Origin of the sequence: Janthinobacterium sp. LPB2021202312-11-4 (genome assembly GCF_037049705.1) — a bacterium.
Taxonomy (GTDB): domain Bacteria; phylum Pseudomonadota; class Gammaproteobacteria; order Pseudomonadales; family Pseudomonadaceae; genus Aquipseudomonas.
This window is the reverse complement of the sequence record NZ_JBAGKV010000045.1, coordinates 1-44,165: the sequence shown is the minus strand read 5'-3', so window position 1 is coordinate 44,165 and position 44,165 is coordinate 1. Positions and strand designations below refer to the sequence as shown.

General features: G+C 59.0%; 44 protein-coding genes. 16 read left to right on the top strand and 28 right to left on the bottom strand.

From position 1 onward, the window contains the following. Positions 1-213: 213 nt before the first annotated feature. Positions 214-1,047 (bottom strand): phosphatase PAP2 family protein, encoded by an 834-nt coding sequence (locus V5E99_RS29020; RefSeq protein WP_499805861.1) that lies wholly within the window; start codon positions 1,045-1,047, stop codon positions 214-216. Between the two features lie 22 nt (positions 1,048-1,069). Then, a complete protein-coding gene (pmrG, locus tag V5E99_RS29015) occupies positions 1,070-1,741 on the bottom strand; it encodes a lipopolysaccharide core heptose(II)-phosphate phosphatase PmrG (protein ID WP_499805860.1) in 672 nt (223 codons plus the stop codon). Positions 1,742-2,004: 263 nt separating this feature from the next. Between pmrG and V5E99_RS29010 the strand changes: the two genes are divergently transcribed. After that, on the top strand, positions 2,005-3,924 hold the full coding sequence (locus V5E99_RS29010) for a HAMP domain-containing methyl-accepting chemotaxis protein (protein ID WP_499805859.1): 1,920 nt from the start codon (positions 2,005-2,007) through the stop codon (positions 3,922-3,924). Between the two features lie 145 nt (positions 3,925-4,069). On the opposite strand, the gene V5E99_RS29005 is transcribed toward V5E99_RS29010, so the two are convergent. The 10 genes from V5E99_RS29005 to mdaB form a co-directional block, all read right to left on the bottom strand. Beyond that, the gene (locus V5E99_RS29005) at positions 4,070-4,489 is read right to left on the bottom strand and encodes a type II toxin-antitoxin system VapC family toxin (protein WP_499805858.1); all 420 of its coding nucleotides are present in this window, start codon (positions 4,487-4,489) and stop codon (positions 4,070-4,072) included. Continuing rightward, positions 4,486-4,731 carry a FitA-like ribbon-helix-helix domain-containing protein gene (locus V5E99_RS29000; RefSeq protein ID WP_499805857.1) on the bottom strand — a complete coding sequence of 82 codons (246 nt, stop codon included), beginning with the start codon at positions 4,729-4,731 and terminating at the stop codon, positions 4,486-4,488. Before V5E99_RS29000 ends, V5E99_RS29005 begins: the two co-directional genes overlap by 4 nt. 82 nt (positions 4,732-4,813) lie before the next feature. After that, positions 4,814-5,182 (bottom strand): glyoxalase superfamily protein, encoded by a 369-nt coding sequence (locus V5E99_RS28995; RefSeq protein WP_499805856.1) that lies wholly within the window; start codon positions 5,180-5,182, stop codon positions 4,814-4,816. Between the two features lie 197 nt (positions 5,183-5,379). Beyond that, positions 5,380-6,837: an N-acyl-D-amino-acid deacylase family protein gene (locus tag V5E99_RS28990; protein WP_499805855.1), complete on the bottom strand. Its 1,458-nt coding sequence runs from the start codon at positions 6,835-6,837 to the stop codon at positions 5,380-5,382. Position 6,838: 1 nt separating this feature from the next. Further along, positions 6,839-7,699 (bottom strand): MurR/RpiR family transcriptional regulator, encoded by an 861-nt coding sequence (locus V5E99_RS28985; RefSeq protein WP_499805854.1) that lies wholly within the window; start codon positions 7,697-7,699, stop codon positions 6,839-6,841. Positions 7,700-7,715: 16 nt separating this feature from the next. After that, entirely contained in the window at positions 7,716-9,065 is a 1,350-nt protein-coding gene (locus V5E99_RS28980; RefSeq protein ID WP_499805853.1) for a GntP family permease, read from the bottom strand. Positions 9,066-9,524: 459 nt separating this feature from the next. Then, positions 9,525-10,142, bottom strand: coding sequence for a Fic/DOC family protein (locus V5E99_RS28975; protein ID WP_499805851.1), 618 nt, complete (start codon positions 10,140-10,142; stop codon positions 9,525-9,527). A 144-nt stretch (positions 10,143-10,286) separates the two neighbouring features. Then, positions 10,287-11,180, bottom strand: coding sequence for an NAD-dependent epimerase/dehydratase family protein (locus tag V5E99_RS28970; RefSeq protein WP_499805850.1), 894 nt, complete (start codon positions 11,178-11,180; stop codon positions 10,287-10,289). A gap of 103 nt (positions 11,181-11,283) precedes the next feature. Further along, the gene (locus V5E99_RS28965; protein ID WP_499805849.1) at positions 11,284-12,195 is read right to left on the bottom strand and encodes a LysR substrate-binding domain-containing protein; all 912 of its coding nucleotides are present in this window, start codon (positions 12,193-12,195) and stop codon (positions 11,284-11,286) included. A gap of 166 nt (positions 12,196-12,361) precedes the next feature. Continuing rightward, positions 12,362-12,952: an NADPH:quinone oxidoreductase MdaB gene (gene mdaB, locus V5E99_RS28960; RefSeq protein ID WP_499805848.1), complete on the bottom strand. Its 591-nt coding sequence runs from the start codon at positions 12,950-12,952 to the stop codon at positions 12,362-12,364. Positions 12,953-13,113: 161 nt separating this feature from the next. Between mdaB and V5E99_RS28955 the strand changes: the two genes are divergently transcribed. Further along, the gene (locus V5E99_RS28955) at positions 13,114-13,428 is read left to right on the top strand and encodes a putative quinol monooxygenase (protein ID WP_499805847.1); all 315 of its coding nucleotides are present in this window, start codon (positions 13,114-13,116) and stop codon (positions 13,426-13,428) included. Here the strand turns inward: V5E99_RS28955 and V5E99_RS28950 are convergent. Beyond that, positions 13,418-14,182: a sulfite exporter TauE/SafE family protein gene (locus tag V5E99_RS28950; protein ID WP_499805846.1), complete on the bottom strand. Its 765-nt coding sequence runs from the start codon at positions 14,180-14,182 to the stop codon at positions 13,418-13,420. The two genes, V5E99_RS28955 and V5E99_RS28950, sit on opposite strands and share 11 nt — an antisense overlap. 209 nt (positions 14,183-14,391) lie before the next feature. Between V5E99_RS28950 and V5E99_RS28945 the strand changes: the two genes are divergently transcribed. The 5 genes from V5E99_RS28945 to V5E99_RS28925 all read left to right on the top strand — a co-directional run bounded on the left by V5E99_RS28945 (position 14,392) and on the right by V5E99_RS28925 (position 17,264). Continuing rightward, positions 14,392-15,276, top strand: a complete 885-nt coding sequence (locus V5E99_RS28945) for a LysR substrate-binding domain-containing protein (RefSeq protein WP_499805845.1) — start codon at positions 14,392-14,394, stop codon at positions 15,274-15,276. A gap of 45 nt (positions 15,277-15,321) precedes the next feature. Then, entirely contained in the window at positions 15,322-15,897 is a 576-nt protein-coding gene (locus V5E99_RS28940) for an NAD(P)H-dependent oxidoreductase (RefSeq protein WP_499805844.1), read from the top strand. A gap of 49 nt (positions 15,898-15,946) precedes the next feature. After that, positions 15,947-16,318: a MerR family transcriptional regulator gene (locus V5E99_RS28935; RefSeq protein ID WP_499805843.1), complete on the top strand. Its 372-nt coding sequence runs from the start codon at positions 15,947-15,949 to the stop codon at positions 16,316-16,318. A gap of 146 nt (positions 16,319-16,464) precedes the next feature. Continuing rightward, complete coding sequence (locus V5E99_RS28930) at positions 16,465-16,971, top strand: flavin reductase (protein WP_499805842.1); 507 nt, start codon at positions 16,465-16,467, stop codon at positions 16,969-16,971. Between the two features lie 17 nt (positions 16,972-16,988). Continuing rightward, a complete protein-coding gene (locus V5E99_RS28925) occupies positions 16,989-17,264 on the top strand; it encodes a LysR family transcriptional regulator (protein WP_499805841.1) in 276 nt (91 codons plus the stop codon). 121 nt (positions 17,265-17,385) lie between these two features. On the opposite strand, the gene V5E99_RS28920 is transcribed toward V5E99_RS28925, so the two are convergent. The 7 genes from V5E99_RS28920 to V5E99_RS28890 form a co-directional block, all read right to left on the bottom strand. Further along, complete coding sequence (locus V5E99_RS28920) at positions 17,386-17,916, bottom strand: chorismate--pyruvate lyase family protein (RefSeq protein ID WP_499805840.1); 531 nt, start codon at positions 17,914-17,916, stop codon at positions 17,386-17,388. A gap of 81 nt (positions 17,917-17,997) precedes the next feature. Then, entirely contained in the window at positions 17,998-18,324 is a 327-nt protein-coding gene (locus V5E99_RS28915) for an ArsR/SmtB family transcription factor (protein WP_499805839.1), read from the bottom strand. A 164-nt stretch (positions 18,325-18,488) separates the two neighbouring features. Continuing rightward, positions 18,489-19,940 (bottom strand): efflux transporter outer membrane subunit, encoded by a 1,452-nt coding sequence (locus tag V5E99_RS28910; RefSeq protein ID WP_499805838.1) that lies wholly within the window; start codon positions 19,938-19,940, stop codon positions 18,489-18,491. Between the two features lie 9 nt (positions 19,941-19,949). Then, complete coding sequence (locus V5E99_RS28905; protein WP_499805836.1) at positions 19,950-23,024, bottom strand: MexW/MexI family multidrug efflux RND transporter permease subunit; 3,075 nt, start codon at positions 23,022-23,024, stop codon at positions 19,950-19,952. Beyond that, the gene (locus V5E99_RS28900) at positions 23,021-24,124 is read right to left on the bottom strand and encodes an efflux RND transporter periplasmic adaptor subunit (RefSeq protein WP_499805835.1); all 1,104 of its coding nucleotides are present in this window, start codon (positions 24,122-24,124) and stop codon (positions 23,021-23,023) included. Before V5E99_RS28900 ends, V5E99_RS28905 begins: the two co-directional genes overlap by 4 nt. Positions 24,125-24,257: 133 nt before the next feature. Beyond that, positions 24,258-25,415: an acyl-CoA dehydrogenase family protein gene (locus V5E99_RS28895; protein WP_499805834.1), complete on the bottom strand. Its 1,158-nt coding sequence runs from the start codon at positions 25,413-25,415 to the stop codon at positions 24,258-24,260. Positions 25,416-25,644: 229 nt separating this feature from the next. Continuing rightward, positions 25,645-26,520, bottom strand: a complete 876-nt coding sequence (locus tag V5E99_RS28890) for an NAD(P)-dependent oxidoreductase (RefSeq protein WP_499805833.1) — start codon at positions 26,518-26,520, stop codon at positions 25,645-25,647. A gap of 157 nt (positions 26,521-26,677) precedes the next feature. Here V5E99_RS28890 and V5E99_RS28885 point away from each other — a divergent pair, with 157 nt between their 5' ends. Next, positions 26,678-27,811 carry an LLM class flavin-dependent oxidoreductase gene (locus V5E99_RS28885; RefSeq protein ID WP_499805831.1) on the top strand — a complete coding sequence of 378 codons (1,134 nt, stop codon included), beginning with the start codon at positions 26,678-26,680 and terminating at the stop codon, positions 27,809-27,811. A gap of 121 nt (positions 27,812-27,932) precedes the next feature. Here the strand turns inward: V5E99_RS28885 and rfbA are convergent, their stop codons facing one another. Genes rfbA through V5E99_RS28860 form a run of 5 tightly spaced genes read right to left on the bottom strand, consistent with a single transcriptional unit; the run spans position 27,933 to position 34,446 of the window. Continuing rightward, positions 27,933-28,856 carry a glucose-1-phosphate thymidylyltransferase RfbA gene (gene rfbA / locus V5E99_RS28880; RefSeq protein WP_499805830.1) on the bottom strand — a complete coding sequence of 308 codons (924 nt, stop codon included), beginning with the start codon at positions 28,854-28,856 and terminating at the stop codon, positions 27,933-27,935. A gap of 42 nt (positions 28,857-28,898) precedes the next feature. Further along, a complete protein-coding gene (rfbB, locus tag V5E99_RS28875) occupies positions 28,899-29,984 on the bottom strand; it encodes a dTDP-glucose 4,6-dehydratase (RefSeq protein ID WP_499805863.1) in 1,086 nt (361 codons plus the stop codon). Positions 29,985-30,030: 46 nt separating this feature from the next. Further along, on the bottom strand, positions 30,031-32,208 hold the full coding sequence (locus V5E99_RS28870) for a prenyltransferase/squalene oxidase repeat-containing protein (protein WP_499805828.1): 2,178 nt from the start codon (positions 32,206-32,208) through the stop codon (positions 30,031-30,033). A 22-nt stretch (positions 32,209-32,230) separates the two neighbouring features. Next, positions 32,231-33,436: a glycosyltransferase family protein gene (locus V5E99_RS28865; protein ID WP_499805827.1), complete on the bottom strand. Its 1,206-nt coding sequence runs from the start codon at positions 33,434-33,436 to the stop codon at positions 32,231-32,233. A gap of 38 nt (positions 33,437-33,474) precedes the next feature. Next, positions 33,475-34,446 carry an acyltransferase gene (locus V5E99_RS28860; protein WP_499805825.1) on the bottom strand — a complete coding sequence of 324 codons (972 nt, stop codon included), beginning with the start codon at positions 34,444-34,446 and terminating at the stop codon, positions 33,475-33,477. A gap of 577 nt (positions 34,447-35,023) precedes the next feature. Between V5E99_RS28860 and V5E99_RS28855 the strand changes: the two genes are divergently transcribed. Next, entirely contained in the window at positions 35,024-35,368 is a 345-nt protein-coding gene (locus V5E99_RS28855) for a cupin domain-containing protein (RefSeq protein WP_499805824.1), read from the top strand. 139 nt (positions 35,369-35,507) lie between these two features. On the opposite strand, the gene mmsB is transcribed toward V5E99_RS28855, so the two are convergent. Both mmsB and V5E99_RS28845 read right to left on the bottom strand, forming a co-directional pair. Then, positions 35,508-36,395, bottom strand: a complete 888-nt coding sequence (mmsB, locus tag V5E99_RS28850; protein WP_322270487.1) for a 3-hydroxyisobutyrate dehydrogenase — start codon at positions 36,393-36,395, stop codon at positions 35,508-35,510. Positions 36,396-36,405: 10 nt separating this feature from the next. Next, on the bottom strand, positions 36,406-37,932 hold the full coding sequence (locus V5E99_RS28845) for a CoA-acylating methylmalonate-semialdehyde dehydrogenase (protein WP_499805823.1): 1,527 nt from the start codon (positions 37,930-37,932) through the stop codon (positions 36,406-36,408). Between the two features lie 150 nt (positions 37,933-38,082). Between V5E99_RS28845 and V5E99_RS28840 the strand changes: the two genes are divergently transcribed. The 7 genes from V5E99_RS28840 to V5E99_RS28810 all read left to right on the top strand — a co-directional run bounded on the left by V5E99_RS28840 (position 38,083) and on the right by V5E99_RS28810 (position 42,988). Then, positions 38,083-39,030, top strand: coding sequence for a LysR family transcriptional regulator (locus V5E99_RS28840; protein WP_499805821.1), 948 nt, complete (start codon positions 38,083-38,085; stop codon positions 39,028-39,030). Positions 39,031-39,401: 371 nt separating this feature from the next. Further along, entirely contained in the window at positions 39,402-40,745 is a 1,344-nt protein-coding gene (locus V5E99_RS28835; RefSeq protein ID WP_499805820.1) for an S-type pyocin domain-containing protein, read from the top strand. Positions 40,746-40,752: 7 nt separating this feature from the next. Further along, positions 40,753-41,025, top strand: a complete 273-nt coding sequence (locus tag V5E99_RS28830; RefSeq protein WP_499805819.1) for a bacteriocin immunity protein — start codon at positions 40,753-40,755, stop codon at positions 41,023-41,025. A 22-nt stretch (positions 41,026-41,047) separates the two neighbouring features. Next, the gene (locus tag V5E99_RS28825) at positions 41,048-41,524 is read left to right on the top strand and encodes a bacteriocin immunity protein (RefSeq protein ID WP_499805818.1); all 477 of its coding nucleotides are present in this window, start codon (positions 41,048-41,050) and stop codon (positions 41,522-41,524) included. A gap of 155 nt (positions 41,525-41,679) precedes the next feature. Beyond that, positions 41,680-42,033, top strand: a complete 354-nt coding sequence (locus V5E99_RS28820) for a DUF6572 domain-containing protein (protein WP_499805816.1) — start codon at positions 41,680-41,682, stop codon at positions 42,031-42,033. 98 nt (positions 42,034-42,131) lie between these two features. Further along, a complete protein-coding gene (locus V5E99_RS28815; protein ID WP_499805813.1) occupies positions 42,132-42,587 on the top strand; it encodes a hypothetical protein in 456 nt (151 codons plus the stop codon). 38 nt (positions 42,588-42,625) lie between these two features. Continuing rightward, positions 42,626-42,988 (top strand): Rap1a/Tai family immunity protein, encoded by a 363-nt coding sequence (locus tag V5E99_RS28810; protein ID WP_499805811.1) that lies wholly within the window; start codon positions 42,626-42,628, stop codon positions 42,986-42,988. A 232-nt stretch (positions 42,989-43,220) separates the two neighbouring features. Here the strand turns inward: V5E99_RS28810 and V5E99_RS28805 are convergent, their stop codons facing one another. Continuing rightward, a complete protein-coding gene (locus V5E99_RS28805) occupies positions 43,221-43,847 on the bottom strand; it encodes a recombinase family protein (protein ID WP_499805810.1) in 627 nt (208 codons plus the stop codon). Positions 43,848-44,165 lie beyond the last annotated feature (318 nt).

Below are 44,165 nucleotides of genomic sequence, written 5' to 3'. Positions count from 1 at the left end.
GTCCGGCCTGACACACCGCGTCATCGTTCTTCGCGGGTAAGCCTTGCTCCTACGGGATTTGTGTCGCCAATGATGTGAACGACCTGAAACCTGTAGGAGCAAGGCTTGCCCGCGATAGCATCCCCCCAGCCACCGCCACCCTTAAGCCAGACAACAAAAAACCCGCCGCCCCTGATCAGGGCTGGCGGGTTTTGTCATTCCAGGCTGTGTGAATCAGCCAGCCGTTTGCGGCTGCGCCACCCGCTCGAACCGCTCATGCTTTTGCCGCACCGGTTGCTGCAACCATGCCCGCCCGTAAAACGCCAGCGCCGTCAGCAAACAGGACAGCCACACGAAGATCCCGGCCCAAAAGGTGTGGGACATGTAGTGCCAGCCCTGTAGGACGCGGGTAGTGCCGTAGACGAACCCGAGCAACAACGCCCCCCACATCAGCGCTTTCGAGAAGCGCCAGCGGTAACGGCGAGCCACGAAGTACAACGCGAGCATGGTGAACCCGCCCGAAGCGTGACCGCCCGGCCAGCAGCGACCGTCGCCCGCTTCCTTGAACAACTGGAAGTTGTTGTACCACTCCACGTGGGCGATTTTGCCGCCGTAGAGGGTCGTTTCAATCGGGCAGTAGACGCTGGTGTGGGCCTTGAGGAAATGGATCACCCCGGTGCAAATGGCAAATGCGACCACCACGAACAGAAAATCCCGCCGGTGTTCCTGGGCAAATCGCAGCACCGGAGCGACTTTGCTGCGCTCCAGGAAACCGCCGAGTCGCGGGTGTTTGGCCGTGTTGAGCAGTGGCCAGACAAACGACAGGATGGCACCGATCAAGGCGATTTCAGCAGTCCAATTCGGAATGATCCGCGCCCACTTGTGGGTGAGCTTTTCGAAGAAGTGAACCTTGTCCAGCGGGAAGGTCTGGCTGACCGGATCAAACAGCAGATTGCTGAAGGCGATGTCGATTTTGGTCATGTCGAACATCAGGAACACCAGCGCCGCGCAGGCCAGCGGAATACCGAAGTTCACCCAGTAAAAGCGGTAAGGGGCAGCAGTCTGCATCGTATGTCCTGAGTCAGAGAAATTATCGGGTCGTCACCGAGCGCCAGTCGGAGGCCTCGATGTAACCAAGAATGGACGGTGCTTGAGGGGTTTCGGTGGACACGAACAGCGAGGCGCCATAGCCCAGCGTGGAGGTCGAGACGTTCAGGCTTTTTTCCAGCTCCGTCATGCATTCGCTGTGGGTCACCAGAATCAGGTTACGGCCCGGCACTTTGTGCGCCAGGGCGTCGCGCAGCATGGTGCCCTTGCAACTGATCAACCAGTCTTCGCCCACGCCGACCGAGTTGAACATATAGCCGGCGGTTTGTGCAGTGCGCACCATCGGGCTGTTATAGATGTCGGCTTTGGACAGGCCCAGGCGTTCGAAGTGAGAGCCGACCGCCACCGCTACACCGCGAGAACGGTCAGTGATGCCGTCGTTGCCACTCAGGCAGGGCGCTTTGGAGTGATCGCAGCGCTCGACGTGGCGCACCAGCACGATCATGTCGCCCTTGGCCCAGCCCGACAGCAACGCCTTGGCACCGGCCACGTTGCCATGGGCCAGGTCCGGCACAGTGGCGGGCGCCAACAACCAGATGGTCAACGGAATGACCAGCAATGCCGAGGCAAGCACCACTGCGGCATTGCGATAACGGGCAAAACGGCGCAGATCGATCGCGCGTTTTATCCCGAACAGACTCAGTCTCAATTCCACAGCTAGCCGCCTCGCCGGCATGTCACGCAGATCATTTAATGCGGCGAGGGTAGAGAGCCGGGCGTCGCCAGCAAGTGAAACCCATGTGAAAAAAAGCTTAAGTCTTGCCCACATCTCTTGTTACAGGATCTGTCCCGCAAAAACCTTTCAGCTCTCGGGAATGCTGCCGATACAGGTCTGCAACACACCTTGCTGGCACCTAAAAACAACAATCTTCCAGCCAACTGACGATAAAGAAACACTACGTTCCTGGAGGAATTGTGATGAATAGCTGGTTTGGCAACATCAGCGTGAACCTGAAACTGGGCCTGGGATTCGGCCTGGTCCTGGCACTGACCTGCGTCCTGGCCTTGACTGGCTGGACGAGCCTGGGCGGGTTGATTGACCGCAGCAACTGGATGAGCGACATCACCCAGCTCAACGCCGGCCTGACCAAGCTGCGCGTGGTTCGCCTGCAATACATGCTGACCAACGGCGACGAAACCGCCGCGCAAAACGTGCAAACCACCCTCGACAGCTTTGTGACTCAGCAAACCGCGTTGCTGGGCAGTTTCAAAAATCCTGAAAACGTCAAAATGCTCAAAGAGCAGGCCGCGATCATTGCCGCCTATCAGACGTCCCTGAACAAAATGCGCAGCGCCTACCGCACCGGTAACAGCGCCCGCGACGCCATGGGCGCCAACGCCGAGACCGCCAACACGCTGATCAACGCGATCAACACCCGCGTGCAGGAAATGCCCCTGAGCGATCAGCGTTTCGAGCAGTTCCTGGCCATCACGGCGGCCAAGGAAGCGTTCATGCTGGCCCGCTACGAAGTGCGCGGCTACACCGCCAGCACCAACGCCGAAACCGAACAGAAAGCCGTCCGCCAACTGGACGCGGCTATTGCCAGCCTGAAACCGTTGAACGTGCATTTCGCCGACACCCAGCAAGACGCTTTACGTCAACTGGACACCGCGCTGACCAACTACCGCAGCGCCTTGCTAGCCTACAAAGCCGCCAGCAACGACGCCGTGCTGGCACGCAAGGAAATGACCGACCAGGGCACCGCCATCGTCGACCTGAGCGACAAGCTCTATCAATTCCAGATCGACCGTCGTGACATCGAAAGCGCCCAGGCCCGCACCCTGCAGCTGATCAGCACCTTGCTGGCATTGCTGGTGGGCGTGATTGCCGCCGTGGTCATCACCCGTCAAATCACCGGCCCGCTGCGCGAAACCATGACCGTGGTCGAACGCATCGCCGGCGGCGACCTGTCCCAGGACGTTAAAGTCACCCGCCGCGACGAACTCGGCGTGTTGCAGCAAGGCATCGGCCGCATGGGCGTAACCCTGCGGGACTTGATCAGCGGCATCCGCGACGGCGTCACCCAGATTGCCAGCGCCGCCGAAGAGTTGTCGGCCGTGACCGAGCAAACCAGTGCCGGGGTCAACAGCCAGAAGATCGAAACCGATCAAGTGGCCACCGCGATGCACGAGATGACCGCCACGGTGCAGGAAGTCGCGCGCAACGCCGAAGAAGCGTCCCAGGCGGCCGCTGCTGCCGACAGCGAAGCTCGCGCGGGCGACAAAGTGGTCAACGAAGCCATCGCCCAGATCGAACGCCTGGCCACCGAGGTGGCGCGTTCCACCGAGGCCATGAGCGTGCTGCAACAGGAAAGCGACAAGATCGGCAGCGTCATGGATGTGATCAAGGCTGTGGCCGAACAGACCAACCTGCTGGCGCTCAACGCGGCGATTGAAGCGGCCCGCGCCGGTGAAGCCGGTCGTGGTTTTGCCGTGGTGGCGGATGAAGTCCGTGGCCTGGCCCAGCGCACGCAGAAATCCACCGAAGAAATCGAAGGCCTGGTGGCCGGTCTGCAAAACGGCACGCAACAAGTGTCGGCGGTGATGAACAACAGCCGCGCCCTGACTGACAGCAGCGTCGCGCTGACCCGCAAGGCTGGCGCCTCTCTGGAAAACATCACCCGCACGGTGTCCAACATCCAGTCGATGAACCAGCAGATCGCCGCCGCTGCCGAAGAGCAAAGCGCCGTGGCCGAAGAGATCAGCCGCAGCATCATCAACGTGCGCGACGTCTCCGAACAGACCGCCGCTGCCAGCGACGAAACCGCTAAATCCAGTATTGAACTGGCGCGGTTGGGCGGTCAGTTGCAGCAGATGGTGAGCCACTTCCGGGTCTGAACTTCACTGTGCGTTGAATGAAAGACCATTCGCGAGCAGGCTCGCTCGCACAGTGGGGGGGGTGTGCACGAAATCTGTGATCGACATCACCTCCCATGTGGAAGCGAGCCTGCTCGCGAAGGCTGTCTAGTGCCTCCGCAGATTTTCAGGCTTCCCAAGGATTAATCACCTCAACCCCGGAGAACGCAAAGTCCCGAACATTGCGGGTAGCAATCGGAGCTCCATGGCTTCGGCAAATGGCAGCGATCTGAGCGTCGGCCATCGAAGCCGCTCGACCACTTGCTTCACAGCCCGCCACCAGCGTCGCGTACTCGACCGCGGCATGGGCATCAAAAGGCAATATCCTTCCGGCAAAGTCCTCTTCAAACATTGCCATCGCATGCGCCTCAAGTTTCTGTTTGCGCTTACCGAACGGTAGCCGCGCAATGCCATGGAGAATCTCTGCCACAGTCACTGCGCTAATCGCCAATTCCATCGCTGGCTGGGCATCGACCCAAGCCAATACTTTTTCATCGGGCTCGACCCGCATGAACTCAGAAAGAACATTGGTATCGAGCACTATCATTCGGAGAAATCCACCGCCGTTGCTTTCTCTTTTCGCGTAGGCAAATCGAGTTCAGCGCCACCACTTAGCCTGAACCGATTGCGAATCCGGCTGCCAAGCCCTCCTGCGCGATCAACGGTGGCTAGCGCTCTTCCCAGAATCAGGCGAGCCTCCTCTTCCATTGAATGCCCGTTGTGAGCAGCGGCTATGCGCAGTTGCTCTTTGATTTGGTCGTCAAGGTTTCGAATTGTGATGCTGGCCATGATGCCTCCTGCAATCAATGAAATCATTGATTTAGGCTAGCATATCTTCCGTTGTAAAAATCCGCAGATCTGCCGAAAGGCATCAAACACAAATCGCATTGGTAAACACCAACCGATTCCCGAACGGGTCGGTCACGGTCAGGTCCTGGCTGCCCCACGGCGTGGCCTGGATCTGGGGTTTGGCGTAGGTGTAGTCCTTGGCGGCCAGTTGCTGCTGGAAGGCTTCCAGTTCATCGGTTTCGATGCGCAGGGCCGAACCGGGTGTGGCGTCGCCGTGGTGTTCGGACAGGTGCAGCACGCACTCGCCCCGGGAGACTTGCAGGTACAACGGGAAGTTGGCTTCGAAGCGGTGCTGCCAATCGATCTTGAAGCCCAGGAAGTCGACGTAAAATTCCACGGCTTTGCGTTCGTCGAAGATGCGCAGGATCGGGGTGGTCTTGCCGAAGCTCATGGGGTGCTCCCTGACTGGAAAAGGCCCAGTGTAGCTGGGCTGGATGTCAGCGCTTCGGCTTGTGGATGGCTTTCTTTAATCTCAGAGTGCCACTATGAGACGTGGATCAAAAAATCGCAGCCTGCGGCAGCTCCTACGGTTGCAATGCGATCCCCTGTAGGAGCTGCCGCAGGCTGCGATCTTTTGCTCTTCAGGCCTTAACCAAAACCCGCCCGCAAATCCCCTTCCCGCGCCAAAAACCGCCCTTCCCTGCGCCCGTTCGCCTGCCCGTCGACATAACTCAACACGCCGTTGACCCACACCCCGTCAATCCCTTCCGCCGCCCGTTGCGGGTCATGGAAGTCCGCCACATCACGAATGGTCAACGGATCAAACAACACCAGGTCCGCCCAATGCCCTACACGAATCTCGCCCCGTTCCTTCAAACCAAAACGTGCCGCCGACAACCCGGTCATCTTGTGCACGGCGGTGTGCAACGGAAAAAGCCCCACATCGCGACTGAAATGTCCGAGCACCCGTGGGAAAGCGCCCCACAAACGCGGATGCGGGAACGGGTCTTCCGGCAGTCCGTCAGAACCGACCATCGACAACGGATGCGCGAGTATTCTTCGTACATCCGCCTCGTCCATCCCGTAATACACCGCCCCCGCCGGTTGCAGGCGTCGGGCGGCGTCGAGCAACGGCACGCCCCACTCGGCAGCGATGTCGAGCAGATCGCGGCCGCCCAGTTCAGGATGCGGTGTGGACCAAGTGATGGTGATGCGATGGGCGTCGGTGACTTGCTTGAGGTCCAGGGTCGAGGAACTCGCCGCGTAGGGATAACAATCGCAGCCCACCGGGTGGGTTTTCGCCGCGTGCTCAAGGGCCGCCAACAACTGCGGACTGCGTCCCCAGTTACCGACGCCGGCACACTTGAGGTGGGAAATGATCACCGGGGATTTCGCGTGGCGGCCAATCTGGAACGCTTCGTCCATGGCCTCCAGCACCGGTTCGAATTCGCTGCGCAAATGGGTGGTGTAGACCGCGCCAAACGCGGTTAATTCTTCGGTCAGTTGCATCACCTCATCGGTGGACGCCGAGAACGCGCTCGCATACGCCAGGCCTGTGGACAAGCCCAGCGCGCCGGCCTCCAGGCTTTCACGCAATTGCTCGCGCATGGCGCTGATTTCATCGGCGCTGGCGGTGCGAAACAGGTCGTCGAGATGATTGCTGCGCAGCGCCGTGTGGCCGACCAGCGCCGCGACGTTCAGCGTGGTGTTCGCCGCTTCGACCGCCGCGCGGTAAGCGCTGAACGTCGGATACACAAACGCCGCTTGAGTGCCGAGCAGGTTCATCGGGTCCGGCGGATCGCCGCGCAAACTCACCGGCGAAGCGCTGATCCCGCAGTTGCCGACGATCACCGTGGTCACGCCCTGGCTGAGTTTAGGCAGCATCTGCGGCTGGCGGATCACCACCGTGTCGTCGTGGGTGTGCACGTCGATGAAACCCGGCGCCAGCACTCGCCCGGCGGCGTCGATGTCTTCGGTGGCGGTGGCGTCGTGCAAGTCGCCGATGCACTCGATGCGACCGTTCAGAATCCCAACGTCGGCGGGGTAACCGGGGCTGTTGCTGCCGTCGATGACGAGGGCATTGCGGATCAGCGTGTCGTACAGCATGTCAGTCTCCCAGCGGCAGGTGATCGTCGCCGCCGCGGTATTCGTCGAGGGCGAGTTTGATCCGCCGCAAACGTTCTTGATTGTCTTCAGGATTGGCCAGCGCCAGCTCGGTGGCGAGTACGTCGATGGCCAGCAACATGCCGTAGCGCGCCGCCGTGGGTTTGTAGATAAACGAGGTTTCGACGCCTTGCAGCGGCAACAGCACATCGGCCAGTTGCGCCAGTGGCGTGTCGGCGCGGGTGATGGCGAGAATCCGTGCGCCATAGTTGCGCGCCAGCTCGACGGCTTCGATCAGTTCCGGGGTGATGCCCGTCAGCGAGCAAGCAACCACGACGTGTTCAGCACCGAGGCTGGCGGCGGTAACGCGCATCATCACCGGGTCATGGCACACCGCGATCGGGTAGCCGAAGCGCACCAGTCGCACTTGCAACTCATCGCTGCACAACGACGAGCATCCGCCCATGCCGAAGGCGTGAATCATCCGCGCCTTGCCCAGCAATTTCACAGCATCGGCGAAGCGTGATTCATCGAACGCAGCCAGGTGCCGACGTAAGGTCGATTCGATATCCCCGACAATCTGCCCGTAAAACGCCGATTGCTCGGGTGTGCCCGCCGGGTCGAGGAAGCGGCTGCCGACGCCACTGGCCTGGGCCAGTTGCAAACGCAAGTCGCGCAAGTCGCGGCAACCCACCGTGCGGGCAAACCGCGACAGCGTGGCGCTGCTGACTTCCGCCCGCAGCGCCAGCTCATCGAGGCTGGCGGAAGCGGCAAAACCGACGTCGTCGAGCATCAACCGGGCGATGCGCCCTTCACCGGCGCTAAACGAATCCTGGCGGGCGCGGATCTGGTAGAGGATGTCCATGGCGGGGCGGCTCCGGCTACAGCAGGTAAGAAAGACCGAGGGTCAGGCCGAAGGCGACGACCGAGATCAGCGTCTCGAGCACCGTCCAGGTCTTGAAGGTCTGGGCGACCGTCATATTGAAGTATTCCTTGATCAGCCAGAAGCCACCGTCGTTGACGTGGGAAAAGATCACCGAGCCCGCCCCCGTTGCCAACACCAACAATTCAGGGTGGGGATAACCCAAGCCGATGGCCACGGGCGCGACAATGCCCGACGCGGTGGTCATGGCGACGGTGGCAGAACCGGTGGCCACCCGCATCAACGCCGCGAACAGCCAGCCCATGATCAGCGGCGACAAGTGGAATTCATGGGCCAGGCTGACAATCTGATCCGTGACGCCGGCGTCCACCAGAATCCGGTTCAAGCCACCGCCCGCGCCGACCAGCAAGGTGATGCTGGCGGTCGGCGCCAGGCATTCATTGGTGAATTTCAGGATCGATTCACGGTTGAAGCCTTGCGCCAGGCCCAAGGTCCAGAAACTCAACAACGTCGCCAGCAACAGGGCAATCACCGAGTTGCCGATAAACAACAGGAACTGGTTGAAACCGCTGCCCGGCGTGGAAATCAGGTTCGCCCAGCCGCCGATCAGCATCAACACCACCGGCAACAGAATGGTCGCCATGGTGATGCCGAAACCGGGCAAGCGATCCCGTGGTTCGCGGTCGAGAAACTGCCGCTCCAGCGGGTTATCCACCGGCAATTGAATGCGCGGCACGATGAATTTGGCGTACAGCGGGCCGGCAATAATCGCCGTCGGAATGCCGATCAAAATCGCATAGAGCAACGTCTGCCCCACCGACGCCTGATAAGCCTGCACCGCCAGCATCGCCGCCGGGTGCGGCGGCACCAGCGCATGCACCACCGAGAGGCCGGCGACCATCGGCAAACCGACCATCAGAATCGACACCCCGACCCGCCGCGCCACGGTGAACGCAATCGGCACCAGCAACACAAAACCGACCTCGAAAAACAGCGGCAAGCCAACCAGGAACGCGATACAGACCATCGCCCAGTGCGCATTCTTCTCGCCGAAGCGATCGATCAACGTGCGTGCCATCTGCTCCGCGCCGCCCGACTCGGCCATCATCTTGCCGAGCATCGTCCCCAGCGCCACCACCAGCGCAATATGCCCCAGGGTCTTGCCGACACCCGCCTCATACGCCCCGACCACACCCGACGCCGGCATCCCCGCCAACAGCGCCAGGCCAATGGACACCAGGGTGATCACAATGAACGGATTGAGTCGATAACGCGCGATCAGAACGATCAGCGCAATGATGGCGATAGCGGCATAAACCAGCAGCCAATAGCCGAAGGAAGGCGTCATGCGGTACTCCTCGAAAGGGTCACGTCGAGTGATTTGTGAAACTCATAAATCATTTCGTGGCGTGATTTTCAAACGAGGTGAAAGTAATTTACGTGCACAGGTAAGGCATGTCGCGCAGAGGTATGGCGGGGTGGGGGTTATGAAAATGGGGGGTGGGGATTTTCATTGCTTTTAGGCTGGTCGCTTTCCGCACACAGAACGGGCGATGACGCAGTCAGTTTTCAGCGCAGCCATAAGCGCTATACTCGGCACTCATTCCCAAACTGAGACAGGCTCATGGCAACTGAGCGCCGAAACGGCAAAAAACTGAATTCGGAGACCTTGATTCGGGCAATCGCCAGTTCAACGGCCATTGAAACGGGTCAGCCTGTCCAAGTGATTGAACGCAAGCTTAGAAACAAAACCAGCAAGTTCGAGCATCTCACTCTCGCACCTTAACGATGCCTCTCTGCGTGCCGGTCATTCCAGTAATGCCTGCTCGACCCAATGTTCCATGGGCGCATAGTTGCAGTTCAGTCCTTGGTTGATCGCCGCAAAGTACGCGCCCTTGTGCTCCTCCCAGCAGCTGTAATCCAAAGGCAAGCGCCCGGCCTGAACCGCCATCACATCCGCGAGTAATCGCGACAAGCGCCCGTTACCCTCACGAAACGGGTGAATAAGGATGAACTCTACGTGGCTTAAGGCGATCGCCTTAATCAACTCGTCATCCGTGCAAGTGCTGCACGGCGTGAATCGGGCAAGACAGTCCCGTTCAAAATTAACCAGCAATCGCGGAATTTGTGGCGCTGCTGCGAAGAAAAAACCGCCCTTGCCCATGTTGACCGCGCGAATATCTCCTGCCCAGGGATAGAGATTGCCGAGCCATCGCCGATGCCAATCCTTGAGGTCCTGCACGGATAATTGCCGATCAGGCAGGTTTTCGATCAGCACCGATTGGTACAACTTCTCGAGCAACACCAATTCAGCGTCGTCCATATCCTGCGGGTCGGTAATACCGAGCTTGTTGGCTAACACCCGCTCGTCCGAGCCAGGCTCATAGCTACTTTGCGAGCCCTCGGCGTCGTACCTATTGTTCATTTTTCGCCATTCCTGACCGTTTACGATTGAAGCATCAACCATAGGCCCGACTGCTGACGTTGATCAATTTCAAAAACCAAAACGGCCGCCCGAGGGCAGCCGTTTGTCAGGCTAAAGTCGCAGCCTGTGTGGCTGAAACGCCACTCACACCATTTCGTTACGAATCCATTCCACCACCGACGTGCGCTTCGGCGCCCAGCCCAGCAGTTCCCGCGCATGTTTGCCGCGCACCCGGCTGTTGGAGCCCAGGCCATAGTTGGCCATTTCGTAACCCCATTCGGCTTCGGCGTCCTTGAGCGGCCAGTCTTGTGGCTCACCGAGGTTCAGCGCTTGGGCCATGGCGGTGGTCATGTCGATGAACGACGACTCGCCGCTTTCGACGAAGTAGAAAGTGCCCGGGACGTTTTTGGTCAGGGCCAGCAGGTACAGGGCCACGACGTCTTCGATGTGCACGTTGGACCAGATGTTCTGGCCGGTGCCGACGTGGCGTACCACTCCACTTTTGCGCGCCTGTTTCAACAGTCGCGGCAACTGCACGCTGTCGCGATTGACGCCCAGGCTGTGGCCGTAGATCAGGGTGTTGCAGATGACGGCAGAGTTCACGCCGTCCTGCGCCGCCGCGAGGATCAGGTTGTCGATGGCAACGCGGGCGGCTTTGTCGACGGTGGGTGCCGGCAGGTTGTCTTCGTAATAGATGACGTCGCTGGATTTGCCGCCCGACGCATCGCCGACGATGCTCGAACCGCTGGTGTGCAGGAACACTTTGTTGGAACCGCGCAGTGCATCGAGCAGTGCTTCAACCGCAGCGCGATGGTCGCTGCTGGCGGCGTTGATCACAGCGTCGGCGGCGCGGGCCTGTTCGGCCAGCAATGCGCTGTCATCCAGCGTACCGATCACCGGGGTGATGCCCAGGGCGGCGAGTTCTTTGGCTTGTTCGGCGCTGCGCACCAGGCCGGTGACGTTATGGCCGGCCTTGACCAGACTGGTGGCGATGGAGCCGCCGATAAAACCGGCAGCGCCGGTAACGAATACGTTCATGGAGAAACTCCCTGCGTTGATAAGTGATGCAACGAGTATCAAGGACCGATCCCTGTCGAAAAATACCCGTTGGCCCAATTCACTCTTGCGCAGCGATCACGAATCAGCCTTTGAAATCCGTGTTCGCGTACACCGCCAATTTGCCCTGGATGAAGTCCAGGAAGCACTGGATGCGCAGGGCCAGTTGCGAGTTGCGGTAATACACCGCGTTGATCGGCTGGCGATAGCCGCTGTTGAAATCCGCCAGCACCACTTTCAGCCGCCCGGCGCGGATGTCGTCGATGGTCATGAAGTGCGACAGGCAGGCAATGCCCTGGCCCTCCAGCGCCAGGTGTCGCACGGTCTCGCCACTGGAGGCGTTGATCGCCGCGTTGATCGGCCAGCGATCGCCGTGCACATGGCGCAGCGGCCACTGGTTGAGGCCCTCGTTCTGGGTAAAGCCCAGCAGCGAGTGGCCGTTGAGATCGGCGACGGCGGTGGGTGTGCCGTGCTGTTCCAGATAGGCCGGGCTGGCGAGGATGTGCAATGGGCTGCAACCCAGGGAACGTGCGTGCAAGGTGGAATCCGCCAGCGTGCCGATGCGGATGGCGATGTCGGTGCTTTGTTCCAGCAGGTCAATGATCAGGTCATTGCTGTTGAGTTCGAGCTGGATGTCCGGGTAGAGCCGGCGGAACTCATCGATGTAGGGCACGATGGCGTGCAGCATGAACGGCGACGCCGCGTTGATCCGCAGGCGCCCGGAGGGGGTTTGCTGACGGGAGTTGAGGCGCTCTTCGAGCTCGTCCATCTGATCGAGAATCAGCTTGGCGTGTTCGAAGAAATACTTGCCTTCCTCGGTCAGGTCCATGCGCCGGGTGGTGCGGTTGATCAGCGTGGTGTCGAGCTTGGCTTCCAGCCGCGACAACGTGCGGCTGACCGCCGACGGCGTTTGCCCGACCTGCTCCGCCGCAGCGGAAATCGACCCGCATTCAATCACGCAGACAAAAATCTGCAATTCATCGGATCTGGCTTTCACGTGGGTCCTCTTTGCGTATCGGCGTGGCATGAATCGCCAAGATCGCAGCCTTCGGCAACGCCTACAAGGATTGCGTGCCCCCTGAACCAACGGGTGTACGCAATCTGTAGGAGCTGCCGCAGGCTGCGATCTTTCCGGCCGTTGCGACGGATACTAGCCGGAAAACTTATACAGACAGGCCAAACACCTCAGTCAAATGCTGCGCATACCGCGCCATGTCACGCTCGATGTCCGGGCGTTTCATCACGTCCACGCACAGGAAAGTCGGCAAACCAGTCATGCCGAGGAAGGTGTTGGCCTTGTGGAACGGGAAGTACACCGCGTCCACGCCTTTGCCTTCGAAGAAATCGGTCGGGTCGTTGAAGGCTTGCTGCGGCGCGTTCCAGGTCAGGGACAACATGTATTGCTTGCCCTGCAACAAACCGCCACTGCCGTACTTTTGCGTGGCGTCGGAACGGGTGCGGCCATCGCTGGCGTAGAGGCTGCCGTGGCCTTCGGTGAAGACTTCGTCGATGTATTTCTTCACGGTCCACGGCGCGCCCATCCACCAGCCCGGCATCTGATAAATGATTACGTCGGCCCAGACAAACTTGGCGACTTCTTCCGCGAGGTTGTAGCCCTCGTCGATGAACGTGGTTTTCACGTCCAGACCGCCGCGATCCAGCACGCTCAGCGCGGTGTCATGCAGGGTGGTGTTATAGCGGCCATCGGAGTGGGCGAACTTTTTGCCGCCATTGAGCAAGAGGACTTTTTTCATGAGAGGTCTCAGAATGTTGGAATTCGATGGCGGCAGAGTAGCGACCCGCCTCGCGCGGAATAAGCGCCGAATTCACAAAATTCATTTGACCAAAACGCACGAATCCATAAGCGATTGTTGCCATAAAATTCCGCCGATTGTTATTTCGAGGGGATTTTTTGATGAGTGATGTACAAGGTTTCATCCTGCACGCCAAGACCCGCCCGGAAAAAGCCGAGGCCTTCGAAGCGCTGTTTCGCGCCTACGTTGAACCGAGCCGCGCCGAACCCGGCTGCATCGAGTACCACATGCTGCGCGACCAGCAGGACCCGACGCTGTTTATCTTTTACGAGATCTGGCAGTCCCAGGCCCACCTGGACGTGCACTCGAACCTGCCGCACATGAAGCAGTTCCGCGATCAGCGCATGGACTATCTGGAACAGGATTTCGACATCCGCGCGATCGAGATGCTCAGCCCATCCTCGGCTAGCCGCTGATCAGCAAGTGGCCGCCAAGCAACCCGAGGCCAATGAAGAACACTCGCTTGAACAACACGGCGCTGATCCGCTGACGCAGCCATTGCCCCAACCACATGCCGAGCACCGCCGGGATCAGCGCCAGCAGCGAGGCGCTCAACTCGCCCCCGCCGAGGGCGCCGCGCCAGAACAACCCGGCGGCCAGCGCCAGGGTCGAGACGGTGAACGACAGCCCCAGTGCCTGCACCAGTTCATCTTTGTTCAAACCCAGCGCCTGCAAGTACGGCACCGCCGGGATCACGAACACACCGGTGGCCGAGGTGATAACCCCGGTCAGCACGCCGCAGAGGGGGCCGAGCCAACGCTCGGTGCGCCGGCCAACGCGCATCGTCGGCAGAAACAATCCGCTCAAGGCGTACAGCAACAACGCGGCGCCCAATCCCCGCACCACCCAATGTCCGCTGGCCATGCCGATCCACAATGTCCCGGCGCCGGTGCCGAGGAAAATCGCCAGCAGCATCGGCCACAGGCGTTTGATCAATCCTTGCAAATGCCCGCCGAAAGCCAGTTGCCAGACATTGGTCAGGGTCGCCGGGATGATCAATAGCGCGGCAGCCTGTGACGGCACCATAGCCAGACCGAGCAGGCCCATGGCGATGGTTGGCAGGCCGAGGCCGATCACACCTTTGATCATGCCAGCCAGCAGGAACGTGGCGACGACCAACATAGACAAGGCCAACCCGAGGTTTTGGTAGAACGCGGCGAGTGTATTCATGGCGCTATGGTGAGCCCGGGCGGGTGCTTTGAAAATCTGCCATATACTGAGGCTGCCTCTTGCTTTGACAGAGGCTAAAGATTTCGCTGAGGCTGCTGGCACCTTCGCGGGCAAGCCTCGCTCCTACAGGGAGACGGGAATTCCCTGTAGGAGCAAGGCTTGCCCGCGAAGAGGCCGGCCCCGACAACAAAAACCCTGAAGGTAAAACAATGCACTTCGACCTCACCGACCTGCGCCTTTACCTGAACATCCTCGACAGCGGCAACATCACCGCCGGCGCCGAACGCAGCCATTTGTCGCTGGCAGCGGCGAGCGCACGTATCCGGGCGCTGGAAGCGTCGCTGGGCGTCGACTTTCTCCTGCGTGGCCGGCGCGGCGTCACCCCCACTGCGGCCGGTAAAGCCTTGGCGAAACACGCCCGAGTCCTGCTGCAACAAGCCGAGCGCCTGCAGCAGGATCTGGCCGAATACGCCAACGGCGTCAAAGGCCAGGTGCGGTTGTTGTGCAACACCACAGCCATCACCGAATACCTGCCGGAATTGCTCGCGGACTTTCTGCGCGACCACCCCAACCTCGACATCGACCTGCAAGAGCTGCCCAGCGCCCGCATCACCCACGCCTTGCGCCAAGGGGCGGCGGACCTCGGGATCGTCTCCGACGCGGTGGACACCGATGGCCTGCAAACCCGCCCCTTTCGTGACGATCCGCTGGTGCTGATCCTGCCCCGCGATCATCCGTTGGCCGACAGCGGCGAAGTCAGTTTCAGCGACACCTTGCACCACGACTTCGTTAGCCTGAACGCCAACAGCGCGCTCGCGGTGTACCTCGAAGAACAGGCGCTGCACACCGGTTCACGGATGCAAATCCGCATCCGCGCCGACGGCTTTGATGGGGTCATGCGCATGGTCGCCCGAGGGGCCGGGCTGGCGATCGTGCCCCTGGCCGCCATCGAGCGCTGGCCGGGTGAAACACCGTTCAAAAGCCTTGCCCTGCAAGAGCCCTGGGCCCAACGCAAACTGCTGTTGTGCGCCCGAGACTTCGCGGCGTTGCCCGCCTACGCCCAAGCCTTGCTGAACGCCTTGACTCTCCCCTGAGGGGTAGACTTTACCCTTGGGGTTTGATCTTCAAGGATGCGGACAATGGGCAAGAAAATACTGGTGATTCTCGGTCATCCTTCGAGCAACAGTTTCTGCGCTGCACTGGCCGAACGCTACGCGCAATCGGCGTTGCGCGCCGGGCATGAGGTGCGTCAGTTGTGGCTGGGCACGATGGACTTCGATCCGGTGCTGCGTGAAGGTTATCAACAGGTCCAGCCGCTGGAGGCCGATCTGCGCCAGGCCCAGGCCGACATCCTCTGGGCCGAGAAGTTGACGCTGGTTTATCCCATCTGGTGGGGCGGGATTCCGGCGTTGCTCAAAGGCTTTTTCGACCGGGTGTTCCTGCCGGGTTTCGCCTTCAAGTACCGCGAAGGCAAGGCATTTCCCGACAAACTCCTGAGCGGTCGCAGTGCGCACTTGCTCGTAACCATGGACACGCCGCCCTGGTATTACCGTTGGGTCTATCGCATGCCCGGGTTGCATCAGGTGCGTAAAACCACCCTGGCGTTTTGCGGCATAGAACCCCGGCGCACGCTGACCTTCGGGCCAATCCTGGGTTCCAGCGCCGCTCAGCGCGAGGCCTGGCTGCTGCAAGCCCAGGCTATCGCCAGCCAATGAGTCTGCCGATAATGGGCACGGTTTACCCTCGGCAAAAAAAGGACTTTTCATGTACATCGGCCAAGCCGCGCAGCGTTCGGGCACGACGATCAAAAGCATCCGTCACTACGAGGCCATCGGCCTGATGCCGCCTGCCCGGCGTCAGGGCAACTACCGGGTTTACGACCAGCAGAGCGTCGATCGGCTGGGCATCATCAAATGCGCCCAACAACTGGGTTTCAAGCTCAAGGAATTGCAGGGGATTTTCGCCGGGCAAACCGGGCAACCGCTGTCATGGGCCGATGCCCAGCAAGCGATCACCGACAAGAAGCGCGAGATCAACGCCCAGATTGCGGCGCTGACCCAACGGCACGCGCAATTGGTCGAGTTCGAAGAGAGCCTGCAAAACGCCTGGGAACACTGCCCTCTAGAGCCAAAATAAGCCCAAGGAATAACTTGCAAAGTACGGATACATACGTACTATAGCTCCGGAGCGAACGTGTCGTCTCAGCCGCCGTTTGCGCACAGCGACAGCGGTCAAGGAAGAACGGATCAGCTCCAATAACCTACAAGGAATGAGGGGACGCTATGGTTGATTCATCGGAGTTTCGTAATGCAATGGCGATGCTGGGCAGCGCCGTCACCATCGTCACAACGGATGGCCCCGCAGGCCGTTTCGGCTTCACCGCGTCCGCCGTGTGCAGCGTGACCGATTCACCGCCGACGCTGCTGGTGTGCGTCAATCGCGCCTCGGCCAATCACGAGCATTTCAAAACCAACGGCGTGCTGTGTGTGAACGTGTTGACCGGGGACCATCAGGCGACTTCCGGCGCGTTCGCCAACCGTCAGTTGAGCATGCAGGAGCGCTTCTCCAGCGTTAACTGCCAAACCCTGGTGACCGGTTCGCCGGCCATTGAAGAAGCACTGGTCAACCTCGACTGCCGCGTCAGCAAGATTGACGAGGTCGGCACCCACAGCATTTTTTACTGTGAAATCCTCGAACTCAAACACAGCGAAGCCACTGAAGGCCTGGTCTATTTCAATCGCAACTACTACCGTCTCAATGACCAAATGCGCTTGGCTCCCGATCAGTAAACGATGGGGATCAGAGCATGTTATTCAATGAAGACAACTTCGCGGATATCGACCTGAACCTGATCATTATTTTTCTGGTGTTGTTTCGCGAGCGAAGCGTTTCGCGCACTGCCGAACGCCTGCATGTGAAACAACCGGCGATCAGTGGCTCGTTGGCACGCTTGCGCAAGCGCTTCGATGACCCGCTGTTCCTGCGCTCGTGCAATACGATGCGCCCGACCTCGAAAGCGGAAAAACTGGCCTTGGCCCTGACCCCGGCCATCAGCCAGATCGAGGCGGTGATCAGCCTCTGAAACCGTTCACCGTGGCAGCCCTTGGGCCGAAAAACGGCCAAGGGTTTGCCGTCGGTTGAACACCGGTCGGGGACATGGTTGGAGGAGATGTTCAAGCTCGATGGCCGAGCCGGATGTCGAGTCAGACCCGTGCCCAGAACGCCGGCAGAAAACACTCGCTGACCAACAAGGCCGAGCCGTTGCGCGTAAAGCGCGAACGCCTGGCCAGCAGCCGTTTAGCATGGGGCGCGTAGCGGTAAGACAGTGCCGCCAGCGGCGCGCCGGGGGCCAGCAAGGCGCACTGGAACGGTTCGCGCAGGGTCTGTTCCGAGCGGTAGAGAATCTCCGCCAGCGGCCGACCACCGTATTCGTTCAGCTCGGCCCAATCGGCGCTCAGGGCCGGCACACTGGTCAGGCTGCGCGCCGTGACACAGGCCTCGCCGTCAATCTTCATCACCACTTCGCGCACCCAACCGGTGGACGCTGGCGGCACGTCCAGTGCCTCGGCCTCGTCCTGGTTCAGCACGGTATGGGATTGTTCGATCACTTCGATGGAATAGTCGCCCATGGCTTTCAAGCGCGGGGTCAACGCGCCCGGCAAAAACAGCCAATGATGCTCGGGGGCGGTCAACTCCGACAGCGGTCGCGACGACCAATAATGATTCGAACCCATGCTCACACACCTCCCTGGTGATCGTGAATCGGTTGGTTGCCGTGAAGGGCCGGCCCTTCACGTGCGGTGGATCAATTTCACTTACGCGTCGGTGTCTTCGGTCACTTCATGCTTGCTGATCACATCGACGGTCTGTTCATCGAACTTGACTGCGGTGAGCAGCGAATCGAGCAGCCCGGGGAACCGCACATCCATGTCCTCGCGGCGCAGGGACAAGAGGTTTTCCCGACCGTACGGCCGTTGCCAAATCAGGCCGCTGTCACGCAAAACCCGCCAGTGGTGGGTCATGGTCGACTTCGATGCGCCCTTGAGAATCCGGCCACAGGGGTGTTCCTGGCCATCGGCCAACACCTTCAACACGGTCAGGCGCAACGGGCTCCCCAGCGCGGACAGAACATTCTCTAACAAGATCTGATCCTGACTGGGGTGATTCGGGACGTTCATAGGTAGGTACCTTTGAGGATATAGGCGGGAGAAGGCTTTCGTGAATTCGTCTATACGAGAACAGTAAGACTATACACAAAGATCCCCACCCCCGCGATTAACGCCCCGGCCGCACAGACCGTTGAACGCTACTGCTCGGTGTTCTGCGCCAACGGCAAATCGCGCTCCTGGAAGCCGCCGCCCAACGCCGCCATCAAGGAAATCGAACTGTCGACGTGCTTGCTGTTGAGGAAAGCCAGGCGCATCTCGTCCTGAATCAACTGTTGCTCGATGTTCAGCGCATCGAGGAACGTGTCTTCGCCGGCCTTGTAGCGCGACTGGGACAGTTCATAGGACGACTGGGCAATCGCACACGCATCCTTCTGCACCGCGATCTGCTGTTCGAACGAGCGCAACTGCGTCACCGAAATCGCCACTTCGTGCAGCGCCGAGGTCAGCACCTGGTTGTAGTGCGCGATGGAAACATCCAGCTCGGCGTTGCCGGCCTTGAGGTCGGAGCGCAGGCGCCCGGCGTCGAAAATCGGCAAGGACACCGTGGGCGCAATGTTCCAGAATTTGCTGACGCTGGCGAAAATCGCGTCGCCGGACAACGCATGGGTGCCCGCCGCCGCCACCAGGTTGATGTTGGGATAGAACGTGGTTTTGACCGCATCGATGTTCTTGTTCTCGGCCTCCACCCGCCAGCGCGCCGCGACGATGTCCGGCCGGCGCCCCAACAACTGCGCCGGCAGTTGCGCGGGCAGTGCCACCACGCTGGCTTGCAATGTCGAAGGACGCTCGATGCCTTGCGCCCGATCAACGCCCTTGCCCACCAGCACCGACAATTGCAGCCGGGCGATTTCGATGTCGTCCAGGGCGCCGATCAGGGTCGATTCCGAACGGGCCTTGAGGCTCTGCACCTGTTTCAACTGCGACAGGTTGTCCAGCCCCGAGTGGTAGCGCGAGTCCGACAACTCCACCAGTTTGCTCAAGCGCGCCAGGTCCCGGCGATTGAGCTCCGAGACCTGCCAGGCATAAGCCAATTGGTTGTAAGCCTTGACCACATTGACCGTCAGAATCAGCTTCGACGATTGCAGGTCGACTTCCGCCGCCATGGCGCTGTTGAGCGCCGACTCCCACGCCGCGCGCTGCCCGCCCCAAAGGTCAAAGGTGTAGTTGAAATTGACCGCCAGGTTGCGGGCCGTGAAGTACTTGTGGCCCTCACCGCTGTAATCCTCGAACTTCGACAGTCGCCCACGGGTGACACCCGCCGAGGCGTCCATTTCCGGGAAGCGCTCGGCATCGCGCAAGTCCAGGAACGCGTTGGCCTTGGCCACCCGAGCCTGCACCTCCTGCAAGTCCGGGTTGCTCGCATAAGCCTCTTCGATCAACGCGCCCAAGCGTGGATCGCCCAGGGCCGACCACCAATCGGCGCGTGGCCAATTGGCCGGTGGCAGCGTGTCTTTCAGGCTGTTCGAAGACGCCTGGTCAATCGACAACAACTGGCCCTGATGATTGATCCCGGCGTAGTTCACACAACCGGCGGCGAACATGATCGACACGGCCAGCGGCGCCAGCATGAAGCGTGTAATCCGATACATACAACTTCCTCAGATGGGTTGCGGCGCATTGACCGGGTGGGTTTCAGCGGCGCGAGCCGGCTGCTTGATCGAACTCAGCAAGGTGTAGACCGACGGCAGAATAAACAGCGTGAACAGCGTGCCGATCAGCATCCCGACCACAATCACCAGACCCAGCCCGAAGCGGCTGTTGGCCCCCGCGCCACTGGCGAACAACAGCGGCGCCAGCCCTACCACCATCGCGGCGGTGGTCATGAGAATCGGCCGCAGCCGCACTTGCGCGGCGTGTTGAATCGCTTGCACACGATCCATGCCTTGCTTGCGCTGCAATTCGTTGGCGAACGCGACCATCAGAATCCCGTGCTTACTGATCAATCCGATCAAGGTAATCAGGCCGATCTGGGTGTAGATGTTCAGCGACGTCATGCCCAGCGCCAGCGGCACCAGAGCCCCGCAGATCGACAGCGGCACGCTGATCAGAATGATGAACGGGTCGCGGAAGCTCTCGTATTGCACGCTCAGCACCAGGTAAATGATCACCAGGGCCAGGCCGAAGGTGAACACCAGGCTGTTGCCTTCCTGCACGTACTGACGGGCGTCGGACTGCCAGTCGAAACTGAAGCCGGCCGGGAAGTTTTCCGATTGTTTTTGCAGGAACTCCACCGCAGCGCCCAAAGTCACGCCCGGTGCCGGGATGGCCTGGAACGTGGCGGCGTTCTGCTGGTTGAACTGGGTCAGGCGGTTAGGCTCGACTTTCATGCTCAGGGTGGCCAGCGTCGACAGCGGCACCGGGTTGCCCTTCTGGTCTTTCACGTAATACAGCTTGAGGGTTTCCGGGGTCAGGCGGTCAGCGGAAATCGACTGCGGAATCACGTCATAAGAGCGCCCGTGGAAGGAGAACCGGTTGACGTATTTCTCGCCGATCAGGCTGTTGAGGGTCTCGCCGATGTCCTGCATGCGAATGCCCAACGCGTTGGCCTTGGCGCGGTCGATCTGGATTTCCACCACCGGATTGTTGAAGTCCAGGTCGCTGTCCACCACGGCAAACAAACCACTGGCCTGGGCCGCTTGCTTGAGTTGATCCATGACGTTGAACAACGCCAGGTATTCCTGATCGCTGCGAATGACCATTTGCACCGGCAACCCACCGGTCGAGCCAGGCAACGGCGGCATCTGGAACACGAAGATGCTGGTGCCTTCGATCTGGTTCACCTTCGCCTGCAAGTCAGGCTGGATGGTGTTGGCGTCACGCCCACGTTTTTCCCAGTCCACCAGGTTGATCCCGCCGACACTGTTGGACAGCCCGTCGGAACCGTTGGCCACCCAGTTGCTGTAACCCTCGGGGATCTCGTTGAACGTCTCGTAGAGCTTGTGGGCGTAGGCTTCCAGGTAGTTGAGGTTGGCGTGTTGCGGCGCCTTGATGGCGGTCAGCAGGATGTTCTGGTCTTCCAGCGGCGCCAGTTCGGTCTGCGCCGAGCGGTACAAAAACGGCAGGCTGAAAAAGATCACCAGCGCCACGCTCAGGCTGATCCAGCGCCGGGCCAGCGAGCCGCCAAGCAACGCGCCATAACGCTGGGACAAGTACTGAAAGAACCGATCAGCTTTGACGGCCATAAAGCCTTCGCTGCTTTTGGCATCCAGCAAACGCGTACTCATGATCGGCGACAAGGTCAGCGCGACGATCCCGGAAATCACCACCGCGCCGGCCAGGGTCAGCGCGAACTCCTTGAACAGCGTGCCCGTCAGGCCACCCATCAAGCCGATCGGCGCGTACACCGCCGCCAGGGTAAACGTCATCGCCACCACCGGCCCCGCCACTTCCCGGGCGCCGATCAATGCGGCATCAAACGGGCTCTTGCCCTCCTCGATGTGTCGGTGGACGTTCTCCACCACCACAATCGCATCGTCCACCACCAAGCCGATGGCGAGCACCATCGCCAGCAGGGTCAGCAGGTTCAAACTGAAGCCGAACATCTGCATCAACATCGCCGCGCCGAGCATCGACAGCGGGATGGTCACCAACGGGATCAGCACCGTGCGGAAGGTGCCCAGGCACAGGTAAATCACCAGCACCACAATCACCAGGGCTTCCAGCAGCGTGTACGACACTTCATCAATCGAGGACTGAATGAAGTGCGCCACTTCGAACGGAATCTGCACGGTCACGCCCGGTGGCAGGGTTTCCTGGATCTGCGGGATCAGTTCTCGCACACGCTTGACGATCACCAGCGGGTTGCCGGTTGGCGCCGCGTCGAGGCCGAGGAACAGCGCCGGCACATCGCTCATCGAACCACTGGTGTCGGTCGCAGCGGCGTTCAGCTCGACGGTGCCAACGTCCCGCACACGAATGATCCGGCCGTTGTCGTTGCGCAGCACCATGTCGCGGAAGTCTTCGACGCTGTTCAGGTCGGTGTTGACCCGCAGGTTGCTGACCACATACAAGCCTTTGACCTGGCCTGGCGCGGCCTGGAAGTTGTTGCCTTCGATGGCTTGCGAAACGTCTTGCCCGGTCAAGCCGTAACCGGCCAGGCGTTGCGGGTCGAGCCACAGGCGCATGGAGAGTTTCTGCTCGCCCATGATGTTGATTTTCGCCACGCCTTCGATACCGGCGAACATCGGTTCGACCACCCGCGAGATGTAATCGGACATCTCCGGAATCGTCAGGTTGGAACTGGCGAACGCCACGTAGGCCACGCTGGTGAAACCGCCCGAGGTGCGCTCCACCACCGGGTCGTAGGCATCCTTGGGCAAGCGATACTTGATCTGGTTGACCTTGGCCATCACCTCGGTCAACGCCGAGATCGAATCACTGTTGAGGGCCATGCGGATCGTCACCAGGCTGCGGCCCTGGGTCGAAGACGACGACAGATAGTCGATGCCCTCGACCGAGGCCACAGCCTGGCTGATCGGCTGGGTGACGAAGCCTTGCATAAGCTCCGACGAGGCGCCCGGGTACTGGGTGGTGACCGTGATGGTCGACGTTTCCAGCATCGGGTACTGGCGGATCGGCAGGTTCATTAACGCACGCACACCGAACAGCAGGATCAGCGTACTGACCACCACGGCCAGCACGGGGCGGCGTAGAAAGATGTCGGTAAATTTCATGGTTTCGACCCGGTTGCGAGGTTAAGGCCAATTGTGTCCGGCACACCTTCCACCGCCACGCCGTCGTGGAGTTTCAACTGCCCGGACGTCACCACTTGCACGCCCTCGGTCAAGCCTTTGTTGACCACCGCCCAGCCATCGCGACGCTCGCCGACCTTGATGCTTTCACGCTTGACCTTGGTCACGCCGGCCTCGTCGAGGTACACCGAGAACACGCTTTCGCCGTAGGCGTTGTAGGTGATGGCGGTTTCCGGGATCAGCAGCTCGGCGGTTTGCGGCAGCGTCACCGAGACCCGGGCATACATGCCCGGACGCAGCAGTTTTTTGGTGTCGGTGATCACGGCCTGAACGTTGATGGTGTGGGACTGATTGATCTGCGGATCGACCGCAACAATTTTTCCCTGAAACGTCACATCGACCCAGGCATCGACCTTGGCCTGCACGGTCTGGCCCAGTTGCACCCGGGAACCATCGCGCTCGGCCAGGGTGAAGTTGACGCGCAGCACACCCGGGTCAGTCAGGGTCGCGACCGCGCCGCCGGCGTCAAGGTATTGCCCCAAATGCGCCTGACGAATGCCCAGGGTGCCGGCGAACGGTGCACGGATATGCCGCTGGGCAATCTGTGCCTGCATCCGCTCCATGTCACCTTTGGCGGCGTCCAGTTGAGCCCGGGCACTGTCGAAGGCGCGGCGGCTTTCAGCACCGGTCTTGGCCAGTTCCTGGACCCGGGTGAATTGCGCCTTGGCCGATTCGAACTCGCCTTTCAAGCGCACCAATTCCCCTTGCTCCGGGGCGTCGTTGAGTGTCAGCAACAGTTGCCCGGCCTTCACTTCATCGCCGGATTCGAAATCGATATCAACGACCTTGCCGCTGACTTCCGCCGACACCAAGACCTGACGCTGGGCTTCGAGCTTGCCGATCGCTTCGAGGTAATAGGTGTACGGCTGTTTTTTGACCTGGGCCAGACCGACCCGGGTACTCGGAATCCGTTGTTCTGCAGCCGCTGGCGTCGGTGACCAGAAACGCCAGCCCAATGCGCTGGAGATGACCACGACCAAGACCACAAAGATAAGTGTTTTAAGCATATTTCGAGCAAGCATGTGGCACTCCCTTGACTCTTTACTGCGAGCACAAAAGTTCAAGAATTAATAAAAAAGAGGCGACACAAACCCGACGAGTTATTAATCCCTGTGATTAATCACTCATAACTCGCCGGGCTTGTTTAAAGCGTGATTATGCCGCGATCAGTACGTTGGTTTTATCCAGGTACAACTTGCCGATGCCGTGCAAGTTCAAAGGCGACAAGGTGAAGTGTTTTGAGCCGGTATGAATATCGCGGAAACAGCGTTCCAGGAAACTGGTTTTATAAACGGCTTTGGAACCGGCCAATGCGTAAATCTGATTGACCGCATTCACCGAGTTTTCCGTCAGGACCGAAGCGGCCAAACCGACCCGGGCGCTGACCGGTTCACCGACGGTTTCACCGCGATTGATCACTTGGCAGATCGCGTCTTCCAGCAACAACTGCGCGGTGTGCACCGAAGAAATGGCGCGACCGGTCTTCTCGAAAATCACCCCTTCCAGGCCCGGGTCGGTGTTCACCGCGCGGTCATTACGGAAGTGATCGACCGCCGCCCGGGCCACGCCCAGCACAGTGGACATCGCCGCCAGCGTGCCGAACTCGTAGTAGCCGGTGGCATAGGCGCGAGAGCTGCGCACTTGCGGGGATTTCTTCAGGGTTTCGACGTCCAGGGAGAACGCCTTGTTGACCAGCACTTGCGTGCACTCGAAGTGGTTGCTGCCGGTGCCGCGCATGCCCAGGGTGTCCCAGGTGTGGTGGATCTTGCACTGGCTGGCCGGGACGAAAAACATCCGCACCTCGGGTGCCGAGCCATCCGCCGGGCCTTTGACGGTGGCGGTGCACACCAGCCAGTCGGCGTAGGCCGAACCGCTGGCGAACGCCCACTTGCCGCTCAACAGGTAGTCGTCGCCCACGGGCAACGCTTCGCCGCCGGAGTGGATCGCGCCGATGACAAAACCGTTGCAGGTGCTGTAGATCGCTTCGCTGGTGGGCTCCGGCAAATAATCGGAGAGCCGGCCCATGGCCACTTGCACGGCCAATTGCCAGGAGACGGAGGCGTCATACCGGGCAAACTCCAGCAACATGGCGGAGGTGGTCTGGATATCGACCTGGGAACCGCCAAACGCCCTGGACACGGAGGTCCGGGCGAAGCCTTCCTTGAAAAGCTCAGACATCACATCCTTGTGAGTCGCATTCGTCTGCTCGCTGTAATCCCGGTGTTGCAGGATCAGAGGGTTCAGTGCACGTACCTTCTCAAGCCATTCATTGGATTCGGTGGGAAGGTTATTCCATTGCATTAGATTTTTCATAACGGCTCCTAGCTATTATTTATTAACGGTCAGCAGACGAAAAAACAGACAACGTTTTATTGTTATTAAACCCCGCGAAAAATGTACGTCTACAGTCGTACATTGGCAAGCGTTATTATCAGAACCGATTCTGATGATTTAAAAAACAGAATCGGCTTATTGATAATAATTAAAGGCGAAAAGATACAACCGAACTTTCAATCAAGTTACGGCTTTTAAAACGCTGGAATTAACGTGCGCCGGCGCGTCGTGCACTGACCTCCGATAGCGATGCCCAATCCTGATCGCCCTGGCCGTGGGCCATGCCATCGAGCAGGTTGTCCTTCAACACACTGGCAAACGGCAACGGCACCTGCGCCGCTTCACCCGCCTCCAGCGCCAGCCGAATGTCCTTCAAACCCAGGGACAACTTGAACCCGGCCGGCTCGAATTGTTGATCGACCATCAGTTTTCCGTAGCCCTGATAAACCGGCACTGCAAACAGCGTCGAGGTGATCATGTCGATGAACGCGGCGCGGCTGATGCCGTAACCGCTGGCCAGAGTCGAGGCCTCGGCCGTTGACTCGATCGCCGCAGCGATCATCAGGTTCGCCGACAGCTTGGCGACGCATGCCAGCTCTGCACTGTCGCCGAACGGCCAGGTCTTGCGCCCCAACACATCGAACAACGGCTGCACCCGCACCAGCGCTTCGGCCGGCCCCGACACCAGAATATTCAGATTGCCGGCCGCCGCGACATCCACACGCCCCAGCACCGGGGCCGACACATAAGCCACCCCGCGCTCGGCGTGCAGGGCCGCCATTTCCTTGGCCAGCGCCACCGACACCGTGGACATGTTCACATGGACGCTGCCCGGCGCCAGACCGTCCAGGGCTTTGCCTTCGATGAACACCGAACGGATGGCGATATCGTCGCCCAGCATCGAGATCAACACCTCGGCCTTCGCCGCCAGGGCCGGGCTCTCGACCGCTTGAGCGCCGGCACTGACCAGTTGCGCCAAGGGCGCCGACGAGCGATTCCACACGCGGACCTGATGACCGGCCTTCAGCAGGTTCAGCACCATTGGTGCGCCCATCGTGCCCAAACCAATAAAACCCAGTTCCATGTCTTGCTCCTGTCTGTGTCAGGTGCCCGGAAGGCCCGTCGTTCGGCGAATCAGAATTGCGATTGTACGTGTACAGGCGTACATTTCAAGTGCCTCGATTATTTAACCTTCGAAGCACCGGTTTCAAACATACCTACACGCAAGGCAAGGAGGCTTTATGCAATTCGGGATCTACACCGTTGGCGACGTCACGCAAGACCCGACCAACGCCAGTACCCCAAGTGAATCTCAGCGCATTCAGGCCACCCTGCAAATCGCGCAGAAAGCCGAGGACATCGGCCTCGATGTATTCGCCACCGGCGAGCACCACAACCCGCCGTTCATCACCTCGTCCCCGACCACGTTACTGGCGTACATCGCCGCCAAGACCCAGCGCATCATCCTCTCGACGTCCACCACACTGATCAGTACCAACGACCCGGTGCGCCTGGCCGAAGAGTACGCGCTGCTGCAAAACCTCTGCGGCGGGCGCATGGACCTGATGCTCGGTCGCGGCAACACCGCGCCGGTCTACCCCTGGTTTGGCAAAAGCATCGCCGACGGCCTGCCGCTGGCGATGGAAAACTATCGCCTGCTGCACCGGCTCTGGCGCGAAGAAGACCTCAACTGGAGCGGTCGTTTCCGCACGCCCCTGAAGAACTTCACTTCGATTCCCCGGCCGCTGGACGACTTGCCACCCTTCGTCTGGCACGGCTCGATTCGTACCCCGGAAATCGCCGAACAAGCGGCGTATTACGGCGACGGTTTTTTCGCCAGCCACATCCTCTGGCCCCGTGAACACTTCATTGCCCTCGTCGAGTTCTACCGCGAACGCTTTGCCCACTACGGCCATGGCACCCGCGAGCAAGCCATCGTCGGTTTGGGCGGGCATATTTTCATGCGCCGCAACTCCCAGGATGCGCGCCGGGAATTTCGTCCCTACTTCGACAATGCCCCGGTCTACGGCCATGGCCCGTCGCTGGAAGAGTTCATGGAGATGACCCCGTTGTCGGTGGGCAGCCCCCAGGAAATCATCGACAAGACCCTGACCTTCCGCGAGCATTTCGGCGACTACCAGCGCCAATTGTTCCTGTTCGACCATGGCGGCATTCCCTTGAAAACCGTGCTGGAACAACTCGACATGTTCGGCGCCGAAGTGTTGCCGGTGCTGCGCGAAGAAACCCGTAAACGGCGCTCGCCGCTGGCGGCCGAAGCGCCGACCCACGCCAATCGACTGGCTCGTTTGCATGCCACGCACCCGCTTGAACCGGGCATCAAAACCCCACGACGGGACAGCGTGACCGGGCACTAACCGCCACCACTCATCCCCTGTGGGAGCGGGCTTGCTCGCGAAGAGGTCGCCACATTCAACAGCTTCGTTGACTGACCCACCGCTTTCGCGAGCAAGCCCGCTCCCACAAGGATTGCGCTGATCAGGCCGCGCCCTGGAGTGGCCGGTGTGCAGCCATCACCGTCAACACATCATCGTGGATAAGCCGGGCAAGGTACTGACCGTAACCGGTCTTGCTCATGCCGCCGGCCAACACCAACAATTGCGCATCGTCGATCCAGCCCTTGTTGTAGGCGATCTCTTCCAGGCAGGCGATTTTCAGGCCCTGACGCTTCTCGATGGCGTGCACAAAGTTGCCCGCTTCCAGCAGCGCATCGTGGGTGCCGGTGTCGAGCCAGGCCATGCCGCGCCCCATCACCGAAACGTTCAATTTGCCCCGTTGCAGGTAGACATTGTTGACGTCGGTAATCTCCAGTTCGCCCCGGGGCGACGGCTTGATCTCGGCGGCGATTTGCAGCACTTCGTTGTCGTAGAAATACAGGCCGGTGACGGCGAAATTGGATTTGGGCTCGGTCGGTTTTTCGCAGATGCTCAACGCCTTGCCGTTGGCGTCGAATTCGACCACGCCAAAGCGCTCGGGGTCGGCCACGTAATAGCCGAACACCGTGGCGCCTTCGTCGCGGCTAGCGGCGTGCAGCAGGGTTTCGCCGAAACCGGCGCCATAGAAAATGTTGTCGCCCAGGACCAGGCAGACGTTGTCGTCGCCGATAAATTCACGGCCGATGATGAACGCTTGCGCCAGACCATCCGGGCTTGGCTGCACTGCATAGCTCAGGCTCAAGCCCAACTGGCTGCCGTCGCCGAGCATGCGCTGGAAACCGGGCAAATCTTCGGGTGTCGAAATGATCAGGATTTCGCGAATGTCCGCCAGCATCAGCACCGACAGCGGGTAGTAAATCATCGGTTTGTCGTACACCGGCAGCGACTGTTTCGACACGCCGAGGGTGATCGGATGCAGACGCGAACCGGCGCCGCCCGCCAGCAGAATTCCTTTGTACTTGGCCATGCTTTTTTCCTTTTAAGCAGTGATTTTTGCAGGGGGTAATGTTCAGGCTTCAACAGCTTCGGTGGCGTGTTCGCCGATGCGTTCCAGGGCGTAATCACCCGACAGCACTCGCGTCCACCACGGGCTGTTTTCGAGGTACCAATCGACGGTTTTGCGCATCCCGGTTTCGAAGGTTTCCCGGGGCGTCCATCCCAGTTTCGCGTGGATTTTTCCGGCATCGACGGCGTAGCGCTTGTCGTGGCCGGGGCGGTCCTTGACGAAGGTGATCAGGTCGCGAAAGTGCTCAACGCCCTGCGGTTTGATCGCCCCCCGCTCCTCCAGCAAATCGCACAAGGTGTGCACCACTTGCAGGTTGGTCTTCTCGTTATGGCCGCCGATGTTGTAGGTCTGCCCGACCTCACCGCGACTGACCACCGCGTACAAGGCGCGGGCATGATCCTCGACAAACAGCCAGTCGCGGACCTGCGCGCCATCGCCGTACACCGGCAGCGGCTTGCCTTGCAGCGCGTTGAGAATGACGTGGGGAATGAGTTTTTCCGGGAAGTGGAACGGCCCGTAATTGTTCGAGCAATTACTCAGCACCACCGGCAAACCGAAGGTCCGGTGCCAGGAACGCACCAGGTGATCGGAGCTGGCCTTGCTCGCGGAATAGGGCGAACTCGGCGCGTAAGCCGTGGTTTCGGTGAACCCAGGGTCTCGGGGTTCAAGGTCGCCATACACTTCATCGGTGGAGATGTGATGGAAGCGAAACGCAGCCTGACGCGGCGCGTCCAGCCGGTTCCAGTAACCCCGCGCCGCTTCGAGCAAGGTGTAGGTACCGACGATGTTGGTTTCGATGAACGCTTGCGGGCCATCGATCGAGCGGTCCACGTGGGACTCGGCGGCCAGGTGCATCACGGCATCGGGTTGCAGTCGCGCGAAGAGTTCATCCAGCGCGTTCTTGCTGCGGATGTCCACTTGGTAAAACGAGTAACGCGGGGAATCGGCCACATCGGCCAACGAATCCAGGTTGCCGGCATAGGTCAATTTGTCGACGTTGATCACTTCGCAGTCGGTGTCGTTAATCAGGTATCGCACGACGGCCGAGCCGATAAAACCCGCGCCTCCCGTCACTAAAATTTTCATCAGCGCCTCCCTTGGCTCCTTGATGATTGAACAATCCTTGAGCGCTCGCTTAGTTCAGCAAAGCCACCCAGTAGTGGCTCAGGCCCTGCTCCAGAATCAGCAGCGTCTGGATGCAGACAAAACTTTCATCGGTGGTGGCCGACGTCGAGTTGAGCGGGCCGAAGCCACCGTCCTGTTTCTGGTGGGCGGCAATCCAGTCCTTTGATTCCTGCAAGTAAACCGGTTGGGCATCCAGCAAATACATCGCGGCAATCGCCATGTAAGTACCCACCAGACTGACGGCTTTGCCCGGCCGGTAGTGGAACGAACCATTAGCCAATTGCAGTTTTTGCAGCCAGGCCACGGTTTGCTCGGCATCGACGATGCGCTTGTTGAGGATGAACAGCGTGGACACCACGCGGTACACCGAAAACGCGTCCGGCGGATAACCCGGTTTGTTGGCAAACCCGCCATCCGCCGAGCGGCAGCGCAGCGCGAACGCCAGCACCGCGTGCTCATCCGGAGCCTTGGCGCCGAGGGCGTGCAGCGACAACACCGCGAGGTTGGTGTGCCAGATATCGGAGGCAAAACCCGGCACATCGCCGAAACCGCCGTCCGGGTTCTGGCACGCCTGCAAGTAACCCACGCAACCCTGGATATCGTTCGGCAGCGCACCCAGCACCCGCAGCGATAACACCGCGCAGTAAGTGGCAAACACATCGCTCAGGTGCCCCGGTTGCTCGGCAAAGCCACCGTCGCTGTTTTGCGAGGACTGGATGCACTCGATCAGGCTCGCCTTGTTTTCAATGGGCAGGCCCAGTGCGTGCAGGTCCGAGATCACGTGCAGGCCGGAAAACACCTGCCAGGTTTTGTCCGCGCGAAAGCCCAGCGGCGCGGTTTCGGCGGTCAGGCCGTAGGGCGTATTGCTGGAGGCGCGGGCCTTGGACAGCCAGGCGAGGTAGCGCTTCAAATCGACGTTGATGACCGGCACGGCCGCCGGATGGATGGCTTGCACATCGCCGCTGCCATCGATAACGACCAATTCCCGCGCCACCAACGCCGCATCGTCGTGGGGCTGGACGCTGGCCGGCGCTGCGATGGACTGCAACGCGCGGGCGGCGGCCAACTGGGTTTTCAGGCTCTTCAAGTGCAGCGGCAGATACGTCAGGTTGCCGATGCTGAAGATCCCCGGCTGACGCGGCGGCGCCCAGAACTGGCGAATAAACGGCACGGTCGGGTCATCGGGGGTGGACCAGAAATAGCCCTTGCCGAGGAACAGCCCGCCGTTGCGAGTGTCGTGAAACTCCAGCAGCGCCGCCGTCACCGAGGTGCGATCAGGCCCCTCGAAACCATCCGGAAACGCCTGCATTGCCTGCAACAGCAACGCGGCGTCGTAGGCGGTTTTGATCGGGAATGGCGACTCGTGTTTTTTGTACGAGGTGTGCCAGTCAACCCGCACCTTGCCATTGATGCAGACCCGATCCCAGTACCCGCCATAGGCCGGATCGCGGAACAGCGCCAGGGTTTGCAGCAGAAACGAGCGCGCCAGATTCGACAGGGCATTGTCATCACGAACATTGGCCAATCGCGCCAGGGCAAGGCTGACTTGGGCACGCACGGCACAGCGGTTCAGGGCTATATCGACGCAGGAGTCGCTGTCACCACCGGCAATCCGCGCGATGAGGTTTTCAGTGTGCACCTGCAGGTGCCCGACCAGGCCTTGGCCCAGCGGATCGTTACCGATGTGGCCGAGCAGATTGGCGGCGCTGATGTCCAGTTCGATGGACGTCGCGACTTCCAGTGGCGTCGACCAATCGCTGCTGTAGATGCCCGCGACCGTGGATCGGGCGTAGAGCGCTTCGATCCTTTCCAGCATCGCGCTGATGATCGCCCGGTTCGCCGCACTCTCCGGCGCCCTGCGCTGATAGGCGATCAAGGCACTCAGCGCATCCAGTTGCAGCGCCAACGTTCGGCAGCGGCCCGAACCGTGAGGCGTCCAGAACTGATCGGCGAGTTCGTGAAAACCGGCGTTCGGGGCATCGTACAAACCCATCAGTCCGTCATGGGCGAAGCGCAATTGCGCGTCGTCGCCATGCTCGGCCTGGTAGAGCGTCGCCTCAGCCTGATCCTGCAACGTCTTGTCACTGGAAATGGCGACCTGCCCACTGGCATCGGTGATTGCAAAATAGCCACCGTGCTCGAGGTCGGCGAGGCCTTGATCAAAAAAGAATTGCGGATGAAGCGACATGGTAAATCCCTCTTCCTTGAGGTTAAGCGGCCTGGCTTTCGGTCAACGGAATCACGACGCCCTGGCACAACTCGATGATGCGGGTGGCGGCGCGAGCGGCGCCTTGGCCATCCGGGGCAGCGACTTGCTGATGGGGAGCGAAATAGTCCGGGGCTTGAGTGTCTTTATCGAGTTCGCCTTGAACCAGCTCAACGATGCGGTGCTGGTCATGGCCCAGGTGCGTGGCAAAACCGAGCAGCTCCAGGCGACGCAAGGCTTCGAGTTCGTGGTATTCGGATTTCGACGGCAGCACAAACAGGGTCGGAATCTGCAACGCGGCGATTTCCGTCACGGTGATCCAGCCCGGCGCCGAAATCAGCAGGCTGGCCTCATGCAGCAAGCCCATCCAGTCCGGGTAGTACGGCACGCAAATCACGCCGTCCTGGGCGGCGATGTCTTGACGGCCGAGCAAGACCATTTTCAGCTCGGGATTGCGTTCGCGCAGGGTCTTGAAACTGTCCAGGTAGGCGGCGAGCAGCGCGTCCTTGTTTTGCGAGAACATCGTGGTGCCGCTGATGGACGCGACGATAAACGGCGAATCACCGATGTTCAGCTCGGCGCGCACGTCCAGGCCGGTTTGCACGTAGTCACGAATCATTGGCCCGACGAAGTGCGCCTTGCCATTGCTCAGGGCCTCTGCCACCGGGGTGCCTTGATCGAGCGCCGCGACGTATGGTTTATCGGTCAGTACCAATTGGCTTTGCTTGATCATCCAGCTGAACTGGCTGTGCAGCGCGGTGCGTGCGCGGGCCATCTCCAGCGCATTGACCTCGAAGCCGCCATCGGCCAGATCGTGGTCTTCGAGTTGGCACAGGGTGAAGTCATAGCGCTCGGTGACAAACACCAGCGGCGTACCGCTGAAAATCGCGGCCAGGCACGCGGCCATGTTGTAGTCCGAGACCAGCACCGCCGGTTTGTATTCAGCGATCAGCGCCAGATAAGACAGAATTCGCTCGCCGGACAAGAACGTGTTGGCGATATAACCGCCAATGTAATTGGCCCAATCCAGTTCTTTCGACAAGTTGCTCTTTTTCGAGTAATCGACCAAGCGCCCGGCAATATCCACCACTTCAACGCCGGCTTTTTCAAATAACGGGGTAAAGGTTGGCTGCAACGAGGCCAGCGCGACGGTCAGCGGCATGTCTGGCGTTTGCTTTTTTATCGCCTGAGCGATAGAGAGCGCACGCATGTTATGACCTGAACCGGTTGGATTAGGGGCAAATAAAATCATTCTTGAATCTCCATTAGTTGAACAACGCCATGAACCACAGTGTTTTCCAATACATCCCTTATAACCACTGAATAGGGCTTTATAACGGCACCCTCACCAATATTCAGTGGACCTACCAAGATTGCACCTGTACCAATAATGCAGCGACTTCCAACGTTGACCGGGGCTTCCTCCCACGGCAGAGAACGAAATGAATGATCGTGGGTTGACGCGACAATCGTGACCCCGGCGCCGACCTCACTGAAGTCTCCGATGGTGACGCCGCCGGCCGCCTCGATCACCACGGCTTCGCCCAGCCTGACGCCGGTCCCCAATTCAATACCGCCCTGTTGCGAGATTCCGCCCTGACGCTGACTGCGACCGATCAGGATGCAGTCGCGCGCAATCTCCACCGACGCACCGCCACTCAATTCAGCGTCAATCAGTGCGTCTCCGCTGATGTCCCAGGTAACCGTGTCCGGGTTCAACGCCTTGAGTCGGGTGACCGACATCGACGCTTTGTCGATCAGCGACGGCAAGCCTTGGCGGGCTCTATCCCGGACCTTGGCGAGCACATTGGCCGGGCTCGGCGTGCCGTCCTCGATGACTTTGCGATAGCTGATCACCCGTGCCGGGCGGCCGACAACAATGGCGTCCGGCGCGATATCCGACGTCACCAGTGCACCTGCCGCAATCACCGCGCCGGCACCGATGGTGACGCCGGCGTTCACGGTGACTTTGGCGCCGAGCCAGGCGTTTTCGCCGACCGTAATCGGAGACTCCAGAGTGCCGAGGCATTGCACACCGGTCGCCAGCATGCTCGATTTGCCGATGCTGACGTGACGCAAATCCGACTTGAACCCGACAAAAATGTCATCGCCCAATACCGCACTTTCCAGGCGACAGGCCGCCCGAATCCAGACATGCCGACCTAACTCGCTGGCGGCATCAATCGTCGTTAAAACTTCAATTACATTAATGTCGTCCACAATAAAGCCTCATTCCATTGATGCCGGGAACACCATAAATTCAATGCGCACAAAACCGCTCTGACTGAGCCAGCCTGTGTACAACTATTAACTAATGATTGATTGATCAGACTGCCTCGAAGCACGCACGACATTGCGTCTGCGCAGCTTATTAACTGACTATTCCATTAACTGATCGTCTTCCATAAACGACAGATAAAAGTTCGCGCTTGCGCCGAAAGCCAAGTCAGAAATTAACGAGAGGAAGCTGAATTAAGTCGGTCCGTGACTACGATGTAACTCCATTAAGAGGAATAGTTCTTTAGTACGAATGTTATAGTACAGACGATTTTGTTTTGCAATAGGTGTCCGGCTGGTTATCTCGTTTAAGCCTAAAATTTATTGAACTTTTATGGTGCATCACTGTATTGATTGCGTCATATATGCATGAAATTAGTGCTGCGCGGAGTTCCTGGCGCACCGGCCTCCCGGAATGAAATCAGCGTTAACAGGCAACTGGATGTCGAAGCCAGACATCTGGCCCCTCCCGACGAACGATAGGGTGGCTGTTCAAATCTGCCATTCGCCTGGAGCTGTCATGTCCACACCTATCACCGTCCTTCGCGACACCCATCCGCTGCCTGTCCTCGACGCCTGCAAATGGGAAAAACTCGAAGGCGACCCGCACACCGTCAACCTCAACGCCTACACCAGCGAAGACGGCAGCAAGATCATGGGCACCTGGATCTGCACGCCCGGCAAGTGGTACGTGGAATACGTGAAGTGGGAATACTGCGATTTCCGTGAGGGCTACTGCATCATCACCCCGGAAGGTAAAGAGCCGATCCACCTGCGCGCCGGGGATATCTTCGTGATCGAGCCAGGGATGAAAGGCACGTGGGAAGTGGTTGAGACGGTTCGCAAGTATTTTGTGTTTGCCTGATAAAGCAAAAGATCGCAGCCTTCGGCGGCGCCTACAAGGGAATGTGTACACCCGTAGGAGCTGCCGAAGGCTGCGATCTTTTCTTTCCAACCAATAAAAACCCAAGGATCTGCCCGACGCAGAGCCCTGGAAAAACCTCTTATTGAGGCTTGCGATAGCTGTTAATGATCGCCGAGAAGTCCTTGCCCCCCTCCCCGCGCTGGCTCATCGCCTGATACAGCTGCTGCGCCACCGCGCCGAGCACCACCGGTTGGTGTGCCTGACGTGCCGCTTCAGTCGCCAGCCCCAGATCCTTGAGCATCAGCTCGGCCCCAAACCCGCCGGTGTAACCCCGCGAGGCCGGCGCCGTTTCGACGATGCCCGGCCACGGGTTGTACATTTCCGAACTCCAGCAACGCCCGGTCGAACTGTTGATGATCCCGGCCAACACGCCGGTATCGATACCCAAGGCATCCCCCAGGGCCATGGCTTCACTGACGCCGACCATGGAGATCGCCAGCAACAGGTTGTTGCAGATCTTGGCGATTTGCCCGGTGCCGACTTCACCGCAATGCACGATGTTACGGCCCATCTGCGCCAGCACCGGTTGCAGGGTGGCGAACAGTTCAGGGGTGGCGCCGACCATAAAGGTCAGGGTTCCAGCCGTTGCGCCGCCCGTGCCACCGGAAACCGGTGCATCGGCCATCGCCACGCCTTGCTTGGCGGCGGCCGCAGCCACGTCGCGCGCGGTTTGCGGGTCGATGGTGCTGCAATCCACCGCAGGCACGCCTTTGCCGATACCGGCGAGCACGCCGTCTTCACCCAGCCAGACGCTGCGCACATGCACGGCGGCGGGCAGCATGGTAATCACCAGTTCCGCGCCTTCGGCGGCTTCACGGGCGGACGCGCTAATGCTGCCACCCAGTTGCTCCAACTCGGCCAGAACGGTTTTGTTCAGATCGACCAGGTTCAGCGAATGGCCAGCCTTGATCAGGTTGCGCGCCATCGGCGCGCCCATGTTGCCGAGACCGATAAATGCGATTTTCATGTCCGGCTCCTTAACGCAAGTTGATGGTGGTGTTCACACCGTCGTTGACGCTGTCGTCATCGAACCAGCGACTGGTGACCGTCTTGGTCTGAGTGTAGAACTGCACCACTTGCTTGCCATACGGGCCGAGGTCGCCGAGTTTCGAACCACGGGAACCGGTGAAGCTGAAGAACGGGACTGGCACCGGAATCGGGATGTTGATACCAACCTGGCCAACGTCGATTTCGCTCTGGAATTTACGCGCCGCCGCACCGCTCTGGGTGAACAGGCCCGTGCCATTGCCGAACGGGTTGGCGTTGACCAGCGCAATGGCTTGATCAAGGGTGTCGACTTCCAGCACCACCAGCACCGGGCCGAAGATTTCCTGGGTGTAGATTTGCATGTCGGTGGTCACGCCGGAGAACAGCGTCGGGCCAACAAAGTTGCCCTGTTCGAAGCCCGGAACGCTGATCTGGCGACCATCCAATTCCAGCTTCGCGCCTTCCTTGATGCCGCTTTCGATCAGATCGAGAATCCGCGCCTTGGCCTTTTTCGAAATCACTGGGCCGACATCGGTGCCGGCTTCGCTACCCGCGTTCACTTTGAGTTTCTGCGCCAGCGCTTTCAGGTCCGGCAGCCATTGCTTGGTCGCGCCCACCAGCACCACCACGGAAGTGGCCATGCAACGCTGACCGGCCGCACCGAAACCGGCACCGACCAGGGCATTAAGGGTTTGTTCGCGATTGGCATCCGGCAGCACCACGGCGTGGTTCTTGGCGCCCATCATCGATTGCACACGCTTGCCGTGCTTGCCGGCCAAGTCGTAGACGTGGGTACCGACGGCGGTCGAACCGACGAAGGAAACAGCCTTGATATCTTTATGGGTGCAGAGTGCATCCACCACGTCCTTGCCGCCGTGAACCACGTTCAGCACGCCCGCCGGAACGCCGGCCTCAATCGCCAGTTCCACCAGCAGCAGGGTCGAGAGCGGGTCCTGCTCGGACGGCTTGAGTACGAAGGTGTTGCCGCAGGCGATGGCCATCGGGAACATCCACAGCGGAATCATCGCCGGGAAGTTGAACGGAGTGATGCCGGCGCAAACGCCGATGGGCTGGCGCAGGGTGTAGGTATCAACACCGCCCGCGACGTTTTCGGCGAACTCGCCCATTTGCAGCGTGCCGATGGAGCAGGCGTGCTCGACCACTTCCAGGCCACGGAAAATATCGCCTTCAGCGTCGGCGATGGTTTTGCCTTGCTCGGCACTCAGGACCACGGCGATGCGTTTGGAGTGTTCGCGAATCAACGCCTGGAGCTTGAGCATGATGCGCATCCGCGCGCCGATCGGCGTCAGCTTCCAGGTCTGGAAGGCGCGGTGGGCGGCACTGATGGCGGCGTCGACTTCTTGTGCGGTCGCAAACGGAACCCTGGCCAACACTTGCTGGGTCGCCGGGTTGACGATGTCGTGCCATTCGGTGGTCTGGGACTCGACCCACTCGCCGTTGATCAGCAGCTTGGCCGTCTGGACGGTGGTTTTGTCAGGCGTGAGCGATACGTTCATGTGGGTCTCCGAATACTTGTTTTTATGCAGGGAGCCAAGGCGCAAGAGTCGCCTTGAGATGAGGCGTGTGTCGCGAATTGGTGATCGGACTGTTTTTCGAGTATAGATGTGCAAACTTCTAATAAGAACGCACATAAAAGCCGGTCCATCATGCAAAAAAACATCACGTCTTTAGGTTCGCTGAACTGGGATGACCTCAAGTTTTTCCTTGAAGTCGCCCGCACCCGCAAGGCCAGCACGGCGGCCAAGCGCCTGGCGGTGGACTACACCACCGTGTCGCGGCGCATCAGTTCGCTGGAAGCGGCGCTGGGCACATTGCTGTTCGAAAAGTCCCGGACCAGCGGCTTCGTCCTCACTGCCGAAGGTCAGCGTTTGCTGGGTTATGCCGAGTCGATTGAAAGCACGCTGCACATGGCTTGCGAGCAGGTGTCCGGCTCTGGCGTGGCGCTGTCCGGGCATGTGCGCATGGGCTGCACCGAAGGTTTCGGCAGTTTTTTCATCACCCCGCAACTGAGCCACTTTGTCGATGCCTACCCGGCGATCTCCGTGGACATCCTGCCGCTGCCGCACTTCATCAGTCTGTCCAAGCGCGAGGCCGATATCGTCATCGCCCTGGAGCGTCCGGAACATGGGCCGTACGTCTGCTGCAAACTCTGCGACTACAAACTGCAGCTGTACGCGACCCAGGGTTATCTGGACAAACACCCGCCGATCCGCCGCCCGGCAGACTTGGGAAACCACTCATTCATCAGTTATGTCGATGACCTGGCGTTCAGCTCGGAGCTGCTGTACCTGGCAAACGTGTTGCCCGGCGCCAGCGCCAACCTGCGCAGCACCAGCGTGATCGCGCAGTTTGTAGCCGCGCAGCAAGGGCGGTCGCTGGCGATTCTGCCGTGCTTCCTGGCAGCCCAGGACCCACGATTGCTGCCGGTATTGCCCGCCGAGATCAACATCACCCGGCAGTTCTGGATGTACTGCCGGGAGGACCTGCGCAAGCTCAAGCGGATCACCCTGTTGTGGGATTACATCCGCGAAGTGACTGAGCAGAACCAGAGCCTGTTGATGGGGGAAAGTCGGGAGATGGTGTTCGCCGACTGAGAAGATTTCAAGGAATCAGGTGGCCGCATCGTAGCGAGGTCAGCAGGCCTTTTTCAACCGTTTTGTAACAGGGGTTGGTACGCGACTTGTAACATTTGAAAGCGCATCGAAGCCCATATCTTGATCGTTCGAATTTAACGCTGTCAGGACGGGTACATTGTCGAAGATTGGGATGAGAGCGCTACGGCCAATCGCCATCATTCAAGAGCTCTTCCCAACCCGGTATCCTTCGCCAACAGCAATGACATGGAACACAGGGAATTTTCAGTACTGCTTTTGGGACTTGTCCTACAGCCAGCGCTTGAGCTACCCGGTAACGTCATTCTGTCCCAGCCTCAGGCTGGAATTCCCCAAGGACGAAAGGAAGCGGCATGTCTGGCTATGTACCCAATCCACCGAAGGGCTACCGCAATAGCGGCGTTGAGCCTGTCGATATCCACGCCCAGCGTTGGGCGGAATACAAAGACCTCCCCGCTAAAGAAGAAGCCAAGCCAAACAGCTTAGGATGTGTGTTCGCCAAGAGCTGCGACCTTCCAGACGGTGTGATTGATCACAAGAAACCAGCCGGGTTTATCCCTGTCGAGAAAGTGAGCAGCTACGGCGAGCTTGCCATCCTCGGTGGCCGTGAGACGGACGCACAGGGGAACATTCCCCTAAAGAAAGTGAGCGGTGCAATACCAGCAACGCTTGGAACGCTTCTGTTGGGCGGGGCCGCTGTAACTGCTGGAGCGTCGTGTGGCGGTCTGTGTACTGCCGGTGTGGCTGGTGCCGGTGCTGCTGTTGCTGGTGGAAGTGCTGCAACTGGCATAGGTGCTACGGGAGCAACTGGCGGGGTTATCACTACTGGTGTTGCTGCTGGTGCGTTAGCTGGCTTTGTTGCCCTCCTGTGGCCTTCCAGTTTAGGTGATAGCAGCCTGTACACAGATGAACAGCTTCAATCCCTTAAACAAGGTCGCACACGGCTTCGGATTCAAGTCGAACAACAAGCGGATGGCACTCTAAAGGGGTATGGGTACAACACACAGAAGCGCACTGACTGGGAGATGATTCCCGTAGTTCAGTTCGTTGCTCAAGGCACCCAGCAAGTGGCGGACTTTGGCGATGGGGTGACACTGATATGGACGCCAGCCGTTGACCCATCCAGTACGTCAGGGATTCCACCGTTAGAGGGTGCACCTCAGGCACCTCAGATATGGATTTATCCGCCTACAGAACAGGCTGATAACATCATCGTTAGCCCGATCTACCCGGACGCTTACAAAGATTTCATTCTGGTGTTCCCGGCTGATTCTGGTGTGCGGCCGTTGTACATTGTGATGAATGTTCGTAAGACCCCCGGCACCGTTACCGGTCAAGGCGAAGATATCGCTGGTATCTGGCTTATTGGGGCGAGTTCGGGAGTCGGCGTTCCGATACCAATGGACGTGGCAGACGCACTGAGAGGACGCGAGTTCAAAAGCTTCGACACATTCAGAGCCGCACTCTGGAAAGCTGTCTCGGGATCAGCAGCAGCAGATCAGTTCGTCAAACAGAGTGTTGGACGCATGCGTACAGGTCGGGCACCGCGTGTGCGAAAAGCCGATAGAGTCGGAGGTAGATTGTCTTACGAATTGCACCACCTCGAAAAAGTATCAGAAGGAGGTGGCGTGTACGACGTAGATAACCTGCGAGTCAACACACCTAGAAACCACATCGATCTTCACCGGAACGAATAGGCCAAACATGACGGATACCATACTGAAAAATAGCTTATCCGAGTACACCGAAGCCGAGTTTATCAAGCTGCTGGAGGAACTCGCCAAGGAAGACGAAGAAGCCGAAAACGATGATCGTGCTGACTTGCTCCTGCTGCACTTCGAGAAGGTAAGCGAGCACCCAGCAGGGTCAGACTTGATCTACTACCCAGAGCCAGGAGCGGATAACTCCCCTAAGGGCGTGATGCAGATTGTGAAGGAATGGCGTGCCGTTCAAGGCTTGCCGGGGTTCAAAGAATAATCAATGGACTGTGAGAGAACATATGGAGCTTCGCCCTGAATTAATGCCGCCGATGCTGGATGAATCTTTGGTCGCTCGGCTGACGAACCTTTCTGAACAAATTGATTGCGGACATCCCGACCAAACTCGGGAGCAGTTGGCCGCGTTCAATCGAGAAGCCATGACCGAGTTTGAGTTCATCGACTTTCAGGGCATTTATGGCGGCCAAGACCATGACACGTGGGTTCGCAAGGTCTTAGCAACAACATATGAGAGGCGCGTGGCAGATGTAACGAAGCGTGAGCTTATTGAGCTGGCCCGAAGGGTGATGGAGTGCGATGGAGCCGAACATGACATCGATTTTTGGTTGAACATGCTGGCAATCAACATACCCAATGAACGCGTATCCGATTTGATTTTTTGGCCAGACGAATACTTCAACGATGTGAATTATTCGCAAAGACTATCGCCAGAGCAGGTGATAGAAATCGCGTTGAATGATAGAGATGTTTTGCTGTAGCAACAGCCCGCCCACACCGAAGGACTGTCATCCTGCACGGCGTTGAAACTGAGGGTGTGAGCGAGCAGCAGGAATTGTACCAGTAACCCAGTATTGCAGTGGATTTACCAGAGCCGAAATCCTTCGATCTGATCCGATCTTCCGAGGGAGCAGACGTGTCCATAACAGATGCACGGGTAATTGATTTCTGGGGAATCCCCAAGCAGGAGCCCAATGTCGAACTGGTTATCACTGACCACCTCGAATGGGGCGGCAAAGCCCAACAGGGAGAGCACCTGCTGTTGCTGCAAGAGAAAATCAATACGTACATCGCTTTCATCGAAAGTGGTGAGATTTACACCGAGATTCCCGGTGCTCTTGGTAAACACCCCATCATTCGTATTTTTGGATTGTATGAGCTGCCAGAGCAAGCCGAATTCTTCATCGACCGTGTTACTGAGACGCTAGAAAAAGTGGGAATCGGATTTGAGTTCGAGCTAAAAGCGGACGAAGACATTCGCAACATGTGACCGGCCTTGTTCTCCAATGCTTGGGAGAAGGTGTGACGTGATGGAACGATGCCAACCGAGACTGTAAGCTCAGCCGATTCAACACAAGGACTTGATCAATGAAGGCATGGGCGATTGCGACTATAGCGTTGTTAATGTCCGGGTGTGCAAATCACCCATTGGACTGTGCTACAGGGCTGATTGCGTGGGACGACTGCCTACCGGGCACCAAGGGTTATGCCATCCGGCAAGAAAGCTTGAAGAACCTTGCAGTAGCCGAAGGCCAGAAGGCGAACAGCGACGATGCTGAATGCCAGTCATTCGGAGCCCAACCCGGCACCGATACCTATGTGAACTGCCGTATTCAATTGAAGAAGATCGGCAGCGACCAACAGTCCGAAAGCGCCGCTCAAAAGCAGCGTGCTGCACAGGCTTACCTCCTCAACCTGCAAAATCAACAGAGCCAGCAGCAGAAGCCTTATGTGATGCCAGTCCAGCAACCATCCGCAGTTCCAAGGCAGACACATTGCACCTCGACTGCTTATGGCCAGACAGTAGACACGAATTGCTACTGAAGCCTTTTGTTCTTAAGGCAAGTATCGAGAGAAAGTAGATGAAAGCATGGGTAATAACGGTTGCACTAGCTGGGGCACTGGTCAGCAGTGGAGTCATGGCTGATGGGACTCAGCTCTTGATGGAGTGCCAGGCAGCTATTCGGGTCATGGATAATCTCGAAGTTGAAGGGGTCAAGGCAGGTGTATGCATTGGGACAATTCAATCCGTTGAAGAGATGGTCGCGATGCTGGGCAAGGATGTACCCAAAGACATGGCGATCTGTCTGCCCACTAATGGAGCTAATGGCGGTCAAGCGATTAGAATCGTAACGAAGTACCTAGAAAACAACCCCAAGCAGCTCCACTTCCCATCAGCATTGCTGACTTCCATAGCCCTTTCGGATGCCTTCCCTTGCAATTGACCCGCTACGCAAGTAGCGACTGTTTCACTTCGTCCCATACCCCCCGCCGCCAAAATTTCCGATGCACTTCGATAGGCGTTTGGTTTTCGAGCTTGGAAAATAATTCTGGTAGTTTTGCCCGAGGTGCTTAACCAAGTGCGAGGGGGCAAAATGAAAGCCGCAGCTTTTCTAAAATAAGTTGGGGCACGTGGCCCCGGATAGCTTGATCAAAGTATCTGCGTAGCAACCAGCATCACGCCGCCTTCGATTCTTTCTTGATCCGGTACACCGTGGCGACACCACACTCCGCCAACTTGGCAATTTCATCAGCAGACATGGTTGGATGCTTCCGCATCAGCGACTGTACCTCAGCCCACTTGGCAGCGTTCCTTCCTTTACCTGATGGCTTCCATTCAGGGTCAGCAGCTTTCTTGTTCTCCAAGCCCTGCTTGATACGCTCCACGCGCTTTTCTTGATCCAGTCGTGCCATGGTAGCCATGAGATCAATGAGCATGTTGTTGATCACATCCATGATTTGCCCGGTGATGCCCTTCGCTTCAACCAACATGTGACTGGTAGGCAGATCAGCTACAACCAGACGCAAGCCCTTGGCTTTGATAGTGGCCTTGAGAGTGTCCCAGTCAGCCTGTGAGAGGCGACTCAAGCGGTCTACGGACTCAACCAATAGTACGTCGCCACTCTCGGCAGTATCGAGCAGGGAAAGCAGTTCAGGGCGGTTGAGCTTGGTCCCACTGATGTTCTCGGCATATACGCCAACGATACTCAAACCCTTCTCGACAGCGAAAAACTCCAGAGCCACTTTTGCACGATGGGCGTCTTGATCTTTGGTCGATGCTCGGAGGTACAAATGGGCATTCATGGCTGGATATCCTTTGTCATTCGATAAGATAGCCAAATGATAATTTGGTCATATAGCTTTCTGCAAGAGTCTATTGATAGCGATTTCCTGACTTCCATCGCACTACCGGATAGGTCTACTTCTTTGATAGTCAGCGAGGGCAGCATTCTGCCAATATGGGGTGGGTATCTAAAAATCCCGATACTTGGCTTGAAAATCAGAAAAATCGGCCCAATTTGATTTTTGGGCATCCAAAGCGAGTGGCCGTCTCAACAACGTTAGTATGAGCTGGCCCGTTGCCCCCCTATATATGAGGTTTGAGTGTGGCCGCACATCTAG

Excerpts from the sequence above, each read along its gene's own strand:
- V5E99_RS29020 (WP_499805861.1), bottom strand. The coding sequence starts at position 1,047 with ATGCAGACTGCTGCCCCTTACCGCTTTTACTGGGTGAACTTCGGTATT.
- V5E99_RS29010 (WP_499805859.1), top strand. The coding sequence starts at position 2,005 with ATGAATAGCTGGTTTGGCAACATCAGCGTGAACCTGAAACTGGGCCTG.
- V5E99_RS29005 (WP_499805858.1), bottom strand. The coding sequence starts at position 4,489 with ATGATAGTGCTCGATACCAATGTTCTTTCTGAGTTCATGCGGGTCGAG.
- V5E99_RS29000 (WP_499805857.1), bottom strand. The coding sequence starts at position 4,731 with ATGGCCAGCATCACAATTCGAAACCTTGACGACCAAATCAAAGAGCAA.
- V5E99_RS28995 (WP_499805856.1), bottom strand. The coding sequence starts at position 5,182 with ATGAGCTTCGGCAAGACCACCCCGATCCTGCGCATCTTCGACGAACGC.
- V5E99_RS28990 (WP_499805855.1), bottom strand. The coding sequence starts at position 6,837 with ATGCTGTACGACACGCTGATCCGCAATGCCCTCGTCATCGACGGCAGC.
- V5E99_RS28985 (WP_499805854.1), bottom strand. The coding sequence starts at position 7,699 with ATGGACATCCTCTACCAGATCCGCGCCCGCCAGGATTCGTTTAGCGCC.
- V5E99_RS28980 (WP_499805853.1), bottom strand. The coding sequence starts at position 9,065 with ATGACGCCTTCCTTCGGCTATTGGCTGCTGGTTTATGCCGCTATCGCC.
- V5E99_RS28975 (WP_499805851.1), bottom strand. The coding sequence starts at position 10,142 with ATGAACAATAGGTACGACGCCGAGGGCTCGCAAAGTAGCTATGAGCCT.
- V5E99_RS28970 (WP_499805850.1), bottom strand. The coding sequence starts at position 11,180 with ATGAACGTATTCGTTACCGGCGCTGCCGGTTTTATCGGCGGCTCCATC.
- mdaB (WP_499805848.1), bottom strand. The coding sequence starts at position 12,952 with ATGAAAAAAGTCCTCTTGCTCAATGGCGGCAAAAAGTTCGCCCACTCC.
- V5E99_RS28955 (WP_499805847.1), top strand. The coding sequence starts at position 13,114 with ATGAGTGATGTACAAGGTTTCATCCTGCACGCCAAGACCCGCCCGGAA.
- V5E99_RS28950 (WP_499805846.1), bottom strand. The coding sequence starts at position 14,182 with ATGAATACACTCGCCGCGTTCTACCAAAACCTCGGGTTGGCCTTGTCT.
- V5E99_RS28945 (WP_499805845.1), top strand. The coding sequence starts at position 14,392 with ATGCACTTCGACCTCACCGACCTGCGCCTTTACCTGAACATCCTCGAC.
- V5E99_RS28940 (WP_499805844.1), top strand. The coding sequence starts at position 15,322 with ATGGGCAAGAAAATACTGGTGATTCTCGGTCATCCTTCGAGCAACAGT.
- V5E99_RS28935 (WP_499805843.1), top strand. The coding sequence starts at position 15,947 with ATGTACATCGGCCAAGCCGCGCAGCGTTCGGGCACGACGATCAAAAGC.
- V5E99_RS28930 (WP_499805842.1), top strand. The coding sequence starts at position 16,465 with ATGGTTGATTCATCGGAGTTTCGTAATGCAATGGCGATGCTGGGCAGC.
- V5E99_RS28925 (WP_499805841.1), top strand. The coding sequence starts at position 16,989 with ATGTTATTCAATGAAGACAACTTCGCGGATATCGACCTGAACCTGATC.
- V5E99_RS28920 (WP_499805840.1), bottom strand. The coding sequence starts at position 17,916 with ATGGGTTCGAATCATTATTGGTCGTCGCGACCGCTGTCGGAGTTGACC.
- V5E99_RS28910 (WP_499805838.1), bottom strand. The coding sequence starts at position 19,940 with ATGTATCGGATTACACGCTTCATGCTGGCGCCGCTGGCCGTGTCGATC.
- V5E99_RS28905 (WP_499805836.1), bottom strand. The coding sequence starts at position 23,024 with ATGAAATTTACCGACATCTTTCTACGCCGCCCCGTGCTGGCCGTGGTG.
- V5E99_RS28900 (WP_499805835.1), bottom strand. The coding sequence starts at position 24,124 with ATGCTTGCTCGAAATATGCTTAAAACACTTATCTTTGTGGTCTTGGTC.
- V5E99_RS28895 (WP_499805834.1), bottom strand. The coding sequence starts at position 25,415 with ATGAAAAATCTAATGCAATGGAATAACCTTCCCACCGAATCCAATGAA.
- V5E99_RS28890 (WP_499805833.1), bottom strand. The coding sequence starts at position 26,520 with ATGGAACTGGGTTTTATTGGTTTGGGCACGATGGGCGCACCAATGGTG.
- V5E99_RS28885 (WP_499805831.1), top strand. The coding sequence starts at position 26,678 with ATGCAATTCGGGATCTACACCGTTGGCGACGTCACGCAAGACCCGACC.
- rfbA (WP_499805830.1), bottom strand. The coding sequence starts at position 28,856 with ATGGCCAAGTACAAAGGAATTCTGCTGGCGGGCGGCGCCGGTTCGCGT.
- V5E99_RS28870 (WP_499805828.1), bottom strand. The coding sequence starts at position 32,208 with ATGTCGCTTCATCCGCAATTCTTTTTTGATCAAGGCCTCGCCGACCTC.
- V5E99_RS28865 (WP_499805827.1), bottom strand. The coding sequence starts at position 33,436 with ATGCGTGCGCTCTCTATCGCTCAGGCGATAAAAAAGCAAACGCCAGAC.
- V5E99_RS28855 (WP_499805824.1), top strand. The coding sequence starts at position 35,024 with ATGTCCACACCTATCACCGTCCTTCGCGACACCCATCCGCTGCCTGTC.
- mmsB (WP_322270487.1), bottom strand. The coding sequence starts at position 36,395 with ATGAAAATCGCATTTATCGGTCTCGGCAACATGGGCGCGCCGATGGCG.
- V5E99_RS28845 (WP_499805823.1), bottom strand. The coding sequence starts at position 37,932 with ATGAACGTATCGCTCACGCCTGACAAAACCACCGTCCAGACGGCCAAG.
- V5E99_RS28840 (WP_499805821.1), top strand. The coding sequence starts at position 38,083 with ATGCAAAAAAACATCACGTCTTTAGGTTCGCTGAACTGGGATGACCTC.
- V5E99_RS28835 (WP_499805820.1), top strand. The coding sequence starts at position 39,402 with ATGTCTGGCTATGTACCCAATCCACCGAAGGGCTACCGCAATAGCGGC.
- V5E99_RS28830 (WP_499805819.1), top strand. The coding sequence starts at position 40,753 with ATGACGGATACCATACTGAAAAATAGCTTATCCGAGTACACCGAAGCC.
- V5E99_RS28825 (WP_499805818.1), top strand. The coding sequence starts at position 41,048 with ATGGAGCTTCGCCCTGAATTAATGCCGCCGATGCTGGATGAATCTTTG.
- V5E99_RS28815 (WP_499805813.1), top strand. The coding sequence starts at position 42,132 with ATGAAGGCATGGGCGATTGCGACTATAGCGTTGTTAATGTCCGGGTGT.
- V5E99_RS28810 (WP_499805811.1), top strand. The coding sequence starts at position 42,626 with ATGAAAGCATGGGTAATAACGGTTGCACTAGCTGGGGCACTGGTCAGC.
- V5E99_RS28805 (WP_499805810.1), bottom strand. The coding sequence starts at position 43,847 with ATGAATGCCCATTTGTACCTCCGAGCATCGACCAAAGATCAAGACGCC.